Source organism: Saccharothrix carnea (assembly GCF_003014735.1).
Taxonomy (GTDB): Bacteria; Actinomycetota; Actinomycetes; order Mycobacteriales; family Pseudonocardiaceae; genus Actinosynnema; species Actinosynnema carneum.
In genome coordinates this window covers 56,766-100,989 of record NZ_PYAX01000021.1, presented here as the reverse complement: position 1 = coordinate 100,989, position 44,224 = coordinate 56,766, and the positions used below count along the sequence as shown (strand labels likewise).

At 70.8% G+C, this 44,224-nt stretch carries 45 protein-coding genes, 2 tRNA genes, 1 rRNA gene and 1 other RNA gene (1 of these 49 running past the window's edge); 31 read left to right on the top strand and 18 right to left on the bottom strand.

The window, feature by feature from the left end; translation table 11 throughout:
* Both rrf and B0I31_RS36610 read left to right on the top strand, forming a co-directional pair.
* Positions 1-94 (top strand): 5S ribosomal RNA (rrf, locus tag B0I31_RS36615); the annotation flags it as partial.
* Positions 95-172: 78 nt separating this feature from the next.
* The gene (locus tag B0I31_RS36610; protein ID WP_146174097.1) at positions 173-1,027 is read left to right on the top strand and encodes a GNAT family N-acetyltransferase; all 855 of its coding nucleotides are present in this window, start codon (positions 173-175) and stop codon (positions 1,025-1,027) included.
* Here the strand turns inward: B0I31_RS36610 and B0I31_RS36605 are convergent.
* Genes B0I31_RS36605 through B0I31_RS36595 form a run of 3 tightly spaced genes read right to left on the bottom strand, consistent with a single transcriptional unit; the run spans position 1,008 to position 2,308 of the window.
* Positions 1,008-1,214 (bottom strand): helix-turn-helix domain-containing protein, encoded by a 207-nt coding sequence (locus tag B0I31_RS36605; RefSeq protein WP_106619954.1) that lies wholly within the window; start codon positions 1,212-1,214, stop codon positions 1,008-1,010. The two genes, B0I31_RS36610 and B0I31_RS36605, sit on opposite strands and share 20 nt — an antisense overlap.
* Positions 1,211-1,813 (bottom strand): hypothetical protein, encoded by a 603-nt coding sequence (locus B0I31_RS36600; RefSeq protein ID WP_146174096.1) that lies wholly within the window; start codon positions 1,811-1,813, stop codon positions 1,211-1,213. Before B0I31_RS36600 ends, B0I31_RS36605 begins: the two co-directional genes overlap by 4 nt.
* A 30-nt stretch (positions 1,814-1,843) precedes the next feature.
* The gene (locus B0I31_RS36595) at positions 1,844-2,308 is read right to left on the bottom strand and encodes an Lrp/AsnC family transcriptional regulator (RefSeq protein ID WP_106619952.1); all 465 of its coding nucleotides are present in this window, start codon (positions 2,306-2,308) and stop codon (positions 1,844-1,846) included.
* Between the two features lie 79 nt (positions 2,309-2,387).
* On the opposite strand from B0I31_RS36595, the gene B0I31_RS36590 reads away from it, so the two are divergent.
* The 6 genes from B0I31_RS36590 (at position 2,388) to B0I31_RS36565 (ending at position 9,019) form a co-directional block, all read left to right on the top strand.
* Entirely contained in the window at positions 2,388-2,837 is a 450-nt protein-coding gene (locus B0I31_RS36590; protein ID WP_106619975.1) for a rhodanese-like domain-containing protein, read from the top strand.
* Positions 2,838-2,851: 14 nt separating this feature from the next.
* Positions 2,852-3,589: a type 1 glutamine amidotransferase gene (locus tag B0I31_RS36585; protein ID WP_181320732.1), complete on the top strand. Its 738-nt coding sequence runs from the start codon at positions 2,852-2,854 to the stop codon at positions 3,587-3,589.
* Positions 3,590-3,715: 126 nt separating this feature from the next.
* Positions 3,716-4,849 carry an inorganic phosphate transporter gene (locus B0I31_RS36580; RefSeq protein ID WP_106619951.1) on the top strand — a complete coding sequence of 378 codons (1,134 nt, stop codon included), beginning with the start codon at positions 3,716-3,718 and terminating at the stop codon, positions 4,847-4,849.
* On the top strand, positions 4,846-5,070 hold the full coding sequence (locus tag B0I31_RS36575) for a hypothetical protein (RefSeq protein WP_073898002.1): 225 nt from the start codon (positions 4,846-4,848) through the stop codon (positions 5,068-5,070). The genes B0I31_RS36580 and B0I31_RS36575 overlap by 4 nt, the downstream gene beginning before the upstream one ends.
* A 40-nt stretch (positions 5,071-5,110) precedes the next feature.
* Positions 5,111-8,077, top strand: coding sequence for a bifunctional [glutamine synthetase] adenylyltransferase/[glutamine synthetase]-adenylyl-L-tyrosine phosphorylase (locus B0I31_RS36570; RefSeq protein WP_106619949.1), 2,967 nt, complete (start codon positions 5,111-5,113; stop codon positions 8,075-8,077).
* Between the two features lie 12 nt (positions 8,078-8,089).
* Positions 8,090-9,019 carry an NADP-dependent oxidoreductase gene (locus B0I31_RS36565; RefSeq protein WP_106619948.1) on the top strand — a complete coding sequence of 310 codons (930 nt, stop codon included), beginning with the start codon at positions 8,090-8,092 and terminating at the stop codon, positions 9,017-9,019.
* A 46-nt stretch (positions 9,020-9,065) separates the two neighbouring features.
* Here the strand turns inward: B0I31_RS36565 and B0I31_RS36560 are convergent, their stop codons facing one another.
* The gene (locus tag B0I31_RS36560) at positions 9,066-9,281 is read right to left on the bottom strand and encodes a hypothetical protein (RefSeq protein WP_106619947.1); all 216 of its coding nucleotides are present in this window, start codon (positions 9,279-9,281) and stop codon (positions 9,066-9,068) included.
* Between the two features lie 189 nt (positions 9,282-9,470).
* Here B0I31_RS36560 and B0I31_RS36555 point away from each other — a divergent pair, with 189 nt between their 5' ends.
* Both B0I31_RS36555 and B0I31_RS36550 read left to right on the top strand, forming a co-directional pair.
* Positions 9,471-10,121, top strand: a complete 651-nt coding sequence (locus B0I31_RS36555; protein WP_106619946.1) for a hypothetical protein — start codon at positions 9,471-9,473, stop codon at positions 10,119-10,121.
* Positions 10,122-10,511 carry a YkvA family protein gene (locus tag B0I31_RS36550; protein ID WP_106619945.1) on the top strand — a complete coding sequence of 130 codons (390 nt, stop codon included), beginning with the start codon at positions 10,122-10,124 and terminating at the stop codon, positions 10,509-10,511. It abuts the gene before it with no gap.
* Between the two features lie 102 nt (positions 10,512-10,613).
* On the opposite strand, the gene glnA is transcribed toward B0I31_RS36550, so the two are convergent.
* Positions 10,614-12,038: a type I glutamate--ammonia ligase gene (gene glnA, locus B0I31_RS36545; RefSeq protein ID WP_106619944.1), complete on the bottom strand. Its 1,425-nt coding sequence runs from the start codon at positions 12,036-12,038 to the stop codon at positions 10,614-10,616.
* Between the two features lie 194 nt (positions 12,039-12,232).
* Here glnA and B0I31_RS36540 point away from each other — a divergent pair, with 194 nt between their 5' ends.
* Positions 12,233-12,706 (top strand): RDD family protein, encoded by a 474-nt coding sequence (locus tag B0I31_RS36540; protein ID WP_106619943.1) that lies wholly within the window; start codon positions 12,233-12,235, stop codon positions 12,704-12,706.
* 72 nt (positions 12,707-12,778) lie between these two features.
* Here the strand turns inward: B0I31_RS36540 and B0I31_RS36535 are convergent, their stop codons facing one another.
* Positions 12,779-13,519, bottom strand: coding sequence for a DUF4191 domain-containing protein (locus tag B0I31_RS36535; RefSeq protein ID WP_106619942.1), 741 nt, complete (start codon positions 13,517-13,519; stop codon positions 12,779-12,781).
* Between the two features lie 63 nt (positions 13,520-13,582).
* Here B0I31_RS36535 and B0I31_RS36530 point away from each other — a divergent pair, with 63 nt between their 5' ends.
* The 5 genes from B0I31_RS36530 (at position 13,583) to B0I31_RS36510 (ending at position 18,376) form a co-directional block, all read left to right on the top strand.
* Positions 13,583-15,646, top strand: a complete 2,064-nt coding sequence (locus tag B0I31_RS36530; protein ID WP_425444469.1) for an ATP-dependent DNA helicase UvrD2 — start codon at positions 13,583-13,585, stop codon at positions 15,644-15,646.
* A gap of 376 nt (positions 15,647-16,022) precedes the next feature.
* Complete coding sequence (locus tag B0I31_RS36525; protein ID WP_106619940.1) at positions 16,023-16,244, top strand: hypothetical protein; 222 nt, start codon at positions 16,023-16,025, stop codon at positions 16,242-16,244.
* A gap of 137 nt (positions 16,245-16,381) precedes the next feature.
* On the top strand, positions 16,382-16,780 hold the full coding sequence (locus B0I31_RS36520; RefSeq protein WP_106619939.1) for a WhiB family transcriptional regulator: 399 nt from the start codon (positions 16,382-16,384) through the stop codon (positions 16,778-16,780).
* A complete protein-coding gene (locus B0I31_RS36515; RefSeq protein ID WP_106619938.1) occupies positions 16,777-17,001 on the top strand; it encodes a hypothetical protein in 225 nt (74 codons plus the stop codon). The genes B0I31_RS36520 and B0I31_RS36515 overlap by 4 nt, the downstream gene beginning before the upstream one ends.
* Positions 17,002-17,452: 451 nt before the next feature.
* On the top strand, positions 17,453-18,376 hold the full coding sequence (locus B0I31_RS36510; RefSeq protein WP_106619937.1) for a class I SAM-dependent methyltransferase: 924 nt from the start codon (positions 17,453-17,455) through the stop codon (positions 18,374-18,376).
* 425 nt (positions 18,377-18,801) lie between these two features.
* Here the strand turns inward: B0I31_RS36510 and B0I31_RS36500 are convergent, their stop codons facing one another.
* The 4 genes from B0I31_RS36500 to B0I31_RS41025 all read right to left on the bottom strand — a co-directional run bounded on the left by B0I31_RS36500 (position 18,802) and on the right by B0I31_RS41025 (position 22,131).
* Complete coding sequence (locus B0I31_RS36500) at positions 18,802-19,356, bottom strand: hypothetical protein (protein WP_106619935.1); 555 nt, start codon at positions 19,354-19,356, stop codon at positions 18,802-18,804.
* 81 nt (positions 19,357-19,437) lie between these two features.
* Positions 19,438-20,748, bottom strand: a complete 1,311-nt coding sequence (locus tag B0I31_RS36495) for an ABC1 kinase family protein (protein ID WP_106619973.1) — start codon at positions 20,746-20,748, stop codon at positions 19,438-19,440.
* Between the two features lie 86 nt (positions 20,749-20,834).
* On the bottom strand, positions 20,835-21,845 hold the full coding sequence (locus tag B0I31_RS36490; protein ID WP_245950703.1) for a ThiF family adenylyltransferase: 1,011 nt from the start codon (positions 21,843-21,845) through the stop codon (positions 20,835-20,837).
* Positions 21,846-21,975: 130 nt separating this feature from the next.
* A complete protein-coding gene (locus tag B0I31_RS41025; RefSeq protein WP_015098458.1) occupies positions 21,976-22,131 on the bottom strand; it encodes a DUF5679 domain-containing protein in 156 nt (51 codons plus the stop codon).
* Positions 22,132-22,334: 203 nt separating this feature from the next.
* On the opposite strand from B0I31_RS41025, the gene B0I31_RS36485 reads away from it, so the two are divergent.
* On the top strand, positions 22,335-22,862 hold the full coding sequence (locus tag B0I31_RS36485) for a M48 metallopeptidase family protein (RefSeq protein ID WP_106619971.1): 528 nt from the start codon (positions 22,335-22,337) through the stop codon (positions 22,860-22,862).
* A gap of 57 nt (positions 22,863-22,919) precedes the next feature.
* Here B0I31_RS36485 and B0I31_RS36480 read toward each other — a convergent pair whose 3' ends face one another.
* The gene (locus B0I31_RS36480; RefSeq protein WP_106619934.1) at positions 22,920-24,239 is read right to left on the bottom strand and encodes a zinc-dependent metalloprotease; all 1,320 of its coding nucleotides are present in this window, start codon (positions 24,237-24,239) and stop codon (positions 22,920-22,922) included.
* 81 nt (positions 24,240-24,320) lie between these two features.
* Between B0I31_RS36480 and B0I31_RS36475 the strand changes: the two genes are divergently transcribed.
* Positions 24,321-25,406, top strand: coding sequence for a YlbL family protein (locus B0I31_RS36475; protein ID WP_106619933.1), 1,086 nt, complete (start codon positions 24,321-24,323; stop codon positions 25,404-25,406).
* Positions 25,407-25,433: 27 nt separating this feature from the next.
* Here the strand turns inward: B0I31_RS36475 and B0I31_RS36470 are convergent, their stop codons facing one another.
* Entirely contained in the window at positions 25,434-25,976 is a 543-nt protein-coding gene (locus B0I31_RS36470; RefSeq protein ID WP_106619932.1) for a PPA1309 family protein, read from the bottom strand.
* 105 nt (positions 25,977-26,081) lie between these two features.
* Here B0I31_RS36470 and B0I31_RS36465 point away from each other — a divergent pair, with 105 nt between their 5' ends.
* From B0I31_RS36465 to B0I31_RS36455, 3 genes are all read left to right on the top strand, one after another.
* The gene (locus B0I31_RS36465; RefSeq protein ID WP_106619931.1) at positions 26,082-29,063 is read left to right on the top strand and encodes a UPF0182 family protein; all 2,982 of its coding nucleotides are present in this window, start codon (positions 26,082-26,084) and stop codon (positions 29,061-29,063) included.
* 94 nt (positions 29,064-29,157) lie between these two features.
* Positions 29,158-29,231 (top strand) — tRNA-Met (locus B0I31_RS36460).
* Between the two features lie 357 nt (positions 29,232-29,588).
* Positions 29,589-29,662, top strand: a tRNA-Met gene (locus tag B0I31_RS36455).
* Positions 29,663-29,715: 53 nt separating this feature from the next.
* Here the strand turns inward: B0I31_RS36455 and B0I31_RS36450 are convergent.
* Positions 29,716-29,913 (bottom strand): hypothetical protein, encoded by a 198-nt coding sequence (locus B0I31_RS36450; RefSeq protein WP_053717392.1) that lies wholly within the window; start codon positions 29,911-29,913, stop codon positions 29,716-29,718.
* Between the two features lie 394 nt (positions 29,914-30,307).
* Between B0I31_RS36450 and B0I31_RS36445 the strand changes: the two genes are divergently transcribed.
* From B0I31_RS36445 to B0I31_RS36420, 6 genes are all read left to right on the top strand, one after another.
* Positions 30,308-30,808 (top strand): PadR family transcriptional regulator, encoded by a 501-nt coding sequence (locus tag B0I31_RS36445; protein ID WP_073898030.1) that lies wholly within the window; start codon positions 30,308-30,310, stop codon positions 30,806-30,808.
* A gap of 51 nt (positions 30,809-30,859) precedes the next feature.
* A complete protein-coding gene (gene prfB, locus B0I31_RS36440) occupies positions 30,860-31,960 on the top strand; it encodes a peptide chain release factor 2 (RefSeq protein ID WP_106619930.1) in 1,101 nt (366 codons plus the stop codon).
* Between the two features lie 67 nt (positions 31,961-32,027).
* Entirely contained in the window at positions 32,028-32,717 is a 690-nt protein-coding gene (gene ftsE, locus B0I31_RS36435; protein ID WP_073898032.1) for a cell division ATP-binding protein FtsE, read from the top strand.
* A 53-nt stretch (positions 32,718-32,770) separates the two neighbouring features.
* Complete coding sequence (gene ftsX, locus B0I31_RS36430) at positions 32,771-33,673, top strand: permease-like cell division protein FtsX (RefSeq protein WP_073898033.1); 903 nt, start codon at positions 32,771-32,773, stop codon at positions 33,671-33,673.
* Positions 33,674-33,713: 40 nt separating this feature from the next.
* Positions 33,714-34,190 (top strand): SsrA-binding protein SmpB, encoded by a 477-nt coding sequence (gene smpB, locus B0I31_RS36425; protein WP_106619929.1) that lies wholly within the window; start codon positions 33,714-33,716, stop codon positions 34,188-34,190.
* Complete coding sequence (locus tag B0I31_RS36420; RefSeq protein WP_106619928.1) at positions 34,187-35,044, top strand: amidohydrolase family protein; 858 nt, start codon at positions 34,187-34,189, stop codon at positions 35,042-35,044. The genes smpB and B0I31_RS36420 overlap by 4 nt, the downstream gene beginning before the upstream one ends.
* Here B0I31_RS36420 and B0I31_RS36415 read toward each other — a convergent pair.
* Positions 35,031-35,675, bottom strand: a complete 645-nt coding sequence (locus B0I31_RS36415) for a response regulator transcription factor (RefSeq protein WP_181320731.1) — start codon at positions 35,673-35,675, stop codon at positions 35,031-35,033. The genes B0I31_RS36420 and B0I31_RS36415 overlap by 14 nt on opposite strands.
* The gene (locus B0I31_RS36410; RefSeq protein ID WP_106619927.1) at positions 35,663-36,910 is read right to left on the bottom strand and encodes a sensor histidine kinase; all 1,248 of its coding nucleotides are present in this window, start codon (positions 36,908-36,910) and stop codon (positions 35,663-35,665) included. Before B0I31_RS36410 ends, B0I31_RS36415 begins: the two co-directional genes overlap by 13 nt.
* A 165-nt stretch (positions 36,911-37,075) precedes the next feature.
* Here B0I31_RS36410 and ssrA point away from each other — a divergent pair.
* Positions 37,076-37,448, top strand: a transfer-messenger RNA (tmRNA) gene (gene ssrA, locus B0I31_RS36405).
* 179 nt (positions 37,449-37,627) lie between these two features.
* On the opposite strand, the gene B0I31_RS36400 is transcribed toward ssrA, so the two are convergent.
* The 3 genes from B0I31_RS36400 to hrpB are packed head-to-tail and all read right to left on the bottom strand — an operon-like array spanning position 37,628 to position 41,038.
* Entirely contained in the window at positions 37,628-38,239 is a 612-nt protein-coding gene (locus B0I31_RS36400; protein ID WP_106619926.1) for an alpha/beta fold hydrolase, read from the bottom strand.
* Positions 38,236-38,661, bottom strand: coding sequence for a hypothetical protein (locus B0I31_RS36395; RefSeq protein ID WP_245950702.1), 426 nt, complete (start codon positions 38,659-38,661; stop codon positions 38,236-38,238). Before B0I31_RS36395 ends, B0I31_RS36400 begins: the two co-directional genes overlap by 4 nt.
* 55 nt (positions 38,662-38,716) lie before the next feature.
* Complete coding sequence (hrpB, locus tag B0I31_RS36390; RefSeq protein ID WP_106619968.1) at positions 38,717-41,038, bottom strand: ATP-dependent helicase HrpB; 2,322 nt, start codon at positions 41,036-41,038, stop codon at positions 38,717-38,719.
* 28 nt (positions 41,039-41,066) lie between these two features.
* Here hrpB and B0I31_RS36385 point away from each other — a divergent pair, with 28 nt between their 5' ends.
* The 3 genes from B0I31_RS36385 to B0I31_RS36375 all read left to right on the top strand — a co-directional run.
* Positions 41,067-42,167, top strand: a complete 1,101-nt coding sequence (locus tag B0I31_RS36385) for a glycosyltransferase (protein WP_106619925.1) — start codon at positions 41,067-41,069, stop codon at positions 42,165-42,167.
* 4 nt (positions 42,168-42,171) lie between these two features.
* Positions 42,172-42,984 carry a GNAT family N-acetyltransferase gene (locus B0I31_RS36380; RefSeq protein WP_106619924.1) on the top strand — a complete coding sequence of 271 codons (813 nt, stop codon included), beginning with the start codon at positions 42,172-42,174 and terminating at the stop codon, positions 42,982-42,984.
* Positions 42,985-43,045: 61 nt separating this feature from the next.
* Positions 43,046-44,224 carry the 5' portion of an MFS transporter gene (locus B0I31_RS36375; protein WP_106619923.1) on the top strand. Its footprint extends 138 nt past the window's final position, so only the first 1,179 of its 1,317 coding nucleotides appear in the window; it begins with the start codon at positions 43,046-43,048; its stop codon lies beyond the right edge, outside the window.

Here is a 44,224-nt window from a genome sequence, read left to right as displayed (position 1 = left end):
AACACCCGGTCCCATTCCGAACCCGGTAGTTAAGCCTTCCAGCGCCGATGGTACTGCACTCGTGAGGGTGTGGGAGAGTAGGACGCCGCCGAACATAACTTCACCCTCAGGGGCACTCGTTTATTCGAGTGCCCCTGAGGGCTTTTTGCGTTACGGTCCGGTCGTGGCCGAGGTGACGAGACACGATGACCTGGCGGAGTTCTGGGCGTTGACCGGTGACTTCTTCAACGCCGACCCGGTGTTCCACACGATCCCGATCGCGGCCGTCGACCGCAGGCTCAACCACGCCGACCCGGAGGACGAACCACCGCTGCTGGTCAGCGTCTCCGAGGACGGCGTCCTGGTGGCCGCGGCACTGCGCACGCCGCCGTGGCCGTTGACGTTGAGCGGTGTCCCGGCGGAGTGGGCCGAGGTCGTCGCGGACGCGTTGGCCGGTGACGTGGAGCTGCCCGGCGTCAACGGTCCGCGTGACTCCGTGGAGGCGTTCGTGGTGGCCTGGGCCGCCCGCACCGGCTGCGGTGCCCGTGAGCACATGGCGCTGCGCCTGTACGAGCTGGGCGACCTGGCCGTCCCCGACGTTCCCGGCACCCCACGCCTGGCGACCCTGGACGACATTCCGCTGCTCAGCCGCTGGCGCACCGAGTTCGGCGTCGAGGCGACCGAGCAGGCCCGTGACGAGAACAGCGATGGCCGGGCCCGGCTCATGCTGCGCATCAGCCTGACGGCCGGGCACGGGCACGTGATCTGGTACCACGGCGACACGCCGGTGGCGTGGGCAGCGGCGAACACGCCCGCGTCCGGCATGTCCCGCATCGGCCCGGTCTACACGCCGCCCGAGCACCGCAGGCACGGCTACGGCGCGGCCGTCACGGCGGCGTGCGCGTCGTGGGCACGGGAGAACGGTGCGGAGCACGTCGTGCTCTACACCGACCTGGCGAACCCGACCTCGAACTCGATCTACCAGCGGATCGGGTTCCGGCCGGTGGTCGACTCGGCGGAGTTCGTGTTCACCCCCGCCGGTGGCTGAGCAGGTCGCCCGGCTGGCAGTCCAACGCCTCGCACAGGGCGGTCAGCGTGCTGAACCTGATCGCCCTGGCCCGGCCGTTCTTGAGGATCGACAGGTTGACCACGGTCACGCCGACCCGGTCCGCCAACTCGGTCAAGGTCATCCCGCGCTCGGCCAGCAGCCGGTCGAGGTGCACCTGGATGCTCACACGGTTCCCTCCAAGTCCGCGCGCATCTCCGCGCTCGTGCGCATGATCTTCGCAAGGGACAGCAGCGCGATGCCCGTGATGACCGCCCACCACGGCGCTTCCCACTCGCCGAAGAAGGCCAGGAACCCGGCGTCGAACGTCACGGCCGCGTGCACCAGCGTGGTCCGAGCGATGGACTCGACCATCGCCACGGTGGGCAGCACCCACAGCAGGTAGTGGCCGAGGTGGCGCACGGTGGTCGCTGTCTCGGTGGTGTAGATGCCGCGCCGTGCCGCATCACGCAGCAGCAGCACCAGGAGCAGCAGCGCGGCGGTCTGCGCGAGCGGCACCGGGCCTTCGGACAGGAAGCCGAGCACGTGGTGCCACGGCTCCGGCTCGTCGACGCACAGCGTGACCCGCTCGACGTCGTCCAGCCGCACGCCGGCGGCCAGGTCGCGGCCCTCGGCGTCGTGGGGCCAGTACTTGGCCGTGAAGCACACCGGCTGGAACAAGCCGACCGTCAGCCGGATCGCGGTGGCCGCCCCGTACACGATCACGCTCAGCGTCAACACCGCCGACGCCACACCGGTCAGCGGCTCTAACGGGTTCCCCCTCGACATGACATGCCCCCTGCATATCGTTTATCGATGTTATCGAGAAACGATATCCCCGAAGACCTCGCGCGTCACGGGCCGGTTGCGGCCGTGGGAGGAGAACACCAGGGACGTGGTCGTGTCGCCGTACCGCTGGGCCTGCTCCACGAACGCCTCCAGCTCGACCATCGACCGGCACACCACGCGCAGCAGCCAGCAGTCGTCCCCCGTCACGTGGTCCGCGTCGCGCACCTGCGCCAGCGTCACCACGCGCTCCCGGAACCTGGGTGTGTCCAGGCTGCGCACCCGCACCCGGACGATGGCCTCGATCGGCAGCCCGAGCCGGTGCGTGTCGACCACCGCGACGTACCCGGTGACGATCCCGGCCTGCTCCAGCCGCCGCACGCGCTCGGTCGTGGCGGGCGCGGACAGCGAGACCCGCTTGGCCAGCTCGGTGAACGTCATCCGGCCGTCGCGCTGGAGCAGGTCCAACAACTTCCAATCCAGATCGTCCAGTTCCACCGTGGAATCGTAAGCGGAACCCGGGCAACGCCTGGAGTTCTCCATGGGGAAGAACACGCTGGTCAGCGACGATTCAACCATGACCAACACGCTCCGCTTCCCCGCCGCCGACCCCGCTGACGCCGCCGCCTTCTTCGCCGCGGAACTGGCCTTCGAGGCCGACCCGGACGACGTGGTCCGCGACTTGGAGGCAGGTACGACCGAGGGCTTCCAGCTCGTCGAGACGCGCAGCCCCGAGGCGTTCGCCCGCGTCCGCATCCCCGGCGCGATCAACCTCCCGCACTGGGACGTCGACGAGACGACCACCGCCGGCTGGGACCGTGACCTCGTCTACGTCTGCTACTGCGAGAGCTTCGAGTGCAACGCCGCGACCAAGGGCGCGCTCAAGCTGTCGCGGCTCGGGTTCAAGGTGAAGAGGTTGGCCGGTGGCATCACCACGTGGCACGCGTCGGGCTACCCGGTGGAGGGTGACGCCGTGTCGGGCGCCGTCGAACACGTGAGCCTGCACGGGGTGTCCTGCGACTGCTGACTACCCTCGGACGAGTGACGCGCCTGCTCGTGCTGCAACCCGATGCCGATGACCCGCCCGCCCGCCTCGGCGAGTGGTTGACCGCCGCCGGGGCGGTGCTGGACGTGGTGAAACCCTACGAAGAGCCGGTGCCGGCCACGCTCGACGGCTACCAGGGCGTGGTCTGCCTCGGTGGCGCGATGGGCGCGCTGGACGACGCCGTGCACCCGTGGCTCGCCGACGTGCGCAAGCTGCTGTCCCACGCGGTGTCCAAGCGCGTGCCGCTGCTCGCGATCTGCCTGGGCGCGCAGCTGCTCGCCGCGGCGACCGGCGGGCAGGTGCGACGCAGTCCGGCGGGGCCCGAGGTGGGCGTGCAGCTGGTGGCCAAGCGGGACGCGGCGAGCGGTGACCCGTTGTTCGCCGACCTGCCGTGGACGCCGGACGTGCTGCAGTTCCACGAGGACGAGGTCGGCCTGCTGCCGCCGACGGCGCTGCTGCTGGCGTCCTCGCCGAAGTGCGCGAACCAGGCGTTCCGGGTGGGTGACCGCGCCTACGGCGTGCAGTTCCACATCGAGACGACGCCGGACGTGGTCCTGGGCTGGGCGGCGGGGTACCCCGAGGTGGTGGGAGGGGTGCGTCCGGGGGTGCTCGACCCGGACCGGCTCACCGCGGGCCACGAGGACATCCGGGAGGTGTGGCAGCCGTTCGCCGAACGATTCGTGCGCCTGGCCGCCGGTGAGCTGACGATCCACCGGAGCTTGCCGTTGGTGTGATGAACCTCCGGCGAGGTGAGCGTTCGTCGCTCGGACAGGTAGCGTTCACCTCGTCGTAGTGAGTGTTCATCGGCCAGACGGGTAGCGTTTACCTCCGACTGTGTCGATTCAGTTGGAGGAATCAGCGTGGATGCCTCGCTCCTCGTGATCATCGTGGTCGTCACGGCCCTGGTCTTCGACTTCACCAACGGTTTCCACGACACGGCGAACTCGATGGCGACCTCCATCGCCACCGGCGCGCTGCGGCCACGCACGGCCGTCGCGTTCTCCGCGGTGTTGAACCTGGTGGGAGCGTTGCTGTCGGTCGAGGTGGCCAAGACCATCTCCGGCGGGATCGTCGACGACGCGAGAATCACGCCCGCGATCGTGTTCGGCGGGCTGATCGGCGCGATCATGTGGAACCTCGTCACCTGGTACGTCGGGCTGCCGTCCAGCTCGTCGCACGCCCTGTTCGGCGGCCTGATCGGGGCGACCTGGATCGCGGCGGGCGCGGACGCGGTGCACTTCGCGAAGGTCGTGGACAAGGTCGTGGCGCCCGCGATCGCCGCGCCGCTCGTCGCGGGCATCGTGGCGCTGCTGGCCACGTACCTGACCTACCGGTTGACCAAGCGGGCGCGGAAGTCCGTGACGGACAAGGGTTTCAAGGCGGGCCAGATCGCGTCCGCCGCGCTCATGTCGCTGGCGCACGGCACGAACGACGCCCAGAAGACGATGGGCATCATCACGCTCACGCTGATCACCGCCGGGACGCTCGCGCCAGGCTCGGAACCACCTCTCTGGGTGATCCTGAGCGCCGCGATCGCCATCGCGCTGGGGACCTACCTGGGCGGGTGGCGCATCACGAAGACCTTGGGTTCGGGCCTGACCACGATCGAGGCACCGCAGGGCTTCGCCGCGCAGACCAGTGCGGCGACCGTGATCATGGCGTCCTCGCACCTGGGGTTCGCGCTGTCCACCACGCACGTCGCGTCCGGCGGCATCATGGGCTCCGGCCTGGGTCGGCAGCGTGACGGCGTGCGGTGGGGCGTGGCGGGCCGGATGGCCGCGGCGTGGGGGCTGACGCTGCCGGCGGCGGGCCTGGTCGGCGCGCTCGCGGGCAAGATCGCGTCGCTGGGCACGGTCGGCGTGATCGCCGTGGCGGTGGTCGGTGTGGTCGTGTCGCTGGTGATCTGGCTGCTGTCGCGCCGTGAGCCGGTGCGGCCAGAGCACGTGGTGGACGAGATCGCGGCGCAGGCCGAGACCCACAAGGTGGCGGTGTGAAGATCGACTGGGCGGCGTTGGGCGCCGTGTTCGGGGTGAGCCTGGCGGTGGTGCTGGGCCTGGTCCTGCTGTTCTCGGGCGGGCTGAAGGCCCTCTCGGCGCGGGAGGCGGCGCAGGAGCGGCAGGCGTCCACGGCGCTGCCCACGGTCGCCGCCGCGGCGTGCCTGCTGGCGTGCGTGATCGTCGTGTTGTTCGGTATCTACTTGATCGTGGCCGGCTGAACGCGTCGGGGGGCGTCGCGGCCGACTACCGTGTTCGTCGATGACCGATCCAGCTCGCCTCCCCACGTCCCCCGCGCGGTTCGGCCTGACCGAGTCGCGCAGCGGTGAGCACCTGCGCGCGGCCGGGTGGTGGGAGGGGCGGCGGCCGAGCGAGGGCAACGAGCCGATCCTGGTGGCGTTGTCCCGCAGCCCCGACCCGGACCTGGCGCTGCGCGGCGTCGACCGGTTGCGGGTGGCGCTCGGTGCGCGGTGGGCCGAGCTGGACCAGGCGTTGCGGGACGACGAGGCGTTGCGCGGTCGGCTGCTGGCGGTGCTGGGGTCGTCCACCGCGCTGTCGGACTTCCTGGTCGCCAACCCCGACCGCTGGCGCGGGCTGGCCGACGCCGAGCCGGTGGACGCGGAGTCGTTCGCGCCCACGTTGGCGGAGTCGTTCGCACCGACGTTGGTCGCCGCGGTCGAAGGGCTGACCGGTACGGACGCGGTGCGCGCGTTGCGGGTCGAGTACCGGGCGCTGCTGTGCCGGATCGCCGCCGACGACCTGGCGCACGTGGTGGAGCCCGAGCAGCGGTACGTGAACTACGACGACGTGGCGAGCCTGCTGTCGGACCTGGCCGTGGCCGCGCTGCGGGCCGCGCTGGACGTCGCCGCACGGCAGGTGCCGCGGTCGGACGAGTGCCGGCTCGCGGTGATCGCCATGGGCAAGTGCGGCGCGCGGGAGCTCAACTACGTCAGCGACGTGGACGTGGTGTTCGTCGGCGAGGGTGACCTGGGGGTGGCGACCCGGCTGGCGGGCGCGGTGATGCAGGTCGCGGGCCAGGCGTGCTTCGAGGTGGACGCGGCGCTGCGGCCGGAGGGCAAGGCGGGCGCGTTGGTGCGCACGCTGGACGGCCACGCCACCTACTACCAGCGGTGGGCGCGGACGTGGGAGTTCCAGGCGCTGCTCAAGGCCCGGCCGGTGGCCGGTGACGACGAGCTGGGGCAGCGGTACATGGACGTGGTGCGGCCCCTGGTGTGGACGGCCGCCGAACGGGAGAACTTCGTGGCCGACGTGCAGGCCATGCGCCGCCGCGTCGAGGACCACGTGCCCGCGGGGCTGACCGACCGCGAGCTGAAGCTGGGCCGCGGCGGGCTGAGGGACGTCGAGTTCGCCGTGCAGCTGCTGCAACTCGTGCACGGTCGTGGTGACGAGGAACTGCGCATCACCACCACCACCCAAGCGTTGGCGGCGTTGGGTCGCGGCGGGTACATCGGTCGGGCGGACGCCGCCGACTTCGGCCGCGCCTACCGGTTCCTGCGCACGTTGGAGCACCGGTTGCAGTTGCAGCGGCTGCTGCGCACGCACCTGTTCCCGGCGGACGACGACGTGGCGGCGCTGCGGTGGCTGGCGCGGGCGGCCGGGTTGCAGGCCGAGGGCGGTCTGTCGGAGAGCCAGGTGCTGCTCGCCGAGTTCCGCAAGCGCGCCAACCAGGTGCGCAGGCTGCACGAGAAGCTGTTCTACCGGCCGCTGCTGGAAGCCGTCGCGAAGGTGCCGACGGAAGGGCTGCGGTTGACCACATCGCAGGCCGCGGCCCGACTGTCCGCGCTGGGTTATGCGGCGCCGGACGGCGCGTTGAAGCACATCGAGGCCCTGACCAGGGGCGTTTCCCGGCGGGCACGGATACAGACGGCGTTGCTGCCGGTGCTGCTCGACCTGTTCGCCACCACGCCCGACCCGGACCGCGGGCTGTTGGCGTACCGGAAGGTGTCCGAGGCGCTGGCCGAGACGCCCTGGTACCTGCGGCTGCTGCGCGACGAGGGCACGGTGGTCGACCGGCTGGCGTCGCTGCTGGGCACCTCGAAGTTCGTGCCCGACCTGCTGGTGCGCGCGCCGGAGGTGCTGCCGCTGCTGGCCGACACCGACGCGCTGGTCGGCCGCGACCCGATGACCATCGGCAACCCGCTGCGCAGCGCCGTGTCCCGGTACAGCGACCTGGACCGCGCGGTCACCGCCGCCCGCTCCCTGCGCCGCCAGGAGCTGCTGCGGGTGGCGTCGGCGGACCTGCTCGGGCTGGTGCCGCTGCGGACGGTGTGCGTGTCGCTGTCCGAGGTGTGGGTGGCGGTGTTGCAGGCGGCGCTGGACGCGGTGGTGCGGTCCGCCGGTGAGCGGCTGGCGTCGATCGCGGTCATCGGCATGGGCCGGCTCGGCGGGCGCGAGCTGGGGTACGGGTCGGACGCCGACGTGATGTTCGTGTGCGAGCCCGCGGCGGGCGTGACCGACTCCGACGCCGCCCGGTACGCGTCCTCTGTGGTGGAGCAGGTGCGGCGGCTGCTCAGCGCGCCCAGCCAGGACCCGCCGCTGCAGGTGGACACCGACCTGCGGCCGGAGGGCAGGCAGGGGCCCCTGGTGCGCACGCTTGACTCCTACCGGGCCTACTACGCGCAGTGGGCCGAGCTGTGGGAGTCGCAGGCGCTGCTGAGGGCCCGGTTCATCGGCGGTGACGCGGACCTCGGCGCGCGGTTCATCGAGATGGTCGACCCGGTGCGCTACCCGGCGGAGGGCCTGGACGCGGGTGCCGTGCGGGAGATCCGGCGCATCAAGGCACGCGTCGAGGCCGAACGGCTGCCGCGCGGCGCCGACCCGTCCACCCACACCAAGCTGGGGCGCGGCGGGCTGGCGGACGTCGAGTGGACCGTGCAGCTGCTGCAGTTGCAGCACGCGTTCGAGGTGCCGGGGCTGCGCACGCCGTCGACCGTGCGCGGACTGCGTGCCGCCACCGAGGCCGGGTTGGTGTCGGAGGACGACGCGACGGCGTTGACCGACGCGTGGGTGATGGCGACCAAGGCGCGCAACGCCGTCGTGCTGGTCCGGGGCAAGGCCGGCGACCAGCTGCCCACGGCCGGGCGCGACCTGGCCGCGGTGGCGTCGGCGATGGGGCACGAGGGTGACCCGGGCGGGTTCGTGGACTCCTACCGGCGTACGGCGAGGCGGGCGCGGGCCGTGATCGAGCGCATCTTCTACGGGTCCTGAACACTGGAGTTCGTGAAAGCGATCGCGCAGACCGAATTCGGAGACGCAGAAGTCCTTGTCGTGCGGGAGCTGCCCGACCCGCCGATCGCGCTGGACCAGGTGCTGGTCGAGGTGCGTGCCGCCGGGGTGAACCCGGTCGACCGGCTGGTGCGCATGGGGTACGTGGCGAGTTCGATGCCGTGCCACTTCCCGCTGGTCCCCGGCTGGGACGTGGCCGGGGTGGTGCGTGCCGTGGGGCCCGCGGTGGACGGGTTCGCCGTTGGCGACGAGGTGTTCGGCTACCAGCGCAAGGACCACGTGCAGCACGGGACGTACGCGGAGCTGGTCGCGGCCACCGAGCGCGGGTTGGCGCACAAGCCGGCGTCGTTGTCGTTCGAGGAGGCCGGCGGGCTCGCGCTGACCGGGCTGACCGCGTTGCAGGCGTTGCGCAAGGTCGGGGTGTCGTCCGGCGACACGGTGCTCGTGCACGCCGCGGCCGGCGGTGTCGGGCACCTGGCCGTGCAGGTGGCGCGGATCCTCGGCGCGTCACGGGTGATCGGCACGGCGTCGCCGCGCAACCACGGGTTCCTGCGGTCGCTCGGCGTCGAGCCGGTGGCCTACGGCGACGCGCTGGTGGACAACGTGGCCGAGCTCGTCGGCGGTGACGGGCTGGTCGACGTGGCGTTCGACTGCGTGGGCGGCGCGGCGCTCAACGACTCGCCCGCGCTGGTGCGCGACCCGGCCCGGATCGTGTCCATCGTGGACACCAACGTGCTGGAGCTGGGTGGCCGCTACGCGTACGCCAAGCCGGTGCGGGAAGACCTGGACTGGCTGGCCGGGCAGGCGGGCTCGGGGGAGTTGAAGGTGACCGTGCAGCAGACGTTCCCGCTGGCGCAGGCCGCCGAGGCGCACCGGCTGCTGGAAGGCAAGCACGTGCGGGGCAAGATCGTGCTGACGGTGTGACGAGCGGTGAAGGGCCCTCGACGAGCGCGAGGGCCCTTCGGCTGCCTCACTCCTCGTCGACGGTCGGGACCGAGGTGAGCAGTTCGACGATCCACTCCTCGACGAGCGTGTCGTCGGACTCCTCGTCCTGGACGAGGCGGTTCGACACCCGGACACCGAGACCGAGCACGTCGGCGGCGCCGATCGCCTCGATCGCCTCGGCGGCGGAGTCGAAGATGTTGGTGGACAGCACCTGGGCGGGGGTTGCGACGTCATCAGACACGGGCGCGACCCTAACCGCCCACCCCGATCGGGGAACGGGCAGCCCTGCTGTCGCGGCGTGTTCCCAGGGAGCTACGTACCGTCGATCTAGGGCCGCTGTGCATTGACTATTGGTGTTCCTTATGTCGAGACTAACGACACTCATGGGGGAGATTCACGTTCGCACGCGTGCGCCCGGACGAAGGACGTCATGGACGACGAGACCCACCGCAAGAAGAGCAGCGCGGCTCTGAAGATCAGCTTGGTCATGCTCGGCGTGCTGGTGCTGCTCGGGGTGATCCAGGCGGTCACCGCCGGCACGGTCGGCGTCGGCGCGTTGAGCTTCGACCTGCGCGAAACCTCCTCGACGGCCCCCACGTCGCGGACGAGCACTTCGGACGACACCTCCGGCGGCCTGGACGGCGCGGTGGGCACGGCGCCGTCGTCCCCTTCTCCCGAGACCGAGGAAGAAGCCGCGCCCGGCGTCGACGCCAAGGTTCTGACGGGGTCGTGGAAGCAGGCACGCGGCCTGCTCACCGTGGAAGTCACCAAGGTCGAGAACCTGGGTGGCCGCGTCAAGGTGTTCGTCACCGCCATAAACGCCAGCACGGCGAAGATGGACCTGCCCGTCGCGTCCGTCTCGGTGGTCGACGACGCGCAGCGCGACTACGGCGCGTCCCTGTCGACGAGCCGGTGGTCCGGGTCGATCGGGAAGAACTCCAGCATCAACGGGTACCTGGAACTGGACCGGAAGGTGCCGGCCGGGAGCACGTCGTTCTCGCTGACGTTCTCCGGGATCATCGGCCAGCTCGCGCCGACCGGCGGTGCGGTCACCGTGCCCGGGATCCCGATCCCCAAGTAGGTGGACGTCCTCGTCGGTGTCGCCCTGGGACTGCTGGGTCTCTGGCTGCTGCTGCTCGTGGGCCTGCTCCTCGTCCGGCCGAAGGGCAAGGCGCTGGCCCAAGCCGTCCGCCTGCTGCCGGACGTGCTGCGCCTGGTCACCCGCCTGGCCCGCGACCCGAGGCTGCCGCGTTCCGCCCGCGTGCGCCTGTGGCTGCTGCTCACCTACCTCGCCCTACCGTTCGACCTGGTCCCGGACTTCATCCCGGTGCTGGGGTACGCGGACGACGCGATCCTGGCCAGCTGGGTACTGCGCTCGGTGATCCGCGCCGTGGAGCCCGATGTGATCGCGGAACACTGGCCGGGCACGCCTGAAGGCCTGTCCGTCGTGCGTCGACTGACGAGAACCTGATCCCGTTCACCCCCGTGAACGGCCGAGGGCCGGGTGACTGTGGCAGTCACCCGGCCCTCGGCCTGTGGAGGCTCAACTCAGGGCTTCACAGCCCCGCGCCGATCACACGTCGTAGTACAGCGCGAACTCATAGGGGTTCGGGCGCAGGCGCAGCGGGTCGATTTCCTGCTCACGCTTGAACGAGATCCAGGTGTCGATGACGTCCGGCGTGAAGACGCCGCCTTCCAGCAGGAACTCGTGGTCCGCCTCGAGGTTGTCCAGGACCGCGTCCAGGGACGCGGGAACCTGCTTGACGTCGCGGGCCTCCTCGGGCGGCAGCTCGTAGAGGTCCTTGTCGATCGGGGCCGGCGGCTCGATCTTGTTCTTCACGCCGTCCAGGCCGGCCATCACCATGGCCGAGAACGCCAGGTACGGGTTGCCCGACGAGTCGGGGCAGCGGAACTCGATGCGCTTGGCCTTCGGGTTGTTGCCGGTGATCGGGATGCGCACGCACGCCGACCGGTTGCGCTGGGAGTAGACCAGCGACACCGGGGCCTCGTAGCCCGGCACCAGGCGGTGGTAGGAGTTCACCGTCGGGTTGGTGAACGCCAGCAGCGACGGCGCGTGGTGCAGGATGCCGCCGATGTAGTGGCGCGCCGTGTCCGACAGGCCCGCGTAACCGGACTCGTCGTGGAACAGCGGCTGGCCGTCCTTCCACAGCGACTGGTGGGTGTGCATGCCCGAGCCGTTGTCGCCGAACAGCGGCTTCGGCATGAACGTCACGGACTTGCCGGCCTGCCAGGCGGTGTTCTTGATGATGTACTTGAACAGCATCAAGTCGTCCGCGGCGTGCAGCAGCGTGTTGAACTTGTAGTTGATCTCGGACTGCCCGGCGGTGCCCACCTCGTGGTGCGCGCGCTCGACCGAGAAGCCCTGGGCCTGCATGTTCAGGACCATCTTGTCGCGCAGGTCCGCGTAGTGGTCGGTCGGCGAGACGGGGAAGTAGCCGCCCTTGTACTTGACCTTGTAGCCGCGGTTGCCGCCCTCTTCCTCACGGCCGGTGTTCCAGGCGCCGGAGATCGAGTCGATCTCGTGGAAGGACGCGTTCGCGGTGGTGTCGAAGCGGATCGAGTCGAAGATGTAGAACTCCGCCTCGGCGCCGAAGTACGCGGTGTCCGCGATGCCCGACTCGGTGATGTACTGCTCGGCCTTGCGCGCGATGTTGCGCGGGTCGCGGCTGTAGGCCTCACGCGTGAACGGGTCGTGCACGAAGAAGTTGACGATCAGCGTCTTCTCGATCCGGAACGGGTCGAGGCGCGCGGTGTACAGGTCGGGCAGCAGCAGCATGTCCGACTCGTGGATCGACTGGAAGCCGCGCACCGACGAGCCGTCGAACGCGAGGCCCTCGGCGATGGCGTCGGCGTCGAACGCGCTGGCGGGGAGCGTGAAGTGCTGCATCACGCCGGGCAGGTCGCTGAAGCGGACGTCGACGAACTTCACGCCCTCGTCGGAAATGAACTTCAGGACCTCGTCGGGATTCTTGAACACCCTCGTCGACTCCTCTGCTGCGGTGGGGGCGTGGTTGTACGCCGCTGCGTGGTGCGGCCTGCCATCGTGGCGAAACTAAGACCGTGGTGTTGCCCAGCCGTCACCCGCGTGTTTCGCCAGTGTTAACGGGCGACCCAGGTCGGGCAACCCGACCGCCGCTCCTCACCCGCTGAGCACGGCCTTACTCTGGTGGGGTGAGCAAGTGGACCGGTTCGTGGCTGTCAGGACCCCGCTCGGCGCTGGAGCCGGGCGCCGACTCCGGTGACGGTACCGGGCAGCGCTGGCGGGGTGAACGCCTCGGCCTGCCCCAGTCCGGTCCCGGCTCGGTCGCGTCCACGGGCCGCCGCGCGATCGCCATCCTGGTCGACTTCGCGCTCTCGGGCGGCGTGGCGGGCCTGTTCACCATGCCCGACCTGCCGCGGAACTGGAGCCTGCTGGCCTGGTTCGCGATCACCGTCGTCGCGGTCGGCTTCTTCGGCTTCACCCCTGGTCACGCGCTGTTCGGGCTGCGGGTCGTGCGGATGGACGGCACGGCGGCGGTGGGCGTGCCGAGGGCCGTGCTGCGGACCGCGTTGATCTTCCCGATCATCCCGGCCGTGGTGTGGGACGCCGATGGCAGGGGCCTGCACGACAAGGCGGCGGGCACCATCGTCCTCCGGGCTCGCTGACCACGCACCCAAGAACGCCGCAGGCCCGCTCCGAACGATCGTCGGAACGGGCCTGAGCTGCGGAAACGTTCGTCAGCGGCGACGCATGGCGCGCTGCACGTTGCGCATCTTGGCGCCCTGGGGCATCGGGCCCTTGGGCAGCGCCGCGCCACGGCTGGCCAGCGCGGCCAGCCGGTTGTCGATCGTGTCGACCTGGGCGGTCGAGATGTTGCGCGGCAGCTTCATCAGGTGGCTCTGCAGCTTGCGCAGCGGCACCTGACCGTCCTCGGTGCCCACGACGACGTCGTAGATCGGCGTCTCGCCGATCACCCGCGCCACCCGCTTCTTCTCCTGCGCGAGCAGGTTCTTCACCCGGTGCGGCGCACCCTCGGCGACCAGCACCACGCCCGGCCGGCCGAGCACCCGGTGCACCATGTCACCGCTCGTCGTGCCCGCCACGGCCTGCGTCACGCGCCACTTGCCGCGCAGGTTGTCCAGCGCCCACGCCGCGGCGCCCGGCTGGCCGTCCGCCTTCGCGTACACCGTGCGCTGCACCCGGCGGCCGAACACGATGACCGCGAGCAGCGCGCCCACCGCGATGCCCATGGGCAGCAGCAGCCACTGCATGTCCCAGATGAGGCCGATCAGGAACGCCGCGGCCGTCGCGCCCAGCAGGCACGCCAGCATCAACGGCACGAGCGCCTTGTCCTCGCGGCGCTGCATCTTGAACGCCTCGAAGATCTGGCTGCGCTTCGCCTTCGATGCCGCGCGCCGAGCCTTCGCCGCTTCCTTGGAGGCCGCCTTGGCAGCCGCCTTGTCCTGCTTACCAGCCATACCTGCCAGGATACGGCGTGGCGCGTCGCCCCATGACGGGAGTACTCGCTGCGCTCTGCGAGGATGCAGCGCATGGACCGGCTGCTGGAGGGACTGGACCCGGAACAGCGTGCCGCCGTGGAGGCCCCGCGCGGCCCGGTCTGCGTGCTCGCGGGTGCCGGCACCGGCAAGACCCGCACCATCACGCACCGCATCGCGTACCTGGTCCAGCGCGGGCACGTGTCCGCCGGTCAAGTCCTCGCCGTCACGTTCACCGCACGTGCCGCGGGCGAGATGCGGACCCGGTTGCGGGCGCTCGGCGTGCACGGCGCGCAGGCCCGCACGTTCCACGCCGCCGCACTGCGGCAACTGCGCTACTTCTGGCCGCGCGTGGTCGGCGGCGAGCAGTGGCAGCTGATCGACCGGAACAAGCTGAGGCTGGTCGCGCAGGCCGCCAACCGGACGGGCCTGTCCACCGAGTCGGATTCGCTGCGCGACCTCGCGGGTGAGATCGAGTGGGCCAAGGCGTCGCTGGTCGCGCCCGACGACTACCCGAACGCCGCCGGCCGCACCAGCCGCGACACGCCCGCGCCCGCCGAGCAGGTCGCGCAGGTCTACCGGACCTACGAGGAGCTGAAGAACCAGGCGCAGCTGCTCGACTTCGACGACCTCCTGCTGCACACCGCGGCGGCGCTGGAGGAGCACGGCGAGGTCGCCGAGGAGTTCCGCGATCGGTACCGGTGCTTCGTGGTGGACGAGTACCAGGACGTGACGCCGTTGCAGCAGCGCGTGCTCGACGCGTGGGTGGGCGAGCGCGACGACCTGACCGTGGTCGGTGACGCGAACCAGACCATCTACTCGTTCGCCGGAGCCTCGCCGCGTCCGCTGCTGGACTTCCCGCGCCGGTTCCCCGAGGCCGTCGTCGTGCGGCTGGAACGTGACTACCGGTCCACGCCGCAGGTCGTGGGCCTGGCCAACGAAGTGATCAAGTGGGCGCGTGACCGCCCCGCCGGGTCGCGGCTGCGGCTGATCGGGCAGCGGCCGGACGGGCCGAAGCCGACGTTCACCGAGTTCGACGACGAGACGCTGGAGGCGGCGGCCGTCGCGCGGCGGGTGAAGGCGCTGCTGGACGAGGGCGTGTCGGCCAGCGAGATCGCCGTCCTCTACCGCGTCAACGCGCAGTCTGAGGTGTTCGAGCAGGCGTTGGCCGAGGTCGGCGTGCCTTATCAGGTGCGCGGTGGCGAGCGGTTCTTCCAGCGGGCCGAGGTGCGGCAGGCGATGGTCGCGCTGCGTGCGGCGGCGGCGCACGAGCCGACCGGCGAGCTGCCGAAGGTGGTGCGCGAGGTGCTGGCCGGGATCGGCCTGACCGACGAGCCGCCCGCCGGCGGGACGGCGCGGGAGAAGTGGGAGTCCCTGCTCGCGCTGGTCGAGCTGGCCGAGGAACTGGTCACGACGGTGGACTCGGCGGACCTGCGGACGTTCGTCGGCGAGCTGGAACTGCGGGCCGAGGCGCAGCACCCGCCGACTGTGGAGGGCGTGACGCTGGCGTCGCTGCACGCGGCGAAAGGCCTGGAGTGGGACGCGGTGTTCCTGGTCGGGCTGGTCGAGGGCACGTTGCCGATCCAGCACGCCGAAGGTGACGACGCGGCGATCGAGGAAGAGCGCCGGCTGCTGTACGTGGGCGTGACGCGGGCCCGTGAGCACCTGTGGATGTCGTGGGCGTTGGCGCGGGCCGCGGGCGGGCGTCGTTATCGGCGGCGCAGCCGGTTCCTGTACGGGTTGGTGCCCGACGACCACCCGGCGTCGCGCACGGCCGCCAAGCGGGAGCCGCTGCAGAAGCGGCCGAAGCCGCAGTGCCGGGTGTGCGGGTCGGCGCTGGTGGACGCGCGGGCGATCAAGCTGAGCCGGTGCGCCTCGTGCCCGTCCGACGTGGACGAGGAGCTGCTGGCCAAGCTGCGGGCGTGGCGGGCGGACCGTGCGCGTGAGCTGAAGGTGCCCGCTTACGTCGTGTTCACCGACGCGACGCTGGTCGCGATCGCCGAGCAGCGGCCGGAGGACGTCGCCGGGCTGGTGTCGATCTCGGGCATCGGCGCCGCCAAGCTGGACCGGTTCGGGGACGACGTCCTGGCCCTCGTACGGGGCCGCTGACCTCACGCCGGCTGGACTGGCGCCGTGTTGATGGCCGGGGCGGTGCTCCGCTGACCGGATGCAGCCCCAGGCCCGCTTGGGGGACGGCCCGGCGTTGACCGGGCGTTGATGCGGCGTTGGTCTCGCGTTGATCCGCGGTGGTGGCCGGTTGGGGCCCTGCCCGGCCCGCCGGCGGGCGGCTTCGTCCGTCCGAGTGGTGGCGCCCTAGCGCTCTGTACAGGGCAAACGCTGAATTTTCACTCAATCGACAGGTATTTGGAAAAACCTGTTGCACGCGTCCGGCGCGGAGTCATAACCTGCTCAGGCCGGGCGCGAGCGCCCGCTGGGGATTCAAGAGCTAGCAGTCGAGTCGAGACACCCGAGGAGGTGACCGGTCGTGAACACTCTCATGTGCTTCGAGACGCCCGGTTACCTGTTGACCGGGGTGGTTTCGGCTGCAGGCGCTGCTCATGTCGCGGGGGAGAAGTCTGCCCGCGATCGCCACGCCCTCAAGTGGGGTGCTGAGCGAGTTCAGCTGATCCAGGTGCCGGCGCTCTTCGCGCCGCGCGTCATCCCGACTCAGAACGTTGCGCCGTCCGCGCACGAGCGAAGTACCTGACCACCTTGTAGTCAGGCCACCAAGCTCACGAAGGCCGCGGACCCGTAACCGGATCCGCGGCCTTCGTGCTGTTCCGACCCGTTTTTAGGTTCGAACGACAAAAACCCCATGCAACACCCTTGACAGGAGTCCACCTGATGTTGACCGCGACCGTCCCCATAAACGGGACGTTGTCCACCGAGCCGGAGTTCGCCGGAGCGGGTGTCGCTTCCTTGATCGACACCGCGCCGGACGCCGGCTTGGAACTTCCTTGCCGTACCAACAACCCTGACCTGTGGTTCGCCGACGCGCCGGCGGAGCTGGAGGAGGCGAAGCGGTTCTGCGCCACCTGCCCCGTCATCGCGGAGTGCCTGGCCGGTGCGCTTGCTCGTCACGAGCCCTGGGGGGTCTGGGGCGGCGAGATCTTCGAGCGCGGAGCTGTGATCGCGCGCAAGCGTCCTCGTGGGCGCCCGCGCAAGGACGCAGCACCTGTTGTTCCCGCGGCGCCCGCCGCGACCGTTGTCCGGGGGGCTAACGACCAGGAGGCCGCCGCGTGACCACGTACCGATCCACCGCAGACGAATCGATGCTCATCGAAGTCAACCCCAAGGGGAACCCCATGCTGCTCGAAGAAAATCTCGCCAGATCCCGAATGCATGACGCGGAGATATTCGCGCAACAGCATCGGCTGGCCCACCGCCTCGTCGTCGCCCGCAGGTGGCGCCGGCTGGCCGGATGGGCCCAGCGCAGGGCTGCCTTGAAGGCCCGCGCGATCTGATGCACACAGCGGCCCGCCCTCTCCGTCCCACGACGGGGCAGGGCGGGCCCTGCCATGCCCGGACTCCGACCCGCCCTGGCAGGGGCACCGGCTCGGGCGTTGGATTCGCGCACGCTTCCGGCCCGGTCCGCTACGGCCCACCTGGTCCCCTGCCTCGGTCCGCCCTCCCCTGCCCCCGCCTGCCCGGCCCCGACCGGCCCGACCCGGCCTGGCCTGGCCTGGCCTGGCCCGGCCCGACCCGGCCCCGGACACGGGGCGCTGGCCCGTTCTCGAGTTCAGGTTCGGGTGCGCACCGCCGACCTCTGCTCCAGCCCTCGTCCGCAGCCCGGTTCCGGCGCGGGCTCGGATGCACCGACGCCGGCGGCGCAGGGCCGAGTGCCTGGCTGGCGGTAGGCGTGGTGACCGGCGGGTTGAGGGGAGGGTTCGGCGTGGCGTGGGTACCGTTTGATGTGTGGCAGCTCACTCTCATAACCATGGCCATGCCCACGGCCGGACTCATGACGGGATCGACTGGTCGTCCCGGCTGAACTTCCTGCGTCAGGCCGACGAGTTGGATGCCGAGTCTCGGCGGGTGGTCGCGCGGAGACTCGTGCGCGCGTTGCCCGACAAGCCGACCGTCTTGGACGTCGGGTGTGGTGCGGGTGGGATGAGCGTGGCGTTGGTCGAGGCACTTTCCGCTCGTGGCGGTGGCACGGTTGTGCTGGTGGACGCCGTGCCCGAGCTGTTGGACGCTGCGACGACCGCGGCCCGGTCGGCGGCCACCTACGAGACCGACACGACCACGGCGAGCGTGCGCGTCCGGCCGGTGCTGGCCGATTTGGCGACCGAACGGCCGGTGGAGATCGCCGGGCCCGCGCAGATGGTGTGGGCGTCGAACGTCGTGCATCACCTCCCTGATCAGCGTGCGGCTGTGCTCGGGTTGATCGAGGCGGTCGCGCCGGGTGGGTGGTTGGCGCTCGCCGAGGGCGGGTTGAGCGGCAAGTTCCTCCCGTTCGACCTGGGTATCGGTGAGCCGGGCCTGCAGGAACGGCTGTCCGCTGCGCGGGCCCAGTGGTTCGTGCGGATGCGGGAGAACACAGCGGGCTCGGTTCGCCTGCCCGGTGGCTGGAACCTCGTGCTCTCCGACAGCGGCCTCGTGGACGTGACGGCCTTCAGCTACCTCATCGACCACCCGGCGCCGCCCAAGCAGGCGGTGCGCGACTGGGCGGTGGACCAGCTGAAGTGGTACGACGAGGTCGCCGGTGACGTGCTCCACCCCGCCGACCGCCGGACGGTGAAGCAACTGCTCGACCCCGAGGACCCCGCGTTCCTCGGGCTGCGCGACGACGTCTTCCTGCTGACCGCCAACACCGTCTACCTGGGCCGGAAGCCGTGACCGAGACCTGCGCCCGGTGTGGGCGAGCGCGATCGTCTGTCACCGATCCGGCCGAGCTGTTGGCTTGGGTGCGGGAACGGGAGCGCGGCGGCGACCGGTGGTTGTGCCACGTCTGCGTGCGGGAGCACGTTCGGGATATCGAACGTCATTTGCCCTCCGATTACTGGTCTGGTTGAGGCGCCGCAGGCGCCCCGTTCCGCAGGCATCGTCTGTCGGGCTCAGGATCAACTGGGATCGGTGGAGGCAAGGAGCGGTGTGCGGCGGGTGGGCTGCGTTGGGGTGGGCTGGGTGTTGGCTGGTTGCCTTGGAGGGGGCGGCGGTCCTAGGGGCACGTTGTTGGTGGGCTTCGGGGGCCGGGCGGGTCCGTTGTGGTGAGTGAGTTTGCGGGCCTTGGAGGGTGGGGTTGGGGAGGTGGGGTGGGGTTGTTAGTGGAGGAGGGTGGAGAGGAGGCGCAGGGTGGCTCTGGTGGTGGCGGTGCCTCGTTTGTTGCCGGCGTTCAGTTCTTTGGTCAGGGTGGCGACGGTGCACAGGCCCGAGCGGACGGCGGTGGATAGGAGGTGGTGTTGGCGCAGTGGGTCGCGTTCGTGGCGGGCGGCGTCCAGGGTGGCCCTCGTTGGTTCGGCCAGGGGGAGGCCGGATTCCCGCACGACTCTTGGTGGGCGGGTGGTGCGTTCCAGCAGCACGTGGTCGGGGCAGGTGCGGCGGGTGGTGGCTGGTTGAAGCAGGTGTATGCGGGGTGGGGGTGGTAGGGAGGCGAGGCCTTGGGCGTGCAGGGCGTCGACGCCGGTGACCACGGCCTTCGGGCCCGCGTAGGCCAAGGCGGCATGGAGGCGCTGGGTGCGGGTCGGTGGGGTGGCGCTGAGCAGCACCACGCCCGGCAGGATGCGCTGCCACGGGCCGCCCGGGCGGCACTTGAGATCGATGACGTAGCCGGGGACGCCGGCGGCCTTCAGGTCCGATGCCTTGATCACTTGGTTCATGGGGTCGATCCTCCGGGGGTTCCGGGGGAGGGGCCATGGGGTGTTCGTGATCTGTGGATAACTTGGGGATCTGTGGACAGGTCAGTCGTCGAAGCCTGGTTGCCAGCGGGCGACGGTGGCCCTGGCCTGCACGTTTGCGTCCAGCTGGCAGAGGATGCCCGTCGCGCCCAGCGTCACCCTGTGGATAAGTAGGTACTGCGGGGGCAGGTTCAGGGACCTTCCCGTTTGCGAATCGGGGCTGCGGAGGTCGCCGACGCGCTCCGCCTGCCGCTGCAGCCACCGGCGGGTGAAGTGGAACGTCTCGGTCCGCAGCGGCTCGACGAACGGCGCCAGGTAGTTCAGCACGTCCTCCGCGTGCAGCTCGGTCCCGGGACGGATGAACCGCTCCGACCGCAGCAGCTCCACCAGGTCCGCCGACCGGCCGTCCAGCGCCAGCCTGGTCATCAAACCCAGCGTCCTGGGCAACCCGTCCGGCAGCCGGGCGACCGCCCCGAAGTCCAGCACGCGCAACCGGCCGTCCGCGCCGAGCATGAAGTTGCCGGGGTGCGGGTCGGCGTGCAGCAGCCCCGACCGGCTCGGCGCGGAGAAGTGGAACTCCGACAGCAGCTGCCCGGCCAGGTCACGCTCGTCGCGCTCACCCGCACGGATGATCTTCGACAGCGGCGTGCCCTCGGTCCACTCGGTGACCATCACCTTCGGCGAACTGGCCACCACCCGCGGCACGAGCACGCGGTCGTCCCCGTCGAACGCCTTGGCGAACGTCCGCTGGTTGTCCGCCTCGGTCCGGTAGTCCAGCTCCTCCAGGTACCGGTCCCGCAGCTCCTCCAACAGCGGCTTCACCTCGGTGCCCGGCATGACCGCCTGCAACACCCGGCTGAACCGCAGCAACGTGTTGAGGTCGCTCTGCAACGCCTCGTCCGCGCCCGGGTACTGCACCTTCACCGCCACCTCGCGGCCGTCGTGCCACACCGCCCGGTGCACCTGCCCGATGCTCGCCGACGCGGCCGGCGAGTCGTCGAACGACGTGAACCGCTTCGCCCACCCCGCGCCCAACTGCTCGGCCAGCACGCGGTGCACGGTGCGCGCGGGCATCGGCGGCGCGGCCGTCTGCAGCTTGGTCAGCGCCTCGCGGTACGGCTCGGCCAGCTCGTCCGGCACCGCCGCCTCGAACACGCTCAGGGCCTGGCCGAACTTCATGGCACCGCCCTTGAGCTGCCCGAGCACCGCGAACACCTGCTCCGCGGTCTTCGCCGACACCTCGGCGCTGACCTCCTCGGAACTGCGGCCTGCCAGGCGCTTGCCCCAGCCGCCCACCACCCGGCCCGCCACCCCGAGCGGGAGGCTGGCCAGCTTGGCGGTGCGCTGCACGGCCTTGCGCGGGATCTCGCTCACCCGGTGATTCTCCTCCCGCCCGTTCACGTGGTCGCAGTGGTGCACGCCCCTGCCACAAAACCTACACAGGCCCACCTGAGGGTGGATCACTTCGCGGAACGGCACTCGCAGCGCGGGTGCACCGGCGCGATCCGGTGCTCGACCACCCCGGCGAACGCGTCCACCTCCAGCGTCGCGTCCCAGGTCGGCGGCCTGGTCCCGGCGGGCTCCGATCGGTCGAGCGCCAGCAGCGCCTGCCCGACCGCCACCCCGGCCGTCGCCGTCACGGTGGCCAGGTCGGCGTGCTGGACGCGGTCGACCAGCTGCGCGGCGATCATCGGCCACGCCGGGTCCGCGTCCGCCTCGTGCCGGTCCGCGCACCTCAGGCAGCTACTGCGACCGGGCACGACCAGCGGCCCGACCACGCCGAGACCCTCCCGGACCCGCACGGCCAGGTGCGGCGTGCCGTCCGAGACGAGCTGGTGCAGCAGTTCCGGCGCGGGCACCAGGGCGTCGGCCAGCACCACCAGGTCGACCACCCGACCCACCGGCCGAACGGTCCCGCACGCCCGCCGCACGGCGTCCTGGGCGGCCTCGGCGCGCGGCCTGCCGACGTCCTCCTCGGCGTACCCCGATCCGGTGTCCTCCGGCCCGACACGGCCCCGGGCGACCACCCGAACGTGTGCCACGCCGGAAGCCGCGAGGAGCGCCGCGACGGTCACCGCGAGCCGTCCCTCGCCGTGCACGACGACCGACCGGGCGGCACGGGCGGCGGGCAGCCCGGCGGCGTGACGACGGGTGCGCAGCGCCCACCCGGTCACCTCGGCGGCGAGCCTGGGGTGCGGCACGGGAACGGAGTCCTCGACCAGCCCGGCCTGCGCCAGCCCGTGCAGGACACCGGCGAACTCGGCCGCCTGCCTGCCGTGACCGGCGAGCCGTTCACGCAGGTCGGAAAGGGTGTGCCGACCGTTGAGACCGAGCAGGACGGACGCCATGGGTTCGGGCACGTCCTCGACCAGCATGGCGTGCCGGGGGTCCGTGCCGATCTGCACCACGTCGTCCCGGCGGCGCAGCAGCGGCAGGCCGGGCAGGACCCTGGGGCGGTTGGGTAGATCCACACCGGCAGCCTGCCCGCGGTGGCCGGCACGGCAAAATGCCTGTCCACAGGCTCGCCGGTTGTCCACAGAGGCCACGAAGGGCCTTGACGGGCGGCCGGGCACCCACGAGGGCCCGGCCACCCGTCCCCGATCAGACCTTCGCCTTGCCGAGGATCCGGGTCACCGTGGTTCCGCAGACCGGGCACTTGCCCTTGGCCATCCTGCGGTTGTTGCTCTCGTGCACCTCGCCCGTGAAGTCGCGCTTCTCACGGCACTTGACGCAGTAGCCGTTGTAGGTCTCGGCCACGGCTTCCTCCTCGCATCGAGAGTGCGGAGCGATCTGCGCCACACTCGGGGGTTGCGCTGAACGCTACCTCCGGGAACGCCCCTCCGCTGCACGCCGCGTCGAGCGTGTCCAGCCGCCTTTCGGAGGAACCTGCTGGTCCGTTGCCCCACACACCGCCGCTTGGCCGCCGCGGATTGTCGGTCCGTGGCCTTACCGTGAACGCCATGCCCGAACCGCAGGTGGAGGTGCGGCGCAGCGCCCGGCGCCGTCGCATGGTGAGCGCGTACCGCGAGGGGGACACGGTCGTGGTCCTGCTGCCGGCTCGCATGAGCAAGAGCGAGGAGAAGCACTGGGTGGCGGAGATGCTCAGCCGCCTGCAGCGCAGCGAGACCCGCAGGCGCTCGCCCACGCGCACGTCCGACGCCGCGCTGCTGGCGCGGTGCGAGGAGCTGGCGGAGAAGTACCTGGACGGCGTGCAGCCGAGCAGCGTGCGGTGGGTGCCGCCGATGCGCACGAGGTGGGCGTCGTGCACGCCGAGCGAGGGCACGATCCGCATCAGCGAACGGCTGCGCGACGTGCCCCCGTGGGTGCTCGACTACGTGCTGGTCCACGAGCTGGCGCACCTGGAGGTCCCCGGGCACGGCAAGGACTTCTGGCTGCTCGTGCACAGGTACCCGAAGGCCGAGCGGGCCATCGGGTACCTGGAAGGCCTCTCGGCCGCCGCGGGCCTGGGCATCACCGAGGAGGATTGAGGACTGCGCTGGATTGCGCGACCTCGCGAAGCGGGTCGCCGTAGAGGAGCGGCCGGGTCAGGACTGGGCGTCGCCCTCGGGCTTGTCGTCCTGGTCGTCGTCCTTCTCTCGGAGCGTGCGCTCCAGCTCGGCCATCGGGTCCTCCAGCGCCTTGCGCGTCTGGCCGAACCGCTCGGCGAACTCCATCGGGTCGTCCAGGTCCTCGGCCGTCGGCACCAGGTCGGGGTGCTCCCACACGCTGTCGCGCTGCTCGATGCCGTGCTGGTCGGTGAGCAGCTTCCACAGCGCCGCCGCCGAGCGGTGCCGGCGCGGCCGCAGCTCCAGGCCCACCAGCGTGGCGAACGTCTGCTCCGCCGGTCCGCCGGACGCCCGCCGCCTGCGCAGCGTCTCCCGCAACGCCTCGGCACCGGGCAGCCGCTCGCCGACCGCCTCGTTCACCACCACGTCCACCCAGCCCTCGACCAGGGCCAACAGCGTCTCCAGGCGGGTCAGCGCGGCCTTCTGCTCGGGCGTGGTCTGGGGTTCGAGCATCCCCGACTTCATCGCCTCTTCGATGCTCGCCGGGTTGGCCGGGTCGATCTGGCCGGCCATCTGCTCCAGCGCCGAGGTGTCCACGGTGATGCCGCGGGCGAACTCCTCCACGGTGTCCAGCAGCCGCTGGCGCAGCCACGGCACGTGGCTGAACAGCCGCTGGTGCGCCGCCTCACGGGCGGACAGGAACACCAGCACCTCGCTGGCGGGCCGCTCCAGGCCCTCGGTGAACTTCTCGATGTTGTCCGGCAGCAACGCGGCCGTGCCTTCCGGCCCGAGCGGCAACCCGACGTCGGTCGACGTCAGCACCTCCGCGCCGAGCTGCGCCAACGCGCCACCCAGCTGCGAGCCGAACGCCATGCCGCCCATCTGCCCGAGCATCGACAGCAGCGGCCCGGCGGCCTCCTTCGCCTCGGCGGGCATCGCGTCGACCCAGGCGCCGGACACGCGCTGCGCCACCGGGTCGCACAGCCGCTGCCACGTCGGCAACGTGCGCTCCACCCAGTCGCGCGCGCTCCAGCCCTGGGCGGTGCGAGCACCGGCGGGCAGCGCCGTCGCCGGGTCCAGCCACATCTCGGCCAGGTGCACGGCGTCGGTCACCGCGCTGTCCTGGTCCGGCCGGAACCCGGTGCCGCCCTTGCCGGCGAGCTGCTGCAGCGCGATCTGCTTCGCGAGGTCGTAGTTGACCGGCCCGGACGACGTGCCCGCGTTGCTGAACATCGCACCGAGCTGGCTCAGCATCGCGCCGAGCTGGTTGAAGTCGAAGGGGTTCTCCCCTTGGTCTCCGGGTTTGCGGTTGCGGTCGTCGGGGTCCTGCGGGCTGAACCCGAAGGGCAGGTCACTCATGGGTCCACGGTACGCGGCACGGGAGCGCCGCGTGGGACCGGTTCGCCGGCAGCGTGACGGTGTGGTCGTACCCTGTCGGGCGTGACCGAAGGCACCGACACCGTCGTGGACCAGGCACCAACCCCACCGCACGCGCCGCGGCGCGGCCTGACCCGGCGGACGTGGACCCTCGTGGTCAGCCTCGCGGTCGTGCTCGCCCTCGGCCTGCTCGGCGGGTTCGCCCGCGTGCCGTACGTCGCCCTGGGCCCTGGACCGACCTACGACACGTTGGGCCAGGTCAACGGCACCGACGTGGTGTCGGTGGACGGTCAGGACACGTTCCCGACCAGCGGCAAGCTCACCATGACCACCGTGTCGCTCACCGACGACGTGTCGCTGTTCGGCGCGCTCGGCCTGTGGGTGAGCGGCCGGTACGCGCTCGCGCCGCGCGAGGAGTTCTTCCGGCCCGGTGAGTCCGAGCAGCAGGTCCGCGACCAGAACGTGAAGGCGTTCCAGGACTCGCAGACCAGCGCCGAGGTGGCCGCGCTGCGCCACCTGAAGTCCGACATGAAGGTCGTCGCCGCCGAGATCACCAACGACACCGCGGCGGCCGAGGTGCTGGAGCCCAACGACCAGCTGCTGGAGGTCAACGGCAAGCAGATCGGCAGCGCGGACGACGTGCGCTCGGCGCTGGAGAGCACCAAGCCGGGTGACCGGATCACGCTGACCTACAAGCGCGGGTCCGAGAGCAAGACCGCCACCGTCACCCTCGGGCGGGCCGAGGGCCGCGAGACCGGCTTCCTGGGCGTGCTGCCGCTGGACCGCGCCGACGTGCCGTTCGACATCAAGATCAGCCTGACCGACGTGGGCGGCCCGTCCGCCGGCCTGCTGTTCGCGTTGTCGATCGTCGACAAGCTCACGCCGGGCGAGCTGAACGGCGGCCTGTCCGTCGCGGGCACCGGCGAGATCAACGACAAGGGCGAGGTCGGCCGCATCGGCGGCATCGGGTTCAAGATGGTGGCCGCCCGCGAAGGCGGCGCCACCGTGTTCCTCGTGCCCGCGGGCAACTGCGACGAGGCCAAGCAGCACGCCCCGGAGGGCCTGCGGCTGGTCAAGGTGCAGACGTTGGACGACGCCGTGCAGTCGCTGGGGTCGCTGAGCAAGGGCGGCGACGCGCCCAGTTGTTAGGCCGCTGCTCGCAGACGGCGGGCGGGGTCAGGGCCGCAGTGTCTCCAGGAGTGCGCGGGTGAGGTTCGGGGCCAGTTCGGGGTGCGCCACGACCTCCTCGGGCACCTCCACGTTGCCCCGCAGCCTCAGCACGCACGCCGCCGAGCCGTCCCGCAGCACCGCCGCCACCAGCCTCGCCTCCCGGCGCTGGGGGTGTTCGGCGGCGAACCTGCGCGCCTGCTCGTCGTCCAGCTCCTGCTCGGTCAGCTGGGCCTCGGCGTCCGGCGGCAGCACGACGATTTCCTGCGCCAACGCGCACCCGTGCACGACGTCCGGCCACACGATGCCCGCCAGCGCCCGGTCCAGCTCGTCGTCGGGCAGCGAGTCCTGCGCGATCGGCGTCAACGGCGAGGCGTCGGGGTCGAGCTGGCCCGCCAGCTCCGGCTGCTGCGCCAACAGCTCGGCCGTCGGTACCAGCGCGAACAGCTGGGTCGGCTGGTTCCACCCGGCGGTGGACACGAACTCCTCGACCTCGCGGGCGACGGCGGGCAGCACCACGGGCGGCGTTTCACTGGCTGACACGTGCGCCATGGTCGCATCTGGGTAAAGGCAAGACCGAACGGGGAACCCTCGGCGGCCTCCGTAGAGTTGGACAGAACGTACGAACGCCACTACCGCGATCCAGGAGCGTGCCCCGTGGCCACACGGCCCCCGGTCGGACTGCCCAGGCTGTCCCGTCGCAGCCGGATTCTGCTCATCGTCGGTGCGGTGGTCCTGGTCGGTCTGATCACCGGCTCAAGGCTGCTCGGCACCTACGTCAACTGGCTCTGGTTCGGTGAGGTCGGCTTCCGCAGCGTCTACGGCACGGTGCTGGCGACCCGGTTCGGGTTGTTCTTCGCCGTGGGTCTGCTGGTGGGCGGTCTCGTCGCGATCAACCTGATCCTCGCCTACCGGAGCCGGCCGGTGTTCGTGCCGGTGTCCGGGCCCGACGACCCGGTGGCCCGCTACCGGGCCGTGGTCAGCAGGCGGATGAAGCTGTTCGCCATCGGCCTGCCGGTGCTCGTCGGCCTCATCGCCGGCACCTCGGCCCAGGGCGACTGGCAGGTCGTCCAGCTGTTCTTCAACGCTACCTCGTTCGGCGTGAACGACCCCGAGTTCGGCAACGACATCGGCTTCTACGCCTTCCAGCTGCCGTTCTACACCTGGGTCCTGTCGTGGCTGTTCATCGCCACGGCGGTCGCGTTCGTCGCCGCCGTGGTGGCGCACTACCTGTTCGGCGGCATCCGCCTGGCGGGCCGCGGCGGTCAGCTCTCCGGGCCCGCGCGCACCCACCTGGCGATCGTGGCCGGCGTGTTCATCCTGCTCAAGGCGGTCGCGTACTTCTTCGACCGGTACATGCTGCTGTTCTCCGACCGCAACGACAAGTTCAACGGCGCGAGCTACACCGACCTCAACGCGGTGCTGCCCGCCAAGCTGATCCTGCTGTTCATCGCGGTCTTCTGCGCCATCGCGTTCTTCGCGGGCGCCGTGCTGCGCAACCTGCAGCTGCCGGCGATCGCGACCGTGCTGCTGGTGCTGTCCTCCATCCTGGTCGGCGCCGCGTGGCCCGCCGTGCTGGAGCAGTTCTCGGTGAGGCCCAACGCCATCGAGAAGGAAGCCGAACCGATCGTCCGCAGCATCGACGCCACCCGGCAGGCCTACGGGCTGACCGAGGACAAGGTGGAGAGCAAGCCGTACGCGGGCAAGCAGAACGTCTCGCTGGACGAGCTGAAGAACGACCAGGCGACCGTCGGCAACGTCCGGCTGCTCGACCCGGCCGTCATCTCCAAGACGTTCACCCAGTTCCAGCAGCTCCGGCCGTTCTACGCGTTCCCGGAGAAGCTGGACGTCGACCGCTACAAGGTCAACGGCCAGCTCCAGGACTACATCGTCGCGGTGCGCGAGCTGCAGACGGCGAGCATCCCGCAGGCCCAGCGCGACTGGATCAACCAGCACCTCATCTACACCCACGGCAACGGCATGGTGTTCGCCGAGGCCAGCAAGGTGAACTCGCCCGCGGACGAGGGCGGCAACGGCGGCTACCCGGTGTTCGAGGTGGCCCAGGTCGGCCAGGACGGCAAGGTCCAGACCGGCCCGTTCGGCGTGCAGCAGCCCCGCACCTACTTCGGTGAGCTGGGCGGCCCCGCCGACTACGCCATCGTCGGCGGCCGGGGCGAGGGCGCGCCCGGTGAGTACGACACAGACGGCTCGTCCTACACCTACACCGGCAAGGGCGGCGTCCGCATCGGCGGCCTGTTCAACAAGATGGTCTTCGCCGCCGCCTACGGCGAGCGGAACATCCTGTTCAACTCGGCCATCGGCGACGACTCGCGGATCATCTTCAACCGCAACCCGCGCGACCGCGTCGAGGCCGTGGCGCCGTGGCTGACCGTGGACGGCGACCCGTACCCGGCCGTGGTGGACGGCCGCATCACGTGGATCGTGGACGGCTACACCACGCTCGACAACTACCCGTACGCGCGCCGCACGCCGCTGGGTGACGCCACCAACGACTCGCTGCCGGGTGTCGCGCAGCAGCCGAACCGGGAGATCGGGTACATCCGCAACTCGGTCAAGGCCACTGTGGACGCCTACGACGGCACGGTGACGCTGTACGAGATGGACACCAAGGACCCGGTGCTGAAGGCGTGGATGGGTGTCTTCCCGGGCACGGTGAAGGCCAACAGCGAGATGTCGGACTCGCTGAAGGAGCACCTGCGCTACCCCGAGGACCTGTTCAAGGTGCAGCGCGAGATGCTGGCGGAGTACCACGTGGACAACCCGCGTGACTTCTACTCCGGCGTCTCGTTCTGGGACGTGCCGTCCGACCCGACCATCGACAACGCCACCACGGTCGAGGCGCAGCAGCAGGGCGTGGCGCAGCAACGCGACCGGCAGCCGCCGTTCTACGTGCTGGCGGGTGACCCGACCGGTGACGCGAACAAGGTCAGCTTCCAGCTGACCAGCGCGCTGGTACGGCTGAACCGCGAGTTCATGGCGTCGTACGTGACGGTCAGGTCCGACCCGGACAACTACGGCAAGATCAGCGTGCTGACGCTCAACAACGAGGTCAAGGGTCCGCAGCAGATCCAGACGACGTTCCTGACCAACGGCGAGGTCAGCGGTGAGCTGAACCTGCTCGCCCAGCGGCAGACGAAGGTCGTCTACGGCAACCTGCTGACGTTGCCGGTGGGCGGCGGCCTGCTCTACGTGGAGCCCATCTACATCGAGCGGGCCAGCCAGAACACCCAGTTCCCGCAGCTGTACAAGGTGCTGGTCAGCTTCGGCGACAAGGTGGGTTACGCGCCGACGCTGAGCGAGGCGATGGAGCAGGTGCTGTCCGGCTCGTCGACCCAGGTGCCGCCCACGGAGAACAACGGCCAGCCGCCGACGTCCACGCCGTCCACCACGCCCACGCCGCCCGGCAACGGGCAGGGTGGCACGGAGCTGCAGCAGGCCGTGCGGGACATCCAGGCGGCCATCGACCGCATCCAGGCGGCCCAGTCCAGCGGTGACTTCGTCGAACTCGGCAACGCCTACAAGGCGCTGGACGACGCGACGAAGAGGTTCGAGACGGCCGGCACGGCGTCCACCCAGACGCCGTCCACCACTCAGCCGTCACCGACACCGACCGGCTGACCTGCACTGATATCGCGATCGGGTGGCCTGGGACACGTTCCGGGCCACCCGATTTGCATATCCCCGTAACCTCGGCGTAGAGTTCTAAATGCAGCGCGGGGTGGAGCAGCTCGGTAGCTCGCTGGGCTCATAACCCAGAGGTCGCAGGTTCAAATCCTGTCCCCGCTACAAAGTGGGAAAGCCTTGTTCACGGAGAGCGTGAACAAGGCTTTTTCGCATTTACACCGGGGGTCCGACCCCCGGACCCCGGGCAGGCGGGCTTCGCCCCCTGCACCCCCGACCGGGGGCAAGCCCCTGGACCCCGTCCTGGGTCGGGTCGCGTTGGCGGGGCTGCGGTGCCGTGGACCAGGGGGTTCTGGCGCGACATCGAGGTCCAGGTCCTGGTGTCGGCAGCCCGGTGTCGCTGCGCGCGAACCCCGGCCGCCGGCTCGGGCCAGTGGGACTGGCTGGGTGAGCTGGGGAGACAGAGGGTGGGGGACCCCGGTGAATAAGGGGTTTTCGGGGTGTGTATAGTTGTACTTACAGCGCGGGGTGGAGCAGCTCGGTAGCTCGCTGGGCTCATAACCCAGAGGTCGCAGGTTCAAATCCTGTCCCCGCTACTACGTGAAAGGCCCCCGGGAAGTTTCCCGGGGGCCTTTCGCCTGTTCAGTGCTCAGGTCATGTTCTCGGCCCAGTACTGGGCGCAGGTGAGCGAGCAGACCCGGCCCTCGCCGCTGACCGTGCGATGCCTGCGGATCTGCTTGCCGCACACCATGCACTCGTCCTTGCCCGCCTGCTCCGGGATCGTGCCGGACGCCCAGGCGCGGGCGTTGCGGACTACCTTCGTCCCCGTCGTCCATTTGATGCCCACAGCTGACCTCCCAGTCGAACGAGCACAGTCGAACGAACACCCGCCGTAATGGTCCCACCACCCGACGTGTTTGCCACATCGAGAGGGTGGACATCACCGGGTTGTGCTATCGGCCGAGGGGGCCGGTGGGGCGGGGCGGACGCGCCGCGTGACGCCGCGCTGCCGTTCGAGTGAACGCAGAAGTGCGGTTTCCCTTGTGCCTCAATGGATTTCCACTTCACGTGGACAGTCGCGGTCAAGCGGCCGAACGCGTGGCGTTGATCAGCGGGCGGTTACGCAGCGATGCTTTGCGTTGCTCCGCTTGGCCCAACTCCACTAGCCCGTGATCAGCCACAGTGGACAGAACGGCTGACCATTGTGGACAGCGACCGGTGAGCGTGGCACCGTTGGTGGGGTGTCGGACCTGAATGCGACGGCGGCTGCCCTGCTCGGGCTGCTGCACGACGGACCCAAGACCGGTGGCCAGCTCGTGGCTGAGGCGGGAGAGCGCTTCGGCGCCTTCTTCAGCGTCACCCGCAGCCAGGTCTACCGCGAGCTGCCCGCGTTGGCGGACCAGGGCCTGCTGCGCCTCGGCAAGCAGGGCCCGCGTTCCAGCCAGCAGTACGTGCTGACCGCGGCGGGCAAGAAGGCGTTCAAGAACTGGCTGCTCTCCGAGCCGGGACCGGACCACCTGCGCAGCCCGCTGATCCTGCGGCTGGTGCACGCGGGCTCCTTGACCGCAAAACAGCGGCAAGCGCTCGTGGACTCCGCTCGCGCCAGTTACGGCGCCGAGCAGGAGGCCGCCAAGACGGCGGTCAAGACCGCGGAGGACGCCTACGCCAAGGCGGTCGCCGAATTCGGCCTGGCCCACGCCAAGGCCGTGCTCAAGCTGCTCGACGCCATCCCCACGGCCTGAAACGCGCCCACCGGTCGCACTCCGCGACCGGTGCCGGCGTAATCTTGGGACGTGAATCCCGACGTCGAAGCAGACATCAAGGACCTCTCCGCCACGCTTTCGAGCATCGAGGCGGTGATGGACCTCGATGCTCTGCGCGCCCAGGTCGCCGAGCTGGAGCAGGCGGCGGCCCGGCCGGACCTCTGGGACGACCAGGAGAAGGCGCAGAAGGTCACCAGCCAGCTGTCCCACAAGCAGGGCGAGCTGCGCCGCGTGACGGGCCTGCGCGACCGCCTGGACGACCTCTCGATCATGTACGAGCTGGCCGAGGACGAGGGTGACGCGGGCAGCCTCGCCGAGGCGGACACCGAGCGCGCGAAGCTGCGTGACGAGATCTCCTCGCTGGAGGTCCGCACGCTGCTGTCCGGCGAGTACGACGAGCGCAACGCGCTGGTCACCATCCGTGCCGAGGCGGGCGGCGTGGACGCGGCCGACTTCGCCGAGATGCTGCTGCGGATGTACTCGCGGTGGGCCGAGCGGCACGGCTACGGCGTCGACGTGTTCGACACCTCGTACGCGGAAGAGGCCGGCATCAAGTCCGCCACGTTCCGCATCACGGCCCCGTACGCCTACGGCACGCTGAGTGTCGAGCAGGGCACGCACCGCCTCGTGCGCATCTCGCCGTTCGACAACCAGGGCCGCCGGCAGACGTCGTTCGCGGGCGTCGAGGTGGTGCCCGTGGTCGAGCAGACCGACCACGTCGACATCGACGAGAAGGACCTGCGGGTCGACGTGTACCGCTCGTCCGGCCCCGGCGGCCAGGGCGTGAACACGACCGACTCGGCGGTGCGCCTGACGCACATCCCGACCGGCATCGTGGTCTCCTGCCAGAACGAGCGCTCCCAGCTGCAGAACAAGGCCACCGCGATGGCCGTGCTGCAGGCCAAGCTGCTGGAACGCCAGCGGCAGGAGGAGCAGGCCAAGATGGACGCGCTCAAGGACACCGGCTCGAGCTGGGGCAACCAGATGCGCTCCTACGTGCTGCACCCGTACCAGATGGTCAAGGACCTGCGCACCGAGCACGAGGTCGGCAACCCGTCCGCGGTGCTCGACGGCGAGATCGACGACTTCCTGGAGGCGGGCATCCGCTGGCGCAAGCAGCACCAGTCCTGATCGGTCAAGCCGCCATCCGGCGGGCGAGACGAGGGCTTTACCCAGGCCGCGAGTACACTCGCGCCTCGTGATTCGCCTCGAACACGTGTCCAAGGTCTACAAGAGCTCCGCGCGTCCCGCGCTCGACAACGTCTCGGTCGAGATGGACAAGGGTGAGTTCGTGTTCCTCATCGGGCCTTCCGGTTCCGGGAAGTCCACGTTCCTGCGGCTGCTGCTGCGGGAGGAAGTGCCCAGCAAGGGCCGCGTGTACGTGTCGAACTTCGACGTGGCCAAGATGTCCCGGCGCAGGGTCCCCCGCCTGCGCCAGTCCATCGGCTGCGTGTTCCAGGACTTCCGGCTGCTGACCAACAAGACCGTGGCGGAGAACGTCGCGTTCGCGTTGGAGGTGATCGGCAAGCCGCGCAACACCATCGTCAAGGTGGTGCCCGAGGTGCTGCAGCTGGTCGGCCTCGACGGCAAGGCGGACCGGATGCCGCACGAGCTGTCCGGTGGTGAGCAGCAGCGGGTGGCGATCGCCCGCGCGTTCGTCAACCGGCCGCTGGTGCTGCTCGCCGACGAGCCGACGGGAAACCTGGACCCCGACACCAGCCAGGACATCATGTTGCTGCTGGAGCGGATCAACCGCACCGGCACGACGGTGCTGATGGCCACCCACGACCACTCCATCGTCGACTCCATGCGCCGTCGCGTGGTCGAGCTGGACCACGGCCGGATCATCCGCGACGACGCGCGGGGTGTTTACGGCGTGGGCCGCTGAGCCCGAGGCCGCCGGACCCCCTCATCCCCCGACCCTGAGGAACGTTCCCCCCGATGCGTACCAGCTTCGTGTTCAGCGAGGTCGTCACCGGCCTGCGCCGGAACGTCACGATGACCATCGCGATGATCCTCACGACCGCGATCTCGCTCTTCCTGCTCGGTGTCGGCCTCCTGGTCGTCAACATGGTGGGCAAGATGCAGGACGACTACCTCGGCAAGCTCGAGGTGGCGGTCATGCTCACCAACGACATCAGCGTCAACGACAAGGACTGCACGCAGCAGCCCTGCTCGAGCCTGCGCAGCCAGCTGGAGACCACGTCCGGGGTCGAGACCGTCGTCTACGAGAACCGCGACAAGGGCTACGAGCGGTTCAAGAAGGTCTTCGAGTCGCAGCCGGAGCTGGCGAAGCTGGCCCGCCCCGAGGCGATCCCGGCCATGTTCCGGGTCAAGCTGGAGGACGCGCAGCGGTCCGACGTGATCGTCCAGGCGTTCACCGGCAAGGCGGGCGTGAAGAAGGTCGACGACCAGCGCGAGGACCTCGACCGGCTGTTCGGCTTCCTCAACGGCGTGCGTGACGCGGCGCTGGCGCTGGCGCTGCTGCAGGCGTTCGCGGCGTTGATGTTGATCTCCAACACGATCCAGGTGTCGGCGTTCACCCGGCGCACGGAGGTCGGCATCATGCGGCTGGTCGGCGCCACCCGCTGGTACACCCAGCTGCCGTTCCTCATCGAGGCGGTGGTCGCGGGTGTCATCGGCGCCGTCGCCTCGATCGGGCTGCTCGTGGTGACGAAGCTCTTCCTGCTCAACCGGGTGCTCGGCGAGCTGTTCGCGGCCAACATCATCCCGGAAGTCAGCATGGTGGAGATCCTCTTCCTCTCCCCGATCCTGGTCGGTGTGGCGATCGCGATCTCGGCGCTGACCGGCTACGTCACGCTCCGGCTCTACGTGCGCCTGTAGGTTCCGATAACCGCTGGCGCGCTCACGTAAGGTTTCGGTCATGGTCAAGGAACGCGGTCAGAAGGTGATCGCGTCGAACCGCAAGGCTCGGCACGACTACACCATCCTCGACACCTACGAAGCGGGTGTCGTGCTCGTCGGCACCGAGGTGAAGAGCCTGCGCATGGGCCGGGCGTCCCTGGTGGACGCCTTCGCCCAGGTGGACGACGGCGAGATCTGGCTGCACGCGCTGCACATCCCCGAGTACGTGGCGGGCACCTGGACCAACCACGAGGTGCGCCGCAAGCGGAAGCTGCTGCTGCACAAGAGCGAGATCGAGCGGCTGATCGGCAAGACCAAGGAGAGCGGTCTGTCGCTGATCCCGCTGTCGATGTACTTCAAGGACGGGTACGTCAAGGTCGAGCTCGCGCTGGCGCGCGGCAAGAAGTCGTACGACAAGCGGCAGGACCTGGCCAAGCGGGACGCCGAGCGGGAGATCCAGAAGGCGCACGGCCGCGCGTTGAAGGGGCGCTACTGAACGCCGTCGTCCCCGGCCTGGTCGACGTGCACGTGCACTTCATGCCGCAGCGCGTGCTGGACAAGGTGTGGGCGTTCTTCGACTCCGCGTCCCGGCACTACGGCGTCGACTGGTCGATCCGGTACCGGCTGCCCGAGGACGAACGGCTGGCGGTGCTGCGGTCGTTCGGGGTGGTCGCGTTCGCGCCCCTGGTGTACCCGCACAAGCCGGGCATGGGCGAGTGGCTGACGGACTGGGCGCTGGACTTCGGCTCACGCGTGGACGGCGCCGTGCCCACGGCGACCCTGTACCCGGAGCCGGGCGTCGAGGCGTACGTGGCGCGGGCGTTGACGGCCGGTGCGCGGTGCTTCAAGGCGCACGTGCAGGTCGGCGGCTACGACCCGCGTTCGCTCGACGGCGCGTGGGGCCTGCTGGCCGAGGCACGGGTGCCGGTGGTCGTGCACTGCGGGCACGGGCCGGTGCCGGGCGCGCACACGGGGCTGGACGTGTTCGAGGACGTGCTGCGCAGGCACCCGTCGCTGGTGGCGGTGCTGGCGCACGCCGGGATGCCCGACTACCTCGGCGCGCTGGACCTCGTGGCGCGGTACGACGGGGTGCACCTGGACACGACCATGGTGGGCGTGCAGTTCACCGAGGCGCGGGCGGCGCTGCCTCGTGACTGGGCGTCACGGCTGGTCGACGTGGCCGACCGGGTGGTGCTCGGCTCGGACTTCCCGAACATCCCGTACGACTACGCCGAGCAGCTGACCGCGATCGAAGGCTGGGCCGCCGCCGACGACCGGCTCGGTGAGCCGTTCCTGCGGGCCGTGCTGCACGACAACGGAGCCAGGCTGCTCGGCGTCAGCCCAGGTTGAGGTAGGCCAGCACGGCGCGCACGCGGCGGTGCTCGCTGGTGCTGGGCTCCAGGCCGAGCTTGGCGAAGATGTTGCCCACGTGCTTCTCCACCGCGCCGTCGGACACGACCAGCGAGGCGGCGATGGCGGCGTTCGACAGGCCCTGGGCCATCAGGCCGAGCACCTCGCGCTCACGCTGGGTGAGCGAGTCGACCGGGTTGCGCTTGGCGCGGACCATCAGCTGCGTGATGACCTCGTGGTCGATGCTCGTGCCGCCCTCGGCGACCCGGCGCACCGCGGCCACGAACTCCGACACGTCCGCCACGCGTTCCTTGAGCAGGTAGCCGATGCCGTTCGCGCCGCCGGCCAGCAGCTCCACCGCGTAGCGCTCCTCCACGTACTGCGAGAGGACCAGCACCGGCAGGTTCGGGATGCGCTTGCGCGCCTCGATCGCGGCCCGCAGGCCCTCGTCGGTGAACGTGGGCGGCATCCGCACGTCCACCAGGGCCAGGTCGGGGCGGTGCTCGTCGATCGCGGCGAGCAGCGCGCCACCGTCGTCCACCGCCGCGACCGTCTCGATCCCCTCGTCGGCCAGCAGGCGTTGCACGCCCACCCGCAGGAGGACCGAGTCCTCCGCGATCACCACGCGCACGGCAGCTCCGTCCGGATCACGGTCGGCCCGCCGATCGGGCTCACCACGACGACCACGCCGTCAATCGTCGCAGCACGGTCCGCCAGGCCCGCGAGGCCACCACCCGGGCGCACCTCGGCGCCGCCGCGCCCGTTGTCGGTGACCTCCACCACCACGGAGTTCTCGGTGCGGGACACCTTCACGCGGGCCTGGGTGGCGCCGGAGTGCTTGGCGATGTTGGTCAGCGTCTCGGCGACGGTGAAGTACGCGGTGCTCTCCACGGCTGTCGGCGGGCGCGGTTCGACGTCCACCTCGACCTCGACCGGGATCGGCGACCGCGCGGCGAGGGAGGAGAGGGCCGCGTCGAGGCCCCGGTCGCCCAGCACGGACGGGTAGATGCCGCGGGCCAGGTCGCGCAGCTCGGAGATGGCGAGCTTGGCGTCGGCGTGCGCCTCGGCGATCAGCTCGCGGGCCGCGTCCGGGTCGGACTCCATCTTGCCGCGCGCCCGGCCCAGGCCCATGGCCACGGCGACCAGGCGTTGCTGCGCGCCGTCGTGCAGGTCGCGCTCGATGCGCCTGCGCTCCGCCTCGGCCGCCTCCACGCCGCGGGCCCGGCTGGCGGACAGCTGCTCCGCCTTGGCCTCCAGCACGCCGTAGCGCGACGGGCCGAGCAGGGACTGGGCCAGCACCGCGTGACCCTGGCCGAGTGCCTTGAGCAGCCGGTACGCCACGACGCCGAGCAGCAGGCCCAGGACGCTCACCGGGAGCGCGTTGATGAACGAGTCGATCAGCCAGACCGTGCCGCCGGGGAACGTCACCTCCCACGTGGCGGGCAGCCAGTGCAGGTAGAACGGCAGGAACACGGTGCCGAGCACGGCCGACCACAGCGCTACGGTCAGTGAGAACTCCAGGGCGCCCAGCGGCAGCATGATCAGCCAGTAGGCGAAGTCGCGCCACGTGGCCGGGTCCTTGGCCATGGCCTTCGCCCGACCGGTCACGGTGGCCGGCAGCGGTCGGTACGGCTGCGGGATGTCGACCCCCAGGGCGGCCCGCAGCCAGGCCCGTTCCGCCGTCGCCGCGCCTCGGGCCAGGACCATCGTCAGCACGCCCAGCGGGATGCCCACCCAGATGACGGCGGTGCCGATGCTCACCGCGCCCAGGGTGACCAGCAGGACGAACCAGAAGATGCCTGTGACCAGGTTCAACAGGAAGTACCCGCTGATCCGGCCGATGTTCGGGTTGACCCGCGTCGCCATGTTCCCCACCTTCACGCCCGATGTACCCGACCAGCATCGCTCGAACGAGTGGCTCGAACCATCAGGTCCGCCGGTCAGCGAGGGGTGGGGACAGCCCTACCAACGTAATGGGAATGAACCGGGGTGGACGGCAGGTTATGCTGTGCGGAGCAAGACCCAAGACACGGGGGTGAACGGTTTCGACTTTGTGCGTTGATTCAAGGGAAGCGTGCCGGTGCAGGCGAGAGACCACCGCAAGCGTCATCGCAAACCAATAAGCGCCGAGTCTAACGACCAGCGCGCGTTCGCCCTCGCCGCCTGAGGCTAGGAGCGACGCTGTCGGCCCGGAGGTGCCTCCGCTCCGGTCGCCGGCATCAGCTAGGAGGCTCACCGCCGTCCCCGGCCACGGGGGACGGTCGGGACACCCACAGTGGCTGGGCTCATCACGGTGACTTGTCCGCGTGATCACCGGGGCCGAGTAGAGATGTAGCGGACTGCGCACGGAGAAGCCTTGATGATGCGGCAGAGGACCCGGGTTCGATTCCCGGCACCTCCACTCGGGCGAGGTGTGTCGACGGAGAGCGTCGACCACCTCGCTCCTCGTGTTTTCCGGGGGTGCGACCCCCAGACCCCGCCCGGCGGGCTTCGCCCCCGGACCCCCAGCCGTAGGTGGTTGCGGTGGGTGGTTTGCCCCCGGACCCCCAGGCGTAGGTGGTTGCGTCGTGCGGTAGGCGTGGGTCAGCGGGTGGCCAGGTAGTTGGTGATCAGGTCGGCGACCAGTTGTGGGTCTTCGCGGGTTGCGGCGTGGGTGGTGTCCATGTGGACCACGTCGATGTTCGGTGGCAGCGTTGCCAGGTCGCGGGCCAGGCCCTGTTGGTACTCCTCGAACAGGGGGTGGCCCGGTAGTGGTTTGGTGGCCACGGCCAGCAGCATGGGGCAGCTGAGGGCGCGGAAGACGGGGAAGCAGTCCAGGTCTTCCAGGGCCTGTTGGAGGTCGGGTTGGCCGTAGGCGCGGAACTGTTCGCGCAGCGTTGCGATTTTTCCTGTGACGGCGGTCGGGTTCAGGTAGCGCTGCGGTTGGGTTGGTACGCCGTGGCCGTCGATGTTGATCACGGCTGGGCACTCGGGGTGTCGGCGACCCCACAGGGCGGCGACCATGCCGCCCAACGACATGCCGAGCACGGCCGGGTTGTCGGTGGCGTGTGGTTCGATCCGGTCCAGGATGGAGTCCCAGTCCCACGGGCCTTCCAGGGGCAGTGGGACGAGGTCGTGGTTGCCGTTCAACGCCGTGATGACCGGGTCCCAGTCGGCCGGTGAACCGCCCGCGCCGTGCAGTGCCAGCACCTTCATGCGCCCAACCTCGCTCTCACCGAGGCGACGGTCACGCCGCCGCCGTCCGAGTCCCGCGCCAACTTCCCGCGTCGCACCAGGTCGTGGACGCCCTGCTTGGTGACGCCGAGCATCGCGCCCGCCACCGAGTACGAGACCGACCGCGCGGCCGGGTGGCCCATCCGACGTGCGACGACCTGGCCGAGCGGCGTCCGCCACCAGTCGGCGGGCGGGTCGAACGGCGTGTCACCGGGGTAGAGCGCGCCGATGACCCGTGCGATGGCGTGCACGGCCGCGGCGTCGTCGTCGCCCTGCATGGCGGCGGCCAGTCGTTGCGCCACCTCGTCTGCGCGGGACGGCAGGTCGCCGACGTCGTCGAAGAGGATCTCCAACGGGTCGAGCAACCGGGTGCGGATGATCGTGGCGATCTGTTGGGCGAGCACTCGCGTCACCTCCTTGACGGCTATCGTCAAGTACTTGACGCTCGGCGTCAAGTAGTCAGCGACGGGTGGGGCGAGCGGTCATGGGGTCCTCCGGCCAGCGGTGCTTGGGGTAGCGGCCGCGGAGTTCGGAGCGGACCCGGGGATAGCCCGTGCGCCAGAACGACGCCAGGTCGCCGGTGACGGCGGTCGGGCGGCCGGCGGGCGAGAGCAGGTGCAGGACGACGGGCACCCGGCCGTCTGCCAGGCGGGGCGTGTCGGTCCAGCCGAAGACCTCCTGGACCTTCACCGGCAGGACCGGTTCGGGTCCCGAGTAGTCCACCCGGACGCGTGAACCCGAGGGCACCTCCAAGCGGTCCGGTGCGAGTTCGTCGAACCGTGCGGCGGCCGGCCACGGCAGGAGTTGCCGCACGACGTGCTCGCCGCTGATGCGGGCCAGGTCCGCCTTGCGCCGCGCCTCGCCCACGTCGACCACGGCGAGCAGCGCGTCGTCGTCCACCGAGGGCCACGGGTCGCCGATCACGCGGTGCAGGAACGCCATCCGCTCCCGCGTGCGCAAGCCGTCCGCGTCCCACCGCAGCAGGCCGACGCCTTCGGTGCGCAGGCCTTCGAGCAGCGCACGCCGGATCGCTTCCCGGTCGTGCAACGGCTTGCTGGACAACGTGATCGCGCCCAGCTTGCGCAGCCGGTTGGCCACCACGTCACCGTCCCACCGCACGTCGTCCTCGAACGACAGCAGGGGCGACGCGGCGGACACGGCGAGTTCTTCGTCCGCCCGCGCGGCCAACCGGATGCGGCCGTGGGCACGGCCCGCCTCACGGTCGGCGACGGCCACGGCGAGCCACTCGGAGTCGGCCAACCCGCTGCCCGGCGGCAGCTCCACCGCCGTGCCGCCCGCCATCAGGTACACCGGCGAACCGGGTGAACGCCTGCGCGCCAACCGTTCCGGGTAGGCGAGCGCGACCACCAGCGCCTGGTCGCCGTGGCCGGTGCCCTCGACCATCGCGGCCAGGCGGCGGACCTCGCGCGGGTCGGCGTCACGCGTCGTCAGCTCGACCCCGGAGCTCGCCCGGTCGTCGTCCAGCAGCGCCACCACCTCGGCGGCCTTGCGCGCGCCCACAGCCGCCGCACCGTCCAGCAAGGCCCGCGCCAGCCGGGGGTGCAGGCCCAGGTCGGCCATCCGGCGGCCCCGCTCCGTGGCGCCGTTTGAGTCCAACGCACCGAGTGCCCGCAGCACCGACCGGCCCGCGTCCAGCGCACCCCGCGGCGGTGCGTCCCACCAGCCGAGCCCTTCGCCGTCCGGCACGCCCCAGCAGGCCAGCTCCAGGGCCAACCGGGTCAGGTCGGCGGTGCGGATCTCCGGCTCCGGGTAGCGCGGCAACGTGCTGTGCTCGTGCGCGGGCCAGCACCGGTAGACCCGGCCCGGCGCCTCACGTCCCGCCCGGCCCGCGCGCTGGTCGGCCACCGCCGCGCTGACCCGGACCGTGGCCAGGCCCGACAGCCCGCGCCGGTGGTCGACCCTGGGCACGCGGGACAACCCGGAGTCCACCACCGCCCGCACGCCCGGCACGGTCAGGCTCGACTCGGCGATGGCGGTGGCCAGCACGACCCGTCGCCGGCGACCGGGGCGCAGGGCGTCGTCCTGCGCGGTGGTGGCGAGGCGGCCGTGCAGCGGCAGCACGTCGACGTCGTCACCGATCAGCGCCGCGCACCGGCGGATCTCGGCCACGCCGGGCAGGAACGCGAGCACGTCACCGTCCACTTCGGACAACGCCTGCCGGACGGCGCGGGCGACGGTGGCCTCGACCCGTTCGTTGCGCGCCGGCGGGGTGTGGGTGGTCTCGACCGGGAACGTCCGCGCCTCCACCCGGATCACCGGCGCGTCACCCAGGAGCTGCGCCAACCGGTCGGCGGCCACGGTTGCGGACGTGGCCAGCAGCTTCAGGTCCGGCCGCAGCCCGGCCCGTGCGTCGAGCAGCAGCGCCAGCAGCAGGTCCGCGTCCAGGTGCCGTTCGTGGCACTCGTCCAGCAGCACCGTGCCGACGCCCGCGAGCTCCGGGTCGTGCTGCAGCCGCCGCACCAGCAGACCCGAGGTGACGACCTCGATCCGGGTGTTCCTCGACGTCTTGCGGTCGCCGCGCACCGAGTAGCCCACGGTCTGCCCCACCGGTTCGCCGAGCAGGCTCGCCATCCGCGCGGCGGCGGCACGGGCGGCCAGCCGGCGTGGTTCGGCGACCACCACGCGGCCGTCCAGCGCCAACGGCACCAACGTCGTCTTGCCCGTGCCGGGCGGCGCGACCAGCACCGCCGACCCGTGCGCGGTCAGCGTGGCCGCGATCTCGCCGAGCAGCGGGCGGATCGGCAGGTTCGGCAGCTCCACGGGGTCAGTGTTGTGCCACTGTGGACCCATGGGGAAATGGGGTGTCCTCGGCGCGGCGGTGGCCCTGGCCCGCGCGGCCGTGACGATCAAGGTGTGGCAGGAGGTCAAGCGGCTGCCCGCGGCACCGGTCGACGCCGGTCCGGTGACGGTGGTCGTGCCCGCGCGCGACGAGGAGCGCAACATCGACCGCTGCCTCACCGGCCTGCGTGAACAGGACTACGCGGACCTGCGGATCGTGGTCGTGGACGACGCGTCGACCGACCGCACCGCCGAGATCGTGCGGCGGCACGCGGCGGAGGACCCGCGGGTGCGGCTGGTGAGCAGTTCGGGGCCGCCGTCCGGCTGGGCGGGCAAGGTGCACGCGCTGCACGTGGGCACCGCCGACGCCGACACCGACTGGCTGCTGTTCGTGGACGCCGACACCGAGGCCGCGCCCGACCTGGTCGGCAGGCTGCTCGCGGGCGCCCGGCGGGACGACCTCGACCTGGTGTCCACGGCCGGGCGCGCGACCAGGCCGAGCGCCGGGTGGTGGCTGCTGCTGCCGCCGGTGAACCAACTGCTGTTCGAGACCACGACCGTGGACGGGCGGCGCGGCATGGCGCTGGCCGTCGGGCACTGCATCCTGGTCCGCCGGGCGATGTACGAGCGGGCGGGCGGCTGGGCCGCGATCGCCGGGTCGCGGGCGGACGACGTCGGCTTCGCCACCCTGGTCCGCGACACCGGCGGCCGGACGCGGTACGTGGACGGCTCCGACTCGCTGACCACGACGGGCCTGGACACGTTCGGCGACACGTGGGCGTCGATGCGCAAGAGCATGGTGGCCGGCACGTCGATGTACGCGAAGGGCCCGGCCAGCGCGTTCCTGTCGCTCGGGTCGACCGGGCTCGCGCACATCGCGTACGGGGTCGTGCCGGTGGTGACGGCGTTGCGCGGGTCCAAGCTCGGGATGCTGGCGTGGCTGGCGCAGTCGGCCGCCGAGTGGATCTACCTGAAGCGGACGCGGCAGCCGCAGTCTGCGGCCGTGCTGGGGCCGTTGGCCTACGTCACGTTCGGCGCGATGTCGCTGGAGGCGGCGTGGCAGGCGCTGCACGGCACCACGAAGTGGAAGGACCGCGACGTGCGAGGCTGACGTCGTGGTTGACCCGCTGCGCGACCCCGACGACCCGGAACTGCTCGACCCGTACCGGGCCCGTGACCTGGCCGGACTGGTGGAAGCCGCCCGGTTGGCCGCCGGTGCCGTCCGGTACGGCAAGGTCGGCCGCGTCGGCGTGGCGCAGGTCGTGGTGAACCGGGACAACCCGCTGCCCGGAGGCAACCACGCGTGCGGCGTGTACGGGTCGTCGGCCGAGGTCGCGGGCACGCTGATGCGGCTGGAGCAGACGTTCGCCGACGTGGGGCGTGCCGAGGCGGTGCTGTACGCGTCACCGACCACGGTGGCCGAGATCGAGGGCATCGCCGACGACACCGGGTGGCACGCGGTGGAGGAGTCGTTGGCCGTCGTACACCGGGGTGAGGTGCGGCGGTCGCCGCTCGTGCGGCCCGCGGCGGACGGTGACCTGGCAGGCATCACCGAGCTGCTGGCCGACGACCTGGGCGTGGACGGGCCGCGGCTGCTGCGCCACCTCGGGCAGCGGCTGGACGACCCGCGGTGCGTGTTCGTCGTGGTGGACGACGGTGACCGGATCGGCGGGTTCGCGTCCGGGTTCGGCGAGCGGCGGGTCGGGTTGGTCGAGCACGCGGTGGTGCGGCCCGCGCGTCGGCGTCGAGGGCTCGGGCGGGCGCTGGTGTCGGGCGCGGTGGCCGAGCTGCGAGAGGCGGGGGCGTTGCTGGTGGCCGCGCACGTGGCCGAGGGCGGTGCGGGGGAGCGGTTCGTGGAAGCGTGCGGCTTCGACGTCGGTTATCCCGTAACGGCCTATGCACGCAGAGTTGACGAGCTGCTGGATTGAGTAATTAGTTGCCGCACCGCATATCCTTAGCACAGCTAACGGAGATCGGAAGGGGCGCACAGTGCTGGGGACCGGGTCCGACCTGAAGGCGAAGCCCCGGCTACCCGGCGAGGTGTGGGTGCTCGTCGTGGCGAGCTTCATCATCGCCCTCGGCTTCGGCATCGTGGCGCCCGTCCTGCCCGCCTACGCCAAGAGCTTCGACGTCGGCACGTTCGCCGTGTCCGCCGTGGTCAGCTCGTTCGCGCTGGTCAGGCTGCTGTTCGCGCCGATGAGCGGCCGGCTGGTCAACCGGTTCGGCGAGACGTGGGTCTACATCGTCGGCATCCTCATCGTCGCGGTCGGCACCGGCGCGTGCGGCTTCGCGACCGCGTACTGGCAGCTCATCGTGTTCCGGTCGTTCGCGGGCATCGGGTCGACCATGTTCACCGTCGCCGCGGTCGGCCTGCTGATCCGCATCACGCCCGCCCCGATGCGCGGCCGGGCGTCGGGGCTGTGGGCGACGGGGTTCCTGCTCGGCAACATCGGCGGCCCGATCGTCGGCGCGGCGCTCGTGGAGATCTCCATCCAGGTGCCGTTCGTCACGTACGCGGTGGCGCTCGTGGTGGCCGCGCTCGTCGTCTGGTGGTTCCTGCGCCGGTCCACGCTCGCCGCCGCGCTGGACAAGTCGGTCGAGCAGGAGGCGATGTCGGTGCGCGCGGCCGTGCGGCTGTCGGCGTACCGGGCGACGCTGGCCTCCGCGTTCGCCAACGGCTGGGCGGTGTTCGGCATCCGGATCTCGCTGGTGCCGCTGTTCGTGGTGGAGGCGCTGCACAGCACGCCCGCCATCGCCGGCATCTCGCTGTCGGTGTTCGCGGCGGGCAACGCGGCCGTGCTGATGATCTCCGGCAAGCTGTCCGACAGCATCGGCCGCAAGCCCGTCGCCATCGCCGGGCTCGCCGTGTCCGCGGTCGGCACGGTGTGGCTCGGGTTCAGCGTCGGCGTGCCGATGTTCATGGTGGCCTCCCTGGTCGCGGGTATCGGTGCCGGGCTGCTCAACCCGCCGCAGAACGCCGTCGTGGCCGACGTGATCGGGACGAAGGCCAAGGGCGGGCCGGTGCTGGCGGCGTTCCAGATGGTCGCCGACTGCGGCGCCATCGTCGGGCCGCTGCTCGCGGGCGTGCTGGTGGACCAGTTCTCGTACCAGGCGGCGTTCACCCTGACGGGTGCGATGGCCGCGGTGGCGCTGGTGTTCTGGCTGTTC

Excerpts from the sequence above, each read along its gene's own strand:
- B0I31_RS36600 (WP_146174096.1), bottom strand. The coding sequence starts at position 1,813 with ATGTCGAGGGGGAACCCGTTAGAGCCGCTGACCGGTGTGGCGTCGGCG.
- B0I31_RS36590 (WP_106619975.1), top strand. The coding sequence starts at position 2,388 with ATGACCAACACGCTCCGCTTCCCCGCCGCCGACCCCGCTGACGCCGCC.
- B0I31_RS36570 (WP_106619949.1), top strand. The coding sequence starts at position 5,111 with ATGACCGATCCAGCTCGCCTCCCCACGTCCCCCGCGCGGTTCGGCCTG.
- B0I31_RS36555 (WP_106619946.1), top strand. The coding sequence starts at position 9,471 with ATGGACGACGAGACCCACCGCAAGAAGAGCAGCGCGGCTCTGAAGATC.
- B0I31_RS36535 (WP_106619942.1), bottom strand. The coding sequence starts at position 13,519 with ATGGCTGGTAAGCAGGACAAGGCGGCTGCCAAGGCGGCCTCCAAGGAA.
- B0I31_RS36530 (WP_425444469.1), top strand. The coding sequence starts at position 13,583 with ATGCAGCGCATGGACCGGCTGCTGGAGGGACTGGACCCGGAACAGCGT.
- B0I31_RS36520 (WP_106619939.1), top strand. The coding sequence starts at position 16,382 with ATGTTGACCGCGACCGTCCCCATAAACGGGACGTTGTCCACCGAGCCG.
- B0I31_RS36500 (WP_106619935.1), bottom strand. The coding sequence starts at position 19,356 with ATGAACCAAGTGATCAAGGCATCGGACCTGAAGGCCGCCGGCGTCCCC.
- B0I31_RS36485 (WP_106619971.1), top strand. The coding sequence starts at position 22,335 with ATGCCCGAACCGCAGGTGGAGGTGCGGCGCAGCGCCCGGCGCCGTCGC.
- B0I31_RS36480 (WP_106619934.1), bottom strand. The coding sequence starts at position 24,239 with ATGAGTGACCTGCCCTTCGGGTTCAGCCCGCAGGACCCCGACGACCGC.
- B0I31_RS36470 (WP_106619932.1), bottom strand. The coding sequence starts at position 25,976 with ATGGCGCACGTGTCAGCCAGTGAAACGCCGCCCGTGGTGCTGCCCGCC.
- ftsX (WP_073898033.1), top strand. The coding sequence starts at position 32,771 with ATGCGTACCAGCTTCGTGTTCAGCGAGGTCGTCACCGGCCTGCGCCGG.
- smpB (WP_106619929.1), top strand. The coding sequence starts at position 33,714 with ATGGTCAAGGAACGCGGTCAGAAGGTGATCGCGTCGAACCGCAAGGCT.
- B0I31_RS36410 (WP_106619927.1), bottom strand. The coding sequence starts at position 36,910 with ATGGCGACGCGGGTCAACCCGAACATCGGCCGGATCAGCGGGTACTTC.
- B0I31_RS36400 (WP_106619926.1), bottom strand. The coding sequence starts at position 38,239 with ATGAAGGTGCTGGCACTGCACGGCGCGGGCGGTTCACCGGCCGACTGG.
- B0I31_RS36385 (WP_106619925.1), top strand. The coding sequence starts at position 41,067 with ATGGGGAAATGGGGTGTCCTCGGCGCGGCGGTGGCCCTGGCCCGCGCG.